This window comes from Paenalicyclobacillus ferrooxydans (assembly GCF_001399675.1).
GTDB lineage: Bacteria > Bacillota > Bacilli > Alicyclobacillales > Alicyclobacillaceae > Alicyclobacillus_B > Alicyclobacillus_B ferrooxydans.
Map to the genome: position 1 here is coordinate 173014 of NZ_LJCO01000011.1, position 57671 is coordinate 230684.

Consider the following 57671-nt stretch of genomic DNA (forward strand, 5'->3'; position numbering starts at 1 on the left):
GACAGACGCTGTCTATCAAACTCGGATACAGCGCGAGCGCTTGCAAGGGGAAGATGCCCTCAGTCTGGCCGGACTCACACATCTCGGTGTTGAGGAACTCCGGCGTTTACCGTCACATGCGAGGATCCTGCACCCGCTTCCGAGGCTCGATGAGCTAAACCCTGAACTCGACCATGACCCGCGCGCTGCATACTTCAGACAGGCCGAAAACGGACTTTTCATACGCATGGCTGTTTTGGATAGTCTGTTGAAAGAGGGGATCTCGTGAAACGGAAGATTACAGGCGGACGATTGCTTGATTTAACAGATGGCAGTCTTACCGAGACGGAGATTTTGGTTGACGAAGACTCTGGTCTCGTCGTTGCAATTGGCTTTGATTTGCCAGCGGCTGATGAAACGATAGAGCTTCACGGCGAAGTTCTGCTCCCTGGTTTTATCGACCTTCACGTGCACCTTCGTGAACCTGGTTTTGAACATAAAGAAACGATTCAGAGCGGTGCCCGTGCCGCTGCGGCAGGGGGATTCACGAAAATCGCTTGCATGCCGAACACCAACCCGCCGCTGGACAGCGCAGCCAAGGTTCAGGACGTCAGGGAAAGGGCGCAGGCGGCCGGAGCGGCTGGTGTGTTCCCTATCGCCTGTATCACGGAAGGCCAAGCTGGAAAGACACTCACCGATTACCAGGCACTAAAGGAAGCCGGTGCCATTGCACTGTCTGACGACGGCAAGGGAGTGCAGGATGGGGGCCTGATGCGGGAAGCCTTTATCCGTGCAGCTGAAGTTGGATTACCGATTGCCATCCACGCAGAGGATGAGTCGATTGCAAGAGACGGTGTGTTCAACCCTGGCGCTGCCGCAAAGTACGGCGTCAGTGTCCAACACGGCGAGTCTGAGTCAGCGATGATTGCACGAGATTTGCTTCTGGCCGAGCAGACAGGTGCGAAATTGCACATCTGTCACGTCAGTGTTGAACCTGCGGTCGCGCTTATCCGTTGGGCAAAACAACGGGGAGTCCGCGTCACAGCTGAGGTGACTCCGCATCACTTGCTGTTGTCTGAAGATGCAATTGAGCGTGCAGACCCTGTCTATAAAGTCAATCCGCCGCTGCGCAGCGAGGCTGACAGGCTGGCCTGCCTCGAAGGGTTTCTGGACGGAACACTCGACGTCATTGCGACAGACCATGCACCGCACAGTGCGGAGGAGAAGGCAAAGCCCCTCTCTGCAGCGCCGTTTGGCATCGTCGGTATTGAAACGGTGTTTCCACTGCTCTACACCTACCTGGTTGAGACGGGTCACATCAGTTTGCGGGATTTGGTTCTTCGTATGAGCACTCGCCCAGCCGAAGCCTTTGGCCTCACAGGAGGCTCCATTCGAGTGGGGGGACCTGCGGATATTACGGCCGTCGACTTAGACACAGAACGAACCATTGATCCAGAGAAGTTTTACTCGAAGGGCCGCAATACCCCGTTTGCCGGGTGGCAAGCGAAAGGTTTTTCACAGCTGACGCTGTTTGAAGGTAAGGTCATTTACAAGAATGAGGAGGTGCGGTAGCGATGGCATATGAACAAACGACTGCCCGTTTGGTTTTGGAAGACGGTCAAGTTTTTGAAGGACAGTCATTCGGTGCAAACGGCGAATCTTTTGGAGAGATTGTCTTTAACACTGGGATGACGGGATATCAGGAAGTGTTGACTGACCCGTCGTATTACGGCCAAATCGTGACCATGACCTATCCACTGATTGGGAATTACGGTGTCAACGTAGATGATGTTGAATCACGGGGACCCAACGTTCGGGGCTTCGTGGTCCGCGAGTTCAGCGAAATTCCAAGCCATTTCCGCAGTATGGACAGCATCTCTGGGTACCTGAAGAAAAACGGCATTCTCGGCATTGCGGGTGTAGACACTCGAATGATTACGAAGAGTATTCGCAGCGAAGGCACCATGAAGGCTGTGCTTACGACGGAAAATACCCCGGTCGAAGAACTTCTTGCGAGGCTCTCTGAACCGTTTGCAAGGGACCAGATTGACCACGTCACAACCCAGAGTACATATCGCTCCCCGGGCGGTGATCGCCGCATCGTGGCCATGGACTTCGGGATGAAATCAGGGGTTGTGCGCTCTCTGCTTGCCAGACACTGTGATGTGATTGTCGTCCCAGCAAGGACAACGGCCGAGGAAGTGCTGTCTTGGCAGCCTCATGGTGTGATGTTGAGCAACGGCCCTGGCGACCCGGAAGACGCGCCGTATGCGATTGAAACCGTCAAAAAGCTGATGGGCAAGGTACCGATTTTCGGGATCTGTCTTGGGCATCAACTGATTGCGCTCGCTTCAGGCGCGCGAACGGAGAAACTTCGGTTCGGCCACCGCGGTGTCAATCATCCGGTCAAGGACCTGAAGACCGGACGGATCGCCATCACCTCACAGAACCATGGTTACGTGGTTGCGCCGGAGTCTCTCGAGGGAACAGACCTCGTCCTCAGCCATGTCAACCAAAACGATGGTACCGTGGAAGGTCTCGTGCACAGGCACCTGCCTGTCTTCTGTGTTCAGTACCATCCGGAAGCCCGTCCAGGTCCGGATGACTCAGATTACCTGTTTGACGATTTTATGAAGATGGTGGATGACTACAGAGCCGGGAGGTGGGTTTCCTATGCCGAAGCGGAGTGATTTAAAAAAAGTGATGGTGATAGGCAGCGGCCCCATCGTGATTGGGCAGGCGGCAGAGTTCGACTACGCAGGTACTCAGGCCTGTCAGGCCCTTCGTGAAGAAGGTCTTGAGGTGGTGTTGGTGAACTCCAATCCAGCCACGATTATGACGGACCCGGATATCGCCGACAAGGTGTACATTGAACCGTTGACACCGGAATTCGTTGCCCAGATTTTGAGAAAGGAACGGCCCGACGGCCTGCTTCCGACACTTGGCGGCCAAACAGGACTGAACATGGCTGTACAGCTGGCAGAAATGGGTGTCCTCGATGAAGTCGGCGTTGAACTCCTTGGCACACAACTGCACAGTATTCGGGAAGCGGAAGACCGCGAACGCTTCCGGGCCTTGATGGCAGAGCTTGGACAGCCGGTGCCAAAGAGCGAGATCGTCACATCGCTGGAAGAAGCCAGAGAGTTCGCCCGCCAAATCGGGTTTCCAATTATTATCCGCCCGGCTTACACCCTCGGCGGTACAGGCGGCGGTATCGCGAGTGATTGGGAAGAGTACGAGGAAATCACGGAACTGGGCTTGCGTCTCTCGCCAATCCATCAGGTGCTTGTTGAACAAAGCATTGCAGGATACAAGGAGATTGAATACGAGGTCCTGCGCGATAGTGCGGATAACTGCATTGTGGTTTGTAACATGGAAAACATCGACCCGGTCGGTGTTCACACGGGCGACAGTATTGTTGTCGCACCGAGCCAGACCCTGTCTGATTCGGAATACCAGATGCTGCGTGCTGCAAGTCTCAAGATCATCCGGGCCCTGAAGATTGAAGGAGGCTGCAATGTTCAGTACGCGCTGGATCCACACAGTATGAACTACTACGTAATAGAGGTCAATCCTCGCGTCAGCCGGTCGAGTGCGCTCGCATCCAAAGCAACCGGATACCCGATTGCACGGGTCGCCACAAAGATTGCGGTTGGGTATCGCCTCGATGAAATCCAAAACCCGGTGACAAAGGAAACGTTTGCCGCCTTTGAGCCCGCACTCGACTACGTGGTTTCCAAAATCCCGCGTTGGCCTTTTGACAAGTTTAACAGCGCAAACCGTCGCCTTGGCACGCAGATGAAAGCCACCGGCGAGGTCATGGCGATTGGACGGACGTTTGAAGAATCAATGATGAAAGCCATTCGGTCGCTCGAACTTGGCGTTGATGCACTCTATATGGATGGTGCTTCAGAGTGGTCGGACAGTGACATCGAAAACCGGCTCCAACGCGCGGACGACGAACGGCTGTGGGTGATTGCTGAGGCATTCCGCCGCGGGTACACGATGGAGCAAGTCCACCAGTTGTCGAAGATTGACGTCTGGTTTCTCTACAAGTTCCGTCGACTCGTTTCCCTTGAACAGGAGCTCCTGGAAAGGGCGAAAACAGGGACACTGCAGGACTTCCTGATGAACGACAAGGACCTGTTCGCCGAAGTCAAACGCTCCGGTTTTCCGGACTCCGAAATCGCACGCATCTTCGATGTCGATGTGATGGCATTAACAGAAGCGCGCATGGACATGGGGATTGTTCCGGTGTACAAGATGGTCGACACCTGTGCCGGAGAATTCGCAGCTGCGACTCCCTATTACTACAGCAGCTATGAGCATCAAGATGAAGTGGAAGAGAGCTCTGGAAAGAAAATCGTGGTTCTCGGTTCGGGACCGATTCGAATCGGTCAGGGTATCGAGTTTGACTACTGTTCGGTCCATGCGGTGTGGGCCATTCGCAAAGCAGGGTATGAGGCCATCATCATTAACAACAATCCGGAGACGGTCTCCACAGACTTTAACACGTCCAATCGGTTGTACTTCGAACCCCTGCATCTCGAAGATGTTTTACATGTTATCTGGCGCGAAAAACCAGCAGGCGTGATTGTACAGTTTGGCGGACAGACGGCCATCAACCTGGCGGAACCGCTCGCCCGTGCAGGGATTCCGGTGATTGGAACGTCAATTGAAGACATCGATGCTGCGGAGGACAGAGAGAAGTTTGATGCACTTTTGAGTCGCCTCGACATTCCAAGGCCGCGCGGCTTCTCTGTGACCTCGCTGAACGAGGCATTGACCGCAGCAGGAGAACTCCACTATCCGGTACTTGTGCGGCCCTCCTACGTGCTTGGAGGACGGGCGATGCAGATTGTGGACTCGGATGATGAACTCCGTACCTACATGGCAGAAGCATCGCAGGTATCGAGGAAACACCCGGTCCTCGTCGACCGCTATTTGATGGGCGTTGAAGTCGAAGTCGACGCTATCAGCGACGGGGAGACAGTTATCATACCAGGCATTATGGAGCATATCGAACGGGCCGGGGTTCACTCCGGAGACTCCATTGCGGTGTATCCTTCACAGTCCCTGTCTGAAGATGTACGGCAGCAGTTGGTGAACTACACTATCAAAATCGCACGCGGACTAAACGTAAAAGGACTCGTGAACATCCAGTTTGTGGTTCAGGAGAATCAGGCGTACGTGCTTGAGGTCAATCCACGTTCGTCGCGAACGGTTCCATTTTTATCAAAAGTCACCGAGATTCCGATGGTCGACCTTGCGATGCATGCTGTCCTCGGAGGCTCCTTGCAACAGCTCGGTTACGAGAGCGGGTTGGTGCCTGAACCGAACTTCGTCTCCGTGAAGGTGCCTGTGTTCTCCTTCGCAAAACTGCGCCGTGTTGATATCACACTCGGTCCGGAGATGAAGTCAACAGGTGAGGTCATGGGTCGCGAGCGGACATATGCAAAAGCGCTCTATAAAGGACTGATTGCCTCAGGTATGGTAATCCCCATGCACGGGACACTTTTAGCCACCATCTCGGACAAGGACAAGGATGAGGCGTGGCCGATTTTGCGCGGATTTGCCGAACTGGGATTCCGCATCGCAGCAACTGAAGGAACCGCGAAATACCTGCGCAGCCGGGGACTAGAGGTTCGCGTTGTGAACAAACTTGCCCAGGGCACGCCGAACCTGGCTGATGACATCCGCGATGGCCGTATTCAACTGGTAATCAACACCCTGACCAAAGGGCGTAAGCCTGAGCGGGATGGTTTTCGAATTCGGCGGACCGCGGTGGAGAACGGCGTCCCTTGCCTGACGTCCCTGGATACGGCAGCATCACTGCTTGAAGTGCTGTCCACCATTCGGTTTGCTACGGTTCCCATCAGTGCAGGACAGGAGGCAGGCTTGCATGTCAGAAGTGCAAAATCCCGTGCATAAAACAGAGTTGCCAGACCTGAGTGAATCGGTCTACGACGACGTACGGGCACGTTCCTACGTGGCACTTGACGTGCCCTCGATGATGGATGCTCGTGCGATTGTCGATGAGCTGGGAGATGCGGTGGACGGTTACAAAGTAGGTCTAGAGCTGTTTTACGCAGATGGTCCTCGTGTCATCGACATGCTCGCCGTTCAGAAGAAACGGATCTTTCTTGACATCAAGTTGCACGACATCCCAACGACCGTTGCTCACGCTCTGCGTGTTGTCTGTGACTGGCCGATAGAAATGGTCAACGTTCACAGTGCTGGTGGACCAGCCATGCTGACAGCGGCCAGAGAAGCAGTGGACAAAAGTGCACACCGCCCGCTATTAATCGGGGTGACAGTACTGACAAGCTTATCGGAAAACGATTTGTCACTTTTGCAGCTGCCGGATGGAAAACAGCTGGTGGTTTCATGGGCTCAGCTGTGTAAAAAAATGGGCCTCGATGGGGTTGTGACGTCTGCGCTTGATGTGGAGGCAGTGAACGAGGCCTGTGGAGGGACATTCGTTACCGTCGTGCCGGGGACGCGTCCGTCTTTTGCCAAGCAGAACGACCAGAGCCGGGTTTTGTCACCTGGTGAAGCGCTCAGGAAGGGAGCAGGTCGTCTAGTCCTCGGGCGGGCTGTTACGACCGCAGATGATCGCAGAACTGCACTCCGTGCAATTTGGGACGAAATGAGAACTGCATTGACCTGAATTACTTGCGGTAACCGCAGCTTGACTTGAAAAACAAGCTCTATTCGCACCTTGCGGGCTGTTTGGCGCAGGTGCGAATAGGGACGGGAGGACATCAAATGGCCATTGAAATGCATTCACTCACAGCCCCCGAGTGGGCTGGAGCACAGGAACTCGCACGAGCACTGCTTCAGATCAAGGCCGTGGAGATTCGACCGAACGACCCGTTTACATGGTCATCCGGATGGAAGTCTCCGATTTACTGTGACAATCGTATGATTCTGGCCTATCCGCTGTGTTTTGAAATGGTGGAAACGGGCTTTGTGGAGACGATTCGTAAGCTCACGCCCGGTGTAGACGTTATCGCAGGGACAGCAACTGCCGGCATCCCTCATGCGGCAGCCATTGCGCGAAAACTAAACCTCTCGATGGCTTACGTGCGAAGCAGTGCTAAGGGCCACGGCAAACAAAAACAGGTCGAGGGACGAGTGTCTAAAGGGTTGTCCGCCGTCGTCATTGAGGATACCCTGTCCACTGGCAGATCAGCCTATGAAGCCGTCGAGGCGTTGAAATCAGAAGGCATGAATACCCTTGCCGTGTTGTCCATTTTCTCCTACGATTTCCCGGCGTCTCAAGAGAGAGCAGATGCCGCGCAGGTTACACCGTACCGTTTGTTGGGATACGATACCTTGATTGCAACAGCTGTCTCCGAAGGCTACGTGGACCCTGCATACGTAGAAGCCCTCACCAAGTGGCGACTTCACCCGGAACAATATGGTCAGTAACAACAAAAAAGACTGCACTGAAAAGAACCTGCCAAAAAAGAAGCGCCAAAAAGTGATTACGAACAAGGCATACCGAAAAGGCTGCCCGTGAGCTTTGCTCAAGGCAGCCTTTTTTCACGTTTGACTGTGTTATGGCGCCAAGATTGCGCCGTGTATGAATAGTTATGATACCGTTGGGTTGGGGTTGTAATCCCAAGTTGCGTCTGTCCGCTTAAATGTTGAGCCAACTAAAATGCTTCCATCACTGTTAATCTTGTAGGTGTACAAATCGAGCGGGCGAGGAGCCGGTGACGACGGGGTATTTACGCCGTACTTGTTATAGTGGCTCCCGTGGCACGGGCAGAAAAACCAGACGTCGTGACCCACGTCGGATGCCATGAACTTCGGCTGCGGCTGATCAGAGCCTTCAACGTGACAACCCAGGTGAGTGCACACGTGAGACATGATCATGAGCTTGTTTTGGTACTTAATGACGTAGACGTCATTGGCCTTGTCCTGGGAGTTCCACGCGTCATCAATATGTTCTTGAAAATTCACGTGAAGCGGGTATTGGTCATTGAAGTCCGATACCTTCCAGGTTGTCTTGGAGAACGACCCTGAAGCCGAACGGTGGATTGGGTCGAAAGCGCTGACGACCATTGGAGCCGCAATCAAGGTCCCCATGAACGCGCCCGTTCCCCCCAAGACATAGCTCAAAAACTGACGTCGCGTAAGCCCCGTAGACTGCTCATCAGGGGTTTGATTGGACGTCTCTTTGTCGGCCATTCCTGTTCCCTCCTTACTGGAGTATCTTACAGTAGGATTGCTGTGGTCCATGATGTTTCACGCATAAAATTAAAATAAGGGCATGGATCCCCTACAGTTTAACATAGTTCTCTGATGGGATTGTAGTAAGCGAATAAATTGAAACTCGCAAATGACGAAGATTTAGCAAATCGTTCATCATTAGTCCCAGAAAATGACGAGCGCTCATCCACACGGAGATATCCTACGTGGATGAGCGCTTGTGTTTTTACGCTGGATGTGATTTACGACGGTGTAATCCGAACTCTACTTTTATACCCAACCGCGCCACCGCATGGCTTCTGCGAATGGTTTCATACCAACCATGTACGCAGCCAGTCGGGTTGGCACTTGATATCGCCGTGCGGTTTTCAGGATGTTCTGTGTGGATGAAACCATCATGTCCGTCAATCGCTGGTTGACTTCTTCTTCCGTCCAGTAAAATCCCTGACTGTTTTGGACCCATTCGAAGTAGGAGACTGTGACACCGCCCGCGTTGGCCAGGACATCCGGGATAATCAGGACACCGCGTTCGTTCAAGATCTCATCTGCTGCGGGAGTTGTCGGTCCGTTGGCCGCTTCAACCACCATAGAAGCCTTGATCTCGTGCGCATTCGAAGCGGTAATCTGGTTCTCCAGCGCAGCGGGGACGAGCACGTCGCAGTCTTGGACGAGAAGTTCCTCGTTACTCATCACGTGGCTGTAGTTCGTTGTCACCATCCCGAACGAGTCTCGCTTGTCCACTAAAGACGGGATATCAAGGCCTTCGATGTCGTACAAACCACCGCCGGCATCGCTGATGCCAACCACCTTGACACCCATTTCGTGCAGAATGAGTGCCACATTGCTTCCGACATTACCGAATCCCTGCACAATCACCTTGAGCTCCGTCAATGTCTTGCCGAGTGCTGCCGCACCTTCCTGCATGGCAACAACGACGCCGTACGCCGTTGCCTTTTCACGCCCGCGTGAACCTCCGAGGACAAGTGGCTTACCGGTGATAAACCCTGGTGAATCGTATTCGCGGATTCGACTGTATTCGTCATACATCCAAGCCATAATCTGCGGGTTGGTGTACACGTCTGGTGCTGGTACGTCTTTGGTCGGTCCGACAATCTGGCTCACTGCTCGCACGTAACCTCTGGCTAGACGCTCCTGTTCACCGATGGACATGGTCCTCGGATCGCAAATAATCCCGCCTTTGGCACCGCCATAAGGGAGGTTGAAAATGCCGCACTTGATACTCATCCATATAGAGAGGGCCTTCACCTCACCGAGCGTGACATTGGGGTGGAACCGAATGCCGCCTTTGGTCGGGCCCACAGCATCGTTGTGTTGCGCCCGATAGCCTGTGAACACCTCGGTGTGTCCATCATCCATTCGGACAGGGATACGAACAGTCAAGACCCGAATCGGTTCTTTCAATAACTCGTACACCGTTTCCGAATAGCCAAGTCGTGTCAGAGCACTGTGCACAGCCTCTTGCGTGTTAATGAGCACATCTTCACCTGGTGCCGGCATATTTGCTCCGGCCGCCAATCGCTTTCCGACGTTCATAGCCATACTGGATGAACGCTCCTCTCCCGCGTTGCCGTGTTCAAAACTTCCCGTTTCATAATAGAACAGACGGGGCACGATGAAAAGTATACATTTCCGCTTGAGGTGGACCCGTGATACCGAGACATGCTTTTAAGGAAATACACCGTATTGTACGCGACGGAACCTCATCGTCTGTCTTTCATCTGTTTTTTGCAGCCTTGGTTACGGTGATTGTGTTTTTATACTCTCCATCTATCTTCTCTGGTGACACAGACACGGCACGCAACTATCTGAATACGATTGTCTCATCGCTGTCAACCATTCTGGCGCTGTGTATATCCATCATCCTGGTTGCCATCCAAATGACAGCGGGGAATTACACACACCGTGTGCTCGACTTTTACGTACGCTTGCCCTACAACGTGTCCCTATTCTTTTTTTATCTGGCTGCCATTATGCACAGCCTGTTTCTCATGGCAAGGATTCGGGACCCGCTGAACGATCCGCTGCCGACCAATCTGTCCCGGGAAATGAGCGCTGATTTGGTACTCGTGGTCATTTGCTTCTTCAGTTTGCTCCTCTACATGTACGCGGTGGTGCAGCTGCTGAAGCCGGACCGGATCATCGAGTTGATTGTGCGTGAGTACAACCGGGCTTTCCAACATGGACGTCTGCGAGCAGCCCTCGACAGCGTGGAACAGATCTGTGACATTGCCAAGCGTGCGTCGTCTTTCAGCGATTCTGTAACCGGAACGCACTGCCTCGACGTAATGAGCCAGATTGCTGCACGTCTCCCGTTGCCAAAGCGGGAGGACGATCCGTTGTCGATGATTCACGGGAACATGGTCGATCAGTGGGTGGAAATTGTCGGCGTCGCTGTTAAAGAACGCGACACAGCGGTTTTGACAGGCGTTCTCAACGCGCTTTCTCAGCAGGGGGTGGTCTACGTCGAAGCTGACTCCTGGCGTGGTGCCGAGCTTGTGATTCGCGCGTACCGGAAGTTGTTATCGACACACTTGCTGACAGACGGCCACGCAGCCTACATCGAAGCGGTCGTGAAACGTCTCTATCAGTTGTCAGCCTTGTCTGCGACAAAGGGGGCGCGCGGCCAGACTTTTGCACTTCGAACTTGGCATATCGCGCGGGCTATCGGGGAGGCATCGGTTGCGGCCAATCCGTCGGCGGTAGGCTCTTTGGCTCGCGTTTTTCTAATGACAGAAACCTTTCATCAGACGCTGAACAGCATGACAGATAGAGTGGAATGGATGGAGGCGTTGGTCTGCTATTTTCAGCTGTGGAAGGTGTTTGTGCCTCATGCATCGAGATCGGACGCGGCACAGTGGGGAGATTGGTGGATGAAAGGAGCAGAGGATGAGACACGCGAGTTTGGCATTCAATTGGCGTTTGCATTGACCTGCCATCTTCGCTTGCCTGAGGTGCGGGAGACACTGACCTATGTTTGGGCAGTGGTCCCGCATGACATCACCCGTCCGCTAAAAGACCGGCTGACACGGTATCGCTTAGCCTTGTTTGATGGCTGGCCGATTCCGAGCGTCCGCTCTGCGCTTCCAAAGCAGTAAGTGCAACTCCATCAGTAAGTGCAACCCCATCAGTTACGTGCCACCCAATCACGACGTGCCACTCACTCTAACGCTCTGGTGGGCAAAACGGGTCGCCGGTTCAGGGACGGGCAATCGCGTCGATGAGTGACTTATCAGGTGTCGCATAAAGGGTCTTTTGATGGTCGTAAAGCACGTGACCGGGCCGCGCGCCGTTTGGCTTCCAGACGTGGCGCGTCTCGGTGTAGTCGACGGGCACATTGACGGATGTCCGCAATTTACTGAAATACGCCGCCAACAGAGCAGCTTGATGTAACGTGGCTTCGGGTATTGTCCGACGTTCCGTCTGGATGACAACGTGGGATCCAGGGGCGTCTTTGACGTGAAGCCAGATGTCGTCCTGTTGACTCCACTTCAGGGTCAAACGGTCGTTTTGCAGGTTGTTGCGCCCAACGCGGATCCGAAATCCATCCACACTGAGGTACTCCTCAGGCTTGCCGATGTCGTCGTGGGCCTTCGCCTTTGCGCGACTTTGACGTCCCTGATTCCTTGCGTCGCGTTTCCTGTTGAGGAAGCCCTGACGTTCCAGTTCTGTTCGAATCGCCCCATATCCACTTGGTTCTGTCTGTTCAAGCAGCGCGAGCACACTTTCCAAGTAGTTGATATCCTCAGTCGTCTGTGCGATTTCTTCCGCAATCAAGGGAATCGCCCGCTTCTTTTTGCTGGCGGTTTTAAAGTAGTGTGTCGCGTTCTGCGTCGCCGATAAGGCTGGGTTCAGATGAATCTCCAGCGGGTTGTCGTCGTCGTAGAAGTTTGGCAGCGTCACAGACGAAGCACCCTTCTCCACTTGATATGCAAAAGCCATGAGCACTTCTCCGTAGATACGCGGCGTCTCGGAATCGAGACTTTCAAGGCGCTCGTTCTCCAGCTTGACCAGCTTGCCGCGAAGCTTGTCTAGACTTTCCGTCACAGAGCGTGTGATATTTCGCTGTTCGGCGGAGAACTGACTCATTGTGAGTGCTGACTGGTACAGTTTCTCAAGCGCTTCGTCATAGGAGTCCATGTTGACAACCCGTGTTTGGGACAACATTCGAAAAGGCGCAGCTGCGATGGTTTGCCCAAGTTGGTCCTCAGCAACGGTTGCGGGTTCTTTCCTATTGACAGCTTCGTCGTAAATCTGCCGAAGTGCGAGCAACAGTTGCTCTGCAAAACGCGGTGCTTCCTCGGCAGTGATTGTCCAAGCATCTGTCACTGCAGGGGCCTTGACACCTGTCTCTGCCACCTGACCATCGCGCGCTCGAAAGAGAGCTTCACGGACCGTCTCCGGACCTGAACCCTGAAGCTGAGACATCACGTTGCGCTCCACCTGCTTTCGTGTTTGCGCATTCGCCAGAGAATCGACGAGCATCTGAGATTTAAGGTCCTCAATGGACAGTTTGTCTTGCGGCGGCGGAGCCGTGTAGAGGTGTCCTGGCAAGACAGGGCGCACTCGGCTCATGTCAGGTGTGACATGGACAATCGAGTCGACGATTTTACTCGGGTTCCCAGCTTCATCAGCCTGACAGAAGACGAGGTTGCTGTGTTTACCCATCACTTCAAGTATCAAATGATACTTCACGAGATCGCCGAAGTCGTTCTGTGCCTCAATCTCAAGCCCCAAAATGCGCTCCCAACCCGGTTGCCAGACGCTGATAATGCGACCGCCTTCAATGCGTCTGCGCAGCAGCATACAGAACATCGGCGGATCTTGCGGATTGTTCGGGCGGATGTGGCGAAGCACGTGCGCACGCGCCATTTGACGATGCGCGCTGAGCAAAATCCGTTCGTTTTTGCCCCCGGTCCGAAGTGTCAATACCAGTTCTCGTGCAGAGGGCTGATGCACTTTATCAACTCGCGCTCCGGCAAACCATGACTGCCATTCATTTGCGAGCACGTGAATCCCTAAACCGTCCATTCCATTGCCTCCTCGTTTCCGAGTATAACGGCCCTGCTTCGGCCCCGCAATGAATGTGCTTTGAGGCGCTCGTGTCTTGTTGGACATGTTTTGCGGGAGACAAGCATAGAGATTACGAGACACCAATCGCAGAAGGGGTGGCTTCGGTGGAGAAGAGCTGGCATTCGTTACCCGCCTCCGACTGCCTGAACTTGTTGTCAACGTCTGAAGACGGGCTGACAATCGAGCAGGTGGAGGAGCGTCGTGAGAAAGTGGGCTTGAATCAGCTCGTTGAGGGCCAACAAGTCTCACTGCTCACTATCTTTTTGAACCAGTTTCGCGACTTTATGATCATTGTATTGTTGGCCGCCACCTTGATCTCAGGGTTGCTTGGGGAGTACATGGACGCGATTACAATTGTGGCCATCATTATCCTCAATGGCATTCTCGGCTTCATCCAAGAGGTCAAGGCAGAGCGGTCGCTCGCGGCGCTTAAGGAGCTGACGGCTCCGATGGCGCGCGTGAGAAGAGCTGGGAAGATCGAGACCATTCCCGCAAAAGATTTGGTCCCGGGTGACATCGTACTCCTTGAGGGAGGAGACAAGGTGCCTGCCGACGGACGAATCATCAAGTCTCCCGGGCTCGATGTCGAAGAATCATCGCTCACCGGTGAATCGGTGCCTGTCATGAAACACGCAAACAAACATGTCGACGAAGCATCGCCGATTGGCGATCGGATCAACATGGTCTACATGGGCACGCTGGTCACCCGCGGCAAGGCAGAGTTTGTCGTCACGGAGACCGGAATGAGCACAGAGATGGGCAAAATTGCGGGCCTGATGCAGGCGTCAGAGGAGAGCTTGACACCACTTCAGAGGCGGCTTGACCAACTCGGCAAACTCCTGGTTTGGGTGTCCCTTGCCATCACGGCATTGGTTGTCGTCACTGGTGTGCTGCACGGGAACGGCCTCTACAACATGTTCCTGGCCGGTGTGTCCTTGGCCGTTGCAGCGATTCCGGAGGGGCTCCCTGCGATTGTCACAATTGCACTCGCCCTTGGCGTGCAGCGGATGATCAAAAGAAACGCCATTGTCCGCAAACTGCCTTCCGTTGAGACACTTGGCTGCGCGACAGTTATCTGTTCTGACAAGACAGGAACGCTCACGCAAAACCGGATGACCGTTCAGCGCGTTTGGGTGGAGAACGAATGGTACAACGTAACCGGCACAGGTTACGATCCGACAGGTGAATTTATCTATGAGGAACGGGCAGTTCGAGCATTTCGACGAGAAGGTCTGAAGCGGCTGGTGGAAATCGGTGCCACATGCAACAACGCCATCATGAAATCGGTCCAGACCGAGCAAGGTGAAGAGTGGACATGCGATGGAGACCCAACGGAAGGCGCTCTTCTTGTTATGGCGAAGAAGGCCGGATTTGACGATCCGGAGAGCGTTTACCACAGAGTCGATGAGATTCCTTTTGATTCGGACAGGAAGTTGATGTCCGTTTTGGTGGAAGAGGGAGAAGACGTCTATCTGTTCGTGAAAGGCGCGCCTGATGTCTTGCTCGAACGTGCAACGAAACTTTACATCGGCGGCCGGGAAGAGGCACTTTCGAACACGACCAAGAAACAGATTGTTGCAGCCAATCAGCAGATGGCCGGTCAGGCTTTGCGCAACATTGCGTTCGGGTACCGGAAGTTCCGGAGCATCGAATCAGCGAAGGCAGAGCAAGACCCTGAGCAAAACGTTGTCTTCGTCGGACTGTGCGGTATGATTGACCCGCCCCGTCAAGAGGTATATGACGCGATTCAGAAGTGCCGGACGGCAGGCATCCGAACAGTGATGATTACCGGCGACCACCAGACTACGGCGACGGCAATCGCCAGGCAGCTAGAAATCATCCCCGAAGACGGCCTTGTTCTCACGGGGCGTCAACTGGACCAGATGTCGGATGAGGAACTCTCGGCCAACGTGGAAGATACTTACGTCTATGCCCGGGTATCTCCGGAACATAAGTTGCGCATCGTCAAGGCGCTTCAGGGACGCGGTGAAATCGTCGGCATGACGGGCGACGGAGTGAACGATGCACCAGCTATCAAACAGGCTGATATCGGCATTGCCATGGGTCAATCCGGTACAGACGTAGCGAAAGAAGCATCCGCCCTAGTGCTTGGCGACGACAACTTTGCAACGATTGTGGCTGCGGTCGAAGAGGGGCGCGGAATTTACGACAACATCAAAAAGTTTATCCGTTATCTCCTGTCTAGCAACGTGGGCGAGATTGTCACCATGTTCGTCGCGATGCTGGTGGGCTTGCCGTTGCCGCTGTTGCCAATTCAAATCCTGTGGGTCAACCTGGTCACGGATGGCCTTCCTGCGATTGCTCTCGGTGTTGATCCCGCTGAGAAGGACATCATGCAGCGCCCGCCGAGAGATGTGAACGAAGGCATCTTCGCCAAAGGATTCTCGGTCAAAATCCTCAGCCGTGGCATTTTGATTGGTGTAGTAACCCTGCTTGTGTTCCTGTGGGCTCTGCATACACAGCCGCAGAACCTGCCGCGCGCACATACCTTAGCGTACGCGACACTGACGATGGCCCAGTTCATCCTCGTCTTTGACTGCCGGAGTGTGGATGGCGGCATCTTGCGTCGTAATATTTTCGGAAACATGTGGTTGGTTTTGGCCGTGGCTGCATCACTTGGGTTATTCCTCCTCACCATTTACGTGCCGGGCATTGCAACTGTCTTTAAGACCGTGCCGCTGCATGGCATGGAGTGGGTGATTGTCCTGATCGCCGCTGCGATTCCGACGTTTGCGCTGTCGATTCGGCGCGTGGGACTCAGCGCCATGAAGACCAAAGTGGCGACACGCTGACAGCAAATGAGCTGATGTGCATCAGCACAGGACAGATGCTTACATCAAATTCATGATATTCATCAGGCAATCCCCTCTGAATCAGTCAGAGGGGATTCCTCGTGAAAACGGGAAGTACAGAGAGCATAGCAGAGCTAACTTGTACGAATCGTTTCTTATGAGGTAGAATAGTATCACGTTTGGGGGCAATCAAGATGCCGATTCACAGTATGACCGGTTACGGCCAAGCCGTGCTGGAACAAAGCGGATTTCGGGTCAGTGTGGAGTTAAAAACGGTGAACCATCGTTTTGCCGAGTTTCAAATTCGGTTGGCGAAGGAATACGCTGTGCTCGATGAAGCCATCCGGGATGTACTCAGTCATTTTGTTGCACGGGGCCGTTGTGATGGCTTTATTTCCATCGAATCTACCCGCGCGCGAGATAAACAGGTGACGGTGGACTGGGCCCTCTTGTCGGAGTTGGTCCGCGTTGAGCATGAGGCACATGCCCGCGGTTTCGAACTCGCACCGGTGAACTGGCTCACTGAAATGGACGTGCTGACGGTTGAGGCCGTGCAGGATGATGTGGACGAAGTGCGCGGCGTTACGCTGATGGCGGTCAGACAGGCGTGCGAAAACCTGGTTTTCATGCGGGCACGCGAAGGCGAAAGACTCGCTGCCGATCTGCACCAGAAGCTCGTGAACCTTGAGGAAACCATTCAAACACTGACGCAGTCTTCGCAAAGGACAGGCCAAAAAGTACGGGCGCGGCTGCTCGAACGAATGAAGGAGCTTCAGTTGAACGTTCCCGAGGATCGATTGCTTACGGAGGTTGCACTCCTTGCAGAACGATCCGCTGTGGACGAGGAGCTAGTCCGTTTGTCGAGTCACGTCAGAGAATTTTATCGCTCTTTGCAGGATGGAAGCCCTGTGGGTCGAAGACTAGATTTTGTGGTGCAAGAAATGCACCGCGAGGTCAATACGATTGCATCGAAAGCCTCTGACTTTGATATTTCGAAAGCTGTTGTTGATGCCAAAACAGTCATCGAACAGATGCGTGAGCAGGTTCAGAATATCGAGTGACCAGGGCCGCTACAGGAGGAATGGAGCGAGTGAGCATTAAACTAATCAATATTGGGTTTGGCAACATCGTTTCAGCCAACCGTATCATCTCGATTGTCAGTCCCGAGTCTGCGCCGATCAAGCGCATTATCCAAGAGGCCCGGGACCGCGGAATGCTCATCGATGCAACTTACGGTCGCCGTACGCGTGCAGTGATCATCGCTGACAGTGACCATGTGATTCTGTCGGCGGTTCAACCTGAGACGGTTGCTCATCGTCTGACGGCAAAAGACCAAATTGTAGAAGACGAGGAATGAGCACCACCGGGAATCAAGCCGAAAGGCCAGCAGTAACCCTGGAGACGGGCAATCACACTGAAGTCGAGGAATGATAGGATGTCAGATAAAGAGCAAGGGATATTGTTCGTTCTCAGCGGCCCTTCCGGGGCTGGGAAGGGTACGGTTTGCAAAGCGCTGATGCGCCGATTGCCGGAGATGTGTCTGTCCATTTCAGCCACAACGCGCCAACCGCGCGAAGGCGAGCAACACGGCGTCAATTATTTCTTTAAGACACGGCAACAGTTTGAATCGATGATGGCTTCCGATGATCTGCTCGAGTGGGCTGAGGTGTATGGAAACTATTATGGTACGCCGCGTGAATTTGTGGAGCAGAAACTTGCGGAAGGTCGCGACGTGTTGCTCGAAATCGACATTCAAGGTGCAATGCAGGTCAAAAAGAGTTACCCGAATGGCGTTTTTCTGTTCTTGATTCCTCCGTCCGCAATGGAGCTTGAAGCGCGTATCCTTGGCCGTGGGACTGAAACAGAGGACTCCTTTGCAACGCGTTTTGGCGCCGCTCGAAGTGAGCTGCAAATGATGAAGAAATACGATTACGTGGTCGTCAACGACGTCGTGGAAGCTGCATGTGAACGTATAGAGTCGATTATTACAGCCGAACACTGTAGTGTTGCGAGGAATCTTTTCCTCCTTCAGGAATGGTAAGTCACCAGGAATGGTAAGCCACGTGTCGTTTTTGATAGATAGCGAGGCATCACGAAGAAAACCAGCGCGGAGGGATCATTATGTTATACCCATCCATCGACAAGCTGATGGGGCTTGTTGACAGTAAGTACAGTTTGGTGGTAGCCACCTCAAAACGGGCGCGGAAGTTGCAAGACCGCGGATTGAATCAACCGGGCTCCTCGACAACGAAGAACGTCAGCCGGGCTTTGTGGGAGATATCTGACGGTCGGGTGCACTACTTTAAGACGAGAGAAGGAATTAAGTAGTCCGAGCGACATCTGCGCAGAACAACCGCTTTGGTTGTTCTGCTTTTCATGTTTTGAGTGGTTTCGCCTGTTGTCAGCATACGTGTAGGGGATGAGTCGGATGAATCAACGGATCTTACTTGCAGTTGGCGGAGGTATTGCGGCCTATAAAGCCGCTTCCTTGTGCAGCCTGCTGGTTAAACATGGGTACGATGTTCAGGTGCTGATGACACGAAATGCGACCGAATTTATTAAACCGCTCACGTTTCAGTCACTGTCCCGGAACCCGGTTGTTGTCTCGACGTTTGAAGAACCGAACCCGGCAGAAATCGCGCATGTTGCAATGGCGGACCGTGCAGATCTGTTTGTCGTCGCTCCGGCGACAGCAAACTTGATTGGCAAGTTGGCTCACGGCATCGCTGACGACATGGTCACAACGACTGCGCTCGTCTGTCAGGCGCCGCTGTTGATTGCACCGGCCATGAATGTGCACATGTATGACCATCCGGCTGTGCAAGAAAACCTGCGTATTCTCAGACAGCGCGGTGCCATCGTGGTTGACCCGGGAAGCGGTCCTCTTGCGTGCGGGTACACAGGAAAGGGACGGCTTGCCGAACCGGAAGAAATAAAGGACGTGGTGGATGCCGTTCTCACCCGGCAGTCGGATTTAAGCGATCTGCGTGTTTTGGTCACGGCAGGCCCTACTGTGGAAGATATCGATCCGGTGCGGTTTGTCAGCAACGGATCGTCCGGGAAAATGGGATATGCCATTGCAGAAGCAGCTGTGTCGCGGGGAGCCAAGGTCACCTTGGTGACGGGTCCTTCCCACCTGGAGCCCGTTGCAGGTGCCGAGATGGTCCGCGTCCGTTCCACTGAACAAATGAAAGACGCTGTGCTGAAGCGGCTGTCTACTGTGGATGCGGTGATTGGTGCTGCCGCGCCAGTCGACTTCCGTCCGGCAGAACGCTTTGACCAAAAATGGAAGAAGTCCGATGGGCTTCCGCAGATTGATTGGGTGCAGACCCCAGATATCCTGGCGTCAGTAGCGAAGGCAAAAGAGGCCCGTCACGTTGTAGTGGGCTTTGCGGCAGAGACGCGGGATGTGGTTTTGAACGCAGAGAAGAAGCTTGTCAGTAAAGACCTCGACTTTGTCGTCGGCAATCAGATCGGCGAGGAGGGTGTTGGATTCGGCACGGATACCAACCGTGTCATCATCGTCTCGAAAAACGGACCGGATCCTCTGCCGCTGATGTCCAAGCTGGATGTCGCCAACGAGATACTCAGCCGCGTGCGAATCGTTTTCGATGGTCGATTGGGTACGCGTGCAAGGAGGGAGACGGACCAGCTGTGACGGACCGCACCATCGCAAAAGTTGTTGTGGATGTTCGGACAAAGGCACTAAGCAGACCTTTTGACTACGTGGTGCCGGACGAGCTTCTGGCAGAGGCGAGGCGCGGACACAGGGTACTGGTGTCTTTTGGGCGCCAAGTCTGCCAAGGCTATGTTGTTGACATCATCAGAGAGACTGACGAGGCTGAGAGAAAGCTCAAACCCATCCTGACGCTGCTGGATGAAGAGCCCATCTTGTCGGACGAACTGCTGGCACTTTGTGAATGGATGACTGAACGATACATCTGTACGTTTCTGGAGGCCGTTCAAACTGTGCTGCCAGGTGCATTTCGGACCGTAACGAAACAGATGTACCGCCAGACGTCAGCAGCGACACGAGCCTTGGTGTCAGCGGGCGGGGGGATGGCCGTTCTGGATGCCAATACGGTGTCGCCAGAGCTTCACCGGTTGGTAGGGGCGCTTGACGGCAGAAGTCTGTCTGCTGAGCAGTTGGTGGCCCGTCTCGGCCAGAGTGCACTTCTCTATTTACCGCAGGCAAAAGCACTTGGACTGGTGGAAGACGTAGTTGTGGAGCGTGACAGGACCAGTGATAAGTTTGAAACCTTGGTGACAAGCTGTCTTTCCAAGGACGAGCTTCGAGCTGCCACTTCGGAACGGAGGAAGCGTGCACCAAAACAGGCCGAAATTCTCGAGCACCTACTAGGTCTCTCGGAAGAAAAGGATGCGGTTGCGCTCAGTGAGCTCGGACACCGTCCGTCGAGTCCGACTGTTGCTGCACTTGTCAGGGACAATCTGGTTCAACTAGTACAGCGTCAGGTGTTCCGGGATGAGCAGTGGTTAATGCAAGTGACGCAAATCGGGGAACGCGACACGTCACGGACGCTCACACAGTGGCAGCGGCAAGCGCTTCAGCTGATTGTGGCGAAGGTGCACCGTCGGAAGTTTGAAAAAGTGGTCGTGCACGGGGTTACGGGCAGCGGTAAAACCGAGGTTTACATGCAGGCTATCCACGCCTGTATCGATCTCGGTTTGGCGGCCATCGTGCTGGTCCCGGAGATCTCGCTGACGCCGCAAATGGTGCAACGGTTTACAATGCGCTTTGGCTTTACGGTGGCTGTGCTGCATTCCGGGTTGTCCATGGGGGAGCGCAAGGATGCATGGGCACGCATCCAGCAAGGGACCGCTAAAGTGGTCATTGGAGCCCGATCGGCAGTATTTGCACCCGTTCAAAACCTAGGTCTGATTGTAGTTGATGAAGAACACGAACCCTCCTATAAGCAAGATGAGACCCCGTTTTACGATGCGAGAGAAGTGGCTGAGCGCCGAAGCGCATTTTATGGAGCCACGGTAGTCTACGGTTCGGCGACTCCATCGCTTGCCGCCATGGCACAGGTTGAAGCCGGCGAGGCTGCGCTTGCGATGTTGCCATCACGCATCAACGGTGGGCCGATGCCTGTAGTAGAGGTTGTGGACATGCGCGAAGAGCTGAAGGCTGGAAACCGGTCTTTGTTCAGTGTCGCGATGACAGAGCGCCTTGAAGCCTGTGTGGAAAACGGCCACCAGGCCATCCTGTTTCTCAATCGCCGCGGGTATTCGGCATTCTTGCTGTGCCGAAACTGTGGAGAGCGGCTGTCGTGCCCGAACTGCGATATCTCTCTGACACTGCATCGCGGACGGAGCGGCGAGTGGCTAAAGTGTCACTATTGTGGATATACCGCTGAGGCGCCGAGTACCTGTCCAACCTGCAACGAGCCGGCGATGCGTCCGTTTGGGATTGGCACACAGCAAGTGGAAGAGCATCTACACCACCTCTGGCCAAGCTGGCGTGTTCTGCGGATGGACGTGGATACAACGAGACGCAAAGGCGCACATCATGAACTGATTACGCGGTTTGAACGAGGCGAAGCAGAGATTTTGCTTGGCACGCAAATGGTTGCCAAGGGGCTTGATTTTCCGAATGTGGCATTTGTCGGAGTCATCAGCGCGGATACAATGCTCGCGGTTCCTGACTACAGAGCCAACGAACGGACCTTTAATCTGCTCACGCAGGTCGCAGGTCGAGCAGGGCGTGCTGAGGTCTCTGGAACGACCGTGATTCAAACCTACCGCCCGGATCACTACGCCATTCTGGCCGCTGCACATCATGATTACGGGTCATTCTACCGGCGTGAGAAAGAGACGCGAGAGGCGTTCGCGTACCCTCCGTATCGAGAGTTGTCGTTGTTTTTGGCGACGCACCAGGAGGCGAAGCTGGCTGAAGGAGCCGCCAGGCGGTTTGAACGCGAGGTTCGCCGAAACCTTGGCTCTGACGATGCAGTCGTGTTGCCGGCTTCGCCGAGCGCGATTGGGAGGATTGAGAACCGATTTCGGTTTCAAGTTGTGGTAAAGTATTCACAGTGGAGCAGTGTCAAGTCTGCGCTCCATGCGGCATATACGTTGGTTGCCGATAAAATGCACGAGCTTGGCGGGACCTGTGTTCTCGATGTGAATGCAGGAAGAATGTAAATCTGCATTCGCTGCATGGTGCGGCGAGTGCGTTCGGATAGAGAGGAGTTTATCAAAGTGTCAATACGGATCATCCGTAAGGGGAAAGACCCGGTTCTCCGGCAAGTGGCAAAGCCGGTGCCAAAAGTGACGAAAGCGATTGAAAAGGTTCTTGATGACATGGCTGAGACAATGTATGAAGCAGAAGGTATTGGTCTCGCCGCAGTACAGGTTGGGATTCTGAAGCGTCTCGTCGTCGCTGATGTTGGTGACGGATTGGTTGAACTCATCAATCCGGAGATCATCGAGAGCAGCGGGTCACAACGGGCCTACGAGGGATGTCTATCACTGCCTGGCATTCGGGGTGAGGTAGACCGTGCGATGAACATCAAGGTGCGTGCTTGGAATCGACAGGAGGAGGAAATTGAGTTTGAAGCCACAGAGCTGTTTGCACGTTGCATTCAGCACGAGGTGGATCACCTGAACGGCATCCTGTTCACCGATTACCTGAAGCCTTCCGACATTGTTCAGGAAGACGAACTGGAGCGGGAATAAATGACAGACAAGATTCGCGTGGTCATGCTTGGTACGCCGGACTTCGCTGTACCTACCCTGAAGGCGTTGATGAACGCTCCGACCGTTGAAGTAGTCCTTGTGATCACGCAGCCGGACAGGCCGGTCGGACGCAAACGGCAGCTCACTCCATCACCCATCAAGCAGGCGGCAATCGAATACGGATTACCTCTTTTACAACCAGAGAAGGTGAGTGCAGCAGATTTTGTGGAACGACTCGAGACATACCGTCCGGATGTGATGGTAACGGCGGCATACGGACAGATTCTGTCCAATCGGTTGCTCGCTGTACCGCGGTACGGGTGTCTGAATGTCCACGCATCGTTGTTGCCTCGTTGGCGTGGAGCAGCGCCGATTCATCGTGCGATTTTGGCAGGAGACAGCGAGACAGGCGTGACCATCATGAAGACAGTCAAGGAGCTTGATGCAGGCCCGATCCTTGGGATGCAAGCTGTTGCAATCGAATCGTCCGATACGACTGGAGATCTGCACGACCGCTTGGCTGAGGTTGGTGCAGATTTGCTCGTCCGGTTATTGCCAGAATACACAGCGGGCAGACTGGTCCCAAGTGAGCAACCTGAGGCGGGCGTGACGTACGCACACCGGATCGTGCGCAAGGACGAGTGGATTGACCTTACGAATACAGTGGTGCAAGTACACAACCACGTTCGCGGCTTGTCTCCGTGGCCAGGGGCTGCCCTGCTGCATGGAGGACAACCCATAAAACTCTGGCGCACAGCGCTGCTGCCAGAAAACAGCGCAAACGATTCATTACCAGAGGGTTCCTCGGGTACAGTATGTATGACAAATGATGGTTCCGTCCGTTTGAAGTGCGAGGACGGATGGCTGGAGATCCTCGAAGTTCAACCGTCTGGCAAGCGCAAGATGTCAGCACGGGACTGGTTTCGAGGTCTGAGAATCGACAAGACTCAGTTTGAACCCGTGGAGGAAAACGGATGACCGCAGTGGCAAGGGCCAGCGCCTTCCGAATTTTGTGCGACATAACGGAGCACGGCAAGTACAGCAATGTTGCACTTTTGCAGCATTATCGAAAAACTGCACTCGATGAGCGGGACAAGGCTCTGTGTACAGAGATCGTGTACGGAACATTGCAGTATCAGAAGAGTATCGACGCACTCCTTGAGCCGCTGTGCAAGCGTGGGCTGGCTGGAATTGAGGAGCGCGTTCTTGTTATCTTGCGGATGTCCGTGTACCAACTTGGGTATCTAAGCCGGGTTCCACAGTATGCAGTTCTGAGTGATGCTGTTGACATCTGCAAAGGGGAAGTTCGCAAGGCTGCAGGCTTCGTCAATGGTGTGCTGCGGTCTTTTACGAGGGACAAGCGTTCGGTTGCTGACAAGCTGAAAGAGCGTGCTGGCCAGCAGTCCGACTTTGTCGGCCAAACGGCTATGGTATATTCCTACCCGGAATGGTTTGTCCGTGCTTTATTCGAACAGTTTGGCGAGGAACGGACGGTTGCCATTTTAGAGGCGGGCAATGAACGTTCACAGGTTGCCCTTCGGGTTAACGCAACCAAGTTAACACGAGACGCCTTCATTGAAAACTCTTCAAACGGCTCCGAGGACGCCCCCCGGGCTTCCGTGGTATCCCCTGTTGGGGTTCGCTTGTCGAAAGGGCTCGACGTCGAACGCTGGGATGCCTACCAAACCGGACTCGTCACCGTTCAAGATGAGGCCTCGATGCTGATAGCACCATTGCTTGGTCTCGAAGGCGATGAGAAAGTCCTCGACTTATGTGCCGGATTAGGGACGAAAACGACACAACTGCTTGAGCTGCAGGGCGGCACGGGACACGTAACGGCCGTTGACATTCACTTCCACAAGCTTGAGTTGTTGCGCCAGTCAGCACAGCGGCTCGGGCTCACGGGTGTCAAGACAGTTGTTGCGGATGCAAGGTCATTTCGAACCAATTCCCGCTACCGAAACGCTTTTGACGCGGTTTTGCTAGATGCGCCGTGCAGCGGGATGGGTGTACTGAGACGGCGGCCAGAGATTCGTTGGCGAAGGACGTTCGAGGAGAGTCGCAGCCTGTCGGCCTTGCAGGAAGAGTTGCTGGAAGCTGCGCTCGCTGCGGTACGTCCGGGTGGGGTCGTCGTCTATTCAACCTGCACACTGCTTAAGAATGAGAATGAAGATGTCGTCAGGGCTGTCGTTGCCAGACATGGTGACACTGTCATGTATGAGGATGTGACGGCCTGGCTTCCAGAAGGGGTCAGTACCAGGCTCAAGCTGGCGGATACTCAGGCAGCTACGGAGCAGGCTGCGCTTGAGAATGGTGCGGCTGAGAAGGCATCGACTGAGAAGGCTGCCGCGCCATTGCGGACTGATATTGGTGTGACCATTACGCCGGAATTGTTTGATACAGACGGATTTTACATGGCGAGGCTTCGAAAAAGAGACAGTTGAAGGGAGGCTGTGCAGTGATACATATTTACGATTTAACCCTGAGTGAGCTTGAAGCTTGGTTCGAAGCTGCAGGACAACCAGTTTACCGGGCGATCCAGGTCTATCAGTGGTTATATCAAAAGCGGGCAAAGTCGTTTCAAGTCATGAGTAACTTACCAAAGACACTGCGCGACCGATTGGCTGAGGAGATGGAAATCTCCCGTGCAAACGAGGTGACCAGGCAAACGTCCAAGGTCGACGGGACGGTGAAGTTTTTGCTTGAGTGGCCGGACCAAGTCACTGTCGAAACAGTTTTAATGCGGCATGACTACGGAAACAGCGTCTGTGTATCATCTCAGGTGGGATGTAAGATGGGGTGCACGTTCTGTGCGTCAACCCTTGGTGGAATGATTCGTCAGATGAAGGCGGGAGAAATGGTCGAACAACTGATGTACAGTCAGCACCTGCTTGATGAGCATGCGGGCCGTGTGTCGTCAATTGTGTTGATGGGGTCCGGAGAACCGATGGACAACTACGAGGAAGTCATGAAGTTCATCGACATTGTCAGTGATCCACATGGGCTTGGTATCGGGCAACGTCATATCACCATTTCGACGGTTGGCTTAGTGCCGGGCATTATGCGGTTGGCAGACGATGGCAGGCCGATCACGCTGGCTGTTTCACTGCACGCACCAAACGATGAACTCCGCGGAGCAATGATGCCGGTGAACAAGGCATACCCGATTGCCAAACTGATGGAGGCTTGTCATTATTATTACAATAAGACTGGAAAGCGGATTTCTTTCGAATACGCGTTAGTCGGAGGAAAAAACGACTCACTTGAGGAAGCAAGACAGTTAGCCGAGATTCTGAAAGGGCTGCCGAGTCACGTCAACCTCATTCCCGTGAACTATGTTCCGGAGCGGAATCTCGTCAGAACATCGAAGAATCAAATCTATGACTTTTGGAATGAACTGAAGCGCCTTGGCGTGAATGCCACGATTCGTCGTGAGATGGGCCACGATATATCTGCTGCGTGCGGACAACTGCGCGCTGAACACGCAGAACACGTGGAAAAGACATAACGCGGCGAGTCATTGTGTAAATGGTTTAGGCAGGGAGAGGTGACACAGGGATGCTGTATGCGGCAAAGACCCACATCGGTATGGTGCGCCAGATGAATCAAGACAGTTACAGAGTATTCAAGGTCGACAACAGAATGGTGGCCGTTGTCGCTGACGGGATGGGTGGAGCAGCTGCCGGGGAAATTGCGAGCCAGATGGCTGCAGACGTGGTTGTTCGAGATGTGGAAGCCCGACTGAAAGCCGGAACCGATCCGTCAACTGCGATGCGTGAAGCGATTCAGTTGGCGAACCGCGAGATCTGGAGCACATCGAGATCGAACGTGGACTATTTAGGTATGGGCACAACGCTGGTCGCTGCACTGTACGACCAAGAACAAGTCATTCTCGGGCATGTTGGGGACAGTCGAGCATACTTGTTTCATGAAGGTGTCCTGGCACAGGTCACGCGTGATCACTCTCTGGTTGCAGAACTGGTGCGCCGGGGGCATCTTACGGAAGATGAAGCCCTACATCATCCGCAACGCAATGTCGTAACGCGTTCGCTTGGAACAGCGGAGTGGAGCGATCCGGAGATTGACGTGCTTGCTTGGAACGACGGCGACATGTTGCTGTTGTGTACAGATGGTCTATCAAATTATGTCACGAGCGAGGAAATGACATCCTACCTTGCAATGCTCAACAACGGCGAACAGCCAGTAACGACAGAAAGAGCGGACACGGTGGTTGAAGGGCTCGTGAAACTGACCTTGGATAGAGGTGCGCCCGACAACATCACGCTCATACTCGCTGTGCATCGAAAGGAGATCGGTTCGAGGTGACAGAATTACTCGGGGGCCGCTATGATCTCCAGGAACAGATTGGCAGTGGCGGAATGGCTGTTGTGTACCGAGCGGTCGACACCCTCCTTGGACGACAGGTCGCTGTCAAAATGCTCAGGGCACAGTTCGCTGGGGACGATGAGTTTGTTTCTCGCTTTCGGAGAGAGGCGCAATCCGCCGCAAGTCTTTCCAACCCAAATATTGTAAACTTGTACGATGTCGGCGTGTCAGCTTCGAACGAACACTATATCGTCATGGAGTACGTAGATGGGCCGACCCTCAAGGACGTAATCCGCGAACGCGGCCCGCTGTCGGTAAACGAGTCTCTGGATATCACCATGCAGATTTGCGATGCACTTAAGCACGCGCATGCGCGTCAGATTGTCCACCAAGACATCAAACCGCACAACATCCTGTTGACCAAAACGGGACAGGTAAAGGTTACAGATTTCGGGATTGCTCGAGCCATTACGGGTAATACCATCACGTTGCATCATGACCACTCGGTACTAGGTTCTGTCCATTACTTTTCTCCGGAGCAGGCGCGGGGGGCACCGACAGACGAAAAGAGCGATATCTACTCCTTAGGCGTTGTGATGTACGAAATGCTCACGAAACGACTCCCGTTCTCCGGTGATTCTCCGGTGAGTATCGCGTTGAAACACCTGCGGGACGACTTTGTAGATCCACGTGAGTGGAATCCGGAGATACCACAGAGTGTTGAAAACATCATCCTGCGTTGTCTGACGAAGTCACCCGAAGACAGATACAGTGACATGGCAGCGCTTGAAGTCGATCTGCACGATGCGTTGATTCATCCGGATGTTCCGAAGTACGTTCGTCCGGTTCAAGAACTTGACGAAACGATCGCTGTCCCTGCAATCGGCAACCCGCGCTCATGGGAACCTGAGGAAAAAGGCGCGCCGGAAGTGGCGCCAAAAAAGAAGCGCCGCTGGTGGATGCCGCTCATCTGGACGTTCGTAACACTCATTGTGATTGGCGTTGGCGCGACGGCAGCCTATTATGTCGTCATGGACGCGATTCAGACACCGAATCAGATGTTGCCAAACGTGACTGGGAAGTCAGAAACGGCTGCGCTTCAGTTGCTGAAAACAGCTGGCTTCACCAACAATCAAATCATTGAAAAGAAGGCCACAAACCCTGCTGCGGCAGGAACTGTTTATGAGCAAAGTCCGACCGGTCCCACAGAAGTGAAGCAGGGCCGCACAGTCACGCTTTGGGTCAGCAACGGACCGGAGCAGGTGTTGATGCCGAACCTGGTTGGTGTTCCTTTGCAGGAAGCTGTTACAACGCTCACCAACAATGGCATTGACGTCGCTTCACAAGTGACAAAGCAAGCCACGACAAACAGCACAGCTCAAGCTGGGGTGGTTGTGAGCACCACACCGCAGGCGGGGACGCCAATCACACCAAATACACAAATTGTGCTCCAGTACAGCCAAGGGCAGATGACGACCGTGCCGACCCTTGTAGGATTGCCGCTCAATCAGGCTTTGGCTGCGCTGCAGGCAGCAAATCTGGCACAAGGTCAGATTACGTACTCGCAATATCCGATCCAGAACAACTACGTGTATTCCATCACACCGTATCACGAGGGAGCGCAGGTTCCGGTCGGGACGAAAATCGGCCTCTATGTGGCTCAAAACCCTGGTCAGTCCGGGGGGGGAGTTGGCAACAATACGGGAAACAGCGTCGGCGGCGGTACAGGTAACTCCATCCCGAATAACAACACTGCCGGAACAAACAGTACTACCGGAACAAACAGCACGGGTAATGGGACCGCTTCAATGATCCCGCCGAAACAAGAGACAGTTGAAGTGAAAGTGAGTGACAACAATAACCGGGTGATTCACGTTCAAGTCTATAAAACTGACGCCCGGGACAGTAATGCCTTGGTTGTCGACAAGGTGATTAAGGCAACCTCGAGTTGGATGTTCCGGGTGTACGTAACCCCTGACTATCCTGGGCAAATTATGGTCTATGAAAACGGCCGGCTGCAGCAAAACTATTCTGTCCCATATAACTGACCGAGTGGACGATAGACGGGCAAGGTGCGCGAACGGTTGGAACTGCGGGAGAACAAGGAGGGTTGACATTGGCAATTGGGGTCGTCACGCGAGTGTTGGCTGGTTTCTTTGACGTAACCGATGGCGGGCAGGTCACTCGATGCCGTGCAAGAGGCGTTTTTCGCAAGCGAAACATCACCGTTTTGGTTGGGGACCGCGTGCAGTATCAAGCAACAGGCTCGAACGAAGGATGGATTGAGGAGGTCTTGCCGAGGCAGTCCGAACTTGTGCGCCCGCCAGTTGCCAATGTTACCCAAGCCGTGCTGGTGTTCTCCGCGGGGAATCCAGAGTTTCAGCCCTATCTTTTGGATAAGTCACTGGTTGTTGTCTCTCAGGCTGGCCTTGAGGTGTTGATTGTGATCTCGAAGGTTGATTTGGTGCCTGCCGCTAGGGTGGAGGAAATTGTGACTCCATATCGAGTGGCGGGTTATCGAGTGTTGCTGATGTCCGTGAAGGAGCCAACCGCTGTTGATCTGCTGAAAGGCGAATTGAAGGGTCACACAAGTGTTTTTGTAGGCCCTTCTGGGGTTGGAAAGTCCTCACTCGGAAACGCCTTGTCACCCAGTTTGGGGCTGAAGATGGGGGAAATCAGCGAGAAAATGGGACGTGGGAAACACACCACACGACATACGGAACTGTTTTTTATCGAGGACGATACGTATGTCGCTGACGCTGCGGGGTTCAGTCAGCTTCAGGTGGAGATCCCTTCTCCTCAATTGCGGCTGTATTTTCCTGAGTTTGAGGCATTTTCGGGTGACTGCCCCTACCGTGGTTGTCTGCACATTGATGAGGGGGATTGTGCCGTGAAAGCGGCGGTTGAATCGGCACAGTTGTCCCCCTCTCGGTATCAGAGCTACCAGCAACTCTACGATGAGGTGCGGCACCGGGAGGAGACGAGGTATTGAGCATGTACATAGCACCGTCCATTCTTGCAGCCGATTTCGGCCAACTGGCAAACGAGGTTCATGCGGTTCTCGACGGTGGTGCGGACTGGATCCATATTGACGTCATGGATGGACACTTTGTCCCGAATCTTTCGATGGGAACTACTGTCGTTGATGCACTCAGAAAGCGGTTTGACTGTCATCTCGACGTACATCTGATGGTTGAGGCACCGGAACGATGGGTCGAGATGTTCCTGCACAGCGGGGCGGACAGTATATCTGTGCATGCGGAAGCTACGCCGCACATCCACAGAGTACTCTCCCAGATCCAAAAGGGTGGAGCGAAAGCAGGGTTGGCATTGAACCCTGGCACGCCGCTTACCGTGATTGAGCAGGTCTCTTCCGTGCTTGACATGTTGCTATTGATGTCCGTCAATCCAGGGTTTGGCGGACAGTCGTTTATTCCCGAAACCATCCAAAAGACATCCGCTGCGAGGCGTATCCTCGACGACCTGGGGCGCAGCGATGTTCTGATTGAAGTAGACGGCGGTGTTGATACTACGAATGCAGGTCAACTCGCTGCAGCGGGAGTAAATGTCTTTGTCGCCGGATCGTCGGTATTCTCTGCACCGGATCGCAAGGACGCTGTGGCGAAACTGCGGCTGTCTGCAGAGCAAGCATCCTTGTCGAAGTGACTCTAAGCCCTTGTCCTTTCGAAAGAATTCAGTTTCGGAGGAATGAAACACAGATTCTCACTGTAGGAATATATATAGATATTGATCAGGCGAATGCCCTGACACCTTACGGATCTGTGTTCACCTGACAAGGGAGGGGACCGCAATTGAAGTTCTACACGATTAAGTTGCCCAAATTCCTAGGCGGAATTGTGAAGGCATGTATTGGCGTGTTCTCGAAGGACTGACCCCAATCTAGCGTCAACGTAATGACAACTCCTGGCAGGAGAGCTGTGACCGTGCAAGGCTGCGTCATAGAGCCTCAGTTGCGTGATTCAGGCCGCAGCAAGGAGCCCGGCAGGGCCAGGGATGACAAGGCAGATCGCCCACGACGGGGTGTTCAAGTGATTCGTCCAGTTGCTATTATAGTTGTCAATAAGCTGCAGCTAGGAAGCGAAGCCTGAAAAGCAATGGGATCAGAAAAAAGCACCTGTCGGTGCTTTTTTCTCTATCGGCATATGCGTGCCCGCAGACACGATGCATTCCGAGTTGGCAAACCGTCTCTAGGTCAAACGGCTCGCTGTACTTTACCTGCTTTGAGACAGCGCGTGCACACCTTGATGCGCTTGACAGTTCCGTTCATGTTTACACGAACAGACTGGATGTTCGGAAGCCAACGGCGCCGAGTCTTGTTTTCCGCGTGGCTCACCAGGTTGCCGGTTTGCGGTTGTTTGCCGCACACATCGCAACGTCTTGCCATTCGCCGCACCCCCTTTGAGCCCATCGATTGCTAACCATGTTTATTAGCCTGACTGATGTATTCTAGCACAGTCCATAATTAGCGCGCAACCAGCTGTTTTTGGACGGGTTTTTCCGTTTTGGCTGATTTTGGGGCTCAGGCGTGGTATAGTACAATTGCACAAAGTAGCCAATACGGGGGGTGCCCTCATTGCCGAAAACGATGGACACACCGCTTGGAAACATCGTCATTGACGAGGACGTTATTGCTACAATCTGCGGCCTCGCTGCAATGGACTGTTACGGGTTGGTTGGAATGGCTTCGAGAAAACAAGTCAAGGACAGCCTGAGTGAGCTCCTGGGCAGGGAGAATCCAGGCCGTGGTGTAGAAGTGCGCATCAACGCTGAAGAAGTGTCTGCTGACTTGTATATCATCGTCAGTTACGGCACCAATATCTATGAAGTCGCACAGAATGTACGGGACAAGGTCAGGTATGTGCTCGGTGAAACAACGGGCATTGAAGTCAACCGAGTAAACATCTTCGTTCAGGGTGTGCGGATCTCGGGCCAGAAGTAAGGCGCGGCCTGATATAAGGAGGGCACCCATGTCAGTAGATGCTTCGCTGGATCAACAGCAGTTTTTGGATATGTTTCGGGCCGGGTATGCGAGCCTTGCCCGGCGGGTCTCAGTGGTTAATGGCCTGAACGTGTTCCCTGTGCCGGATGGAGATACCGGAACGAATATGGAACTCAGTTTGGCGGCTGGACTGAAGAGCATGGAAGGTGCTGCGGGGCGCGGTTTCAGAGCGGTACTCGATTCTCTGTCAACTGGACTTTTAATGGGAGCTCGCGGCAACTCCGGTGTCATTTTGTCACAACTGTTGCGCGGGTTCACCAAAGTGAACCTTGTTGCGGAGACCATGGATATAGGAATGTTTGCCCAAGCGCTCAGTGAAGGCGTCCAAATCGCATATCAGGCCGTGGCAAAGCCGGTGGAAGGAACCATCCTTACGGTTGCACGGGAGGCTGCAGCTGCGGGTAAAAAAGCAGCTCGTACAGAACGGAATTTCGCCAGTTGGTTGTCGGTTGTTGTCGACACCGCACAGATGACACTCGACAAGACGCCGACAATGCTTCCAGTCCTAAAGAACGCAGGCGTCGTTGACTCTGGTGGGCAAGGGCTGGTGTTTGTACTCGAAGGATTCTTGGATTTTGTTGTAGGCCGAGTGGTTGACTCAACATCTGCCGGTGAAACGGCCTCGGTGCCTGAACTCCACCTCGATGCAGAACACCATGACGGCGAATTCGGTTATTGTACAGAGGTCCTCATAAGGACAGAGGATCAACCTGTACGAGACGTAGAACAAGCCCTGAGACGACAGCTGGCCACATATGGTGATTCGCTGTTGGTTGTGAGTGCAGAGCCGCTTGTGAAGGTTCATGTGCACACGCTTCACCCAGGACGGGTGATGGAGGACGCACTCCAATTCGGGCCGCTGGTGAAAATTAAAGTCGACAACATGACGGAGCAGTTTGAAACGGTGCACAGACCAGGTGTGCCTGTGAATGACCGCGGACACGAGGATGAACAATACGGCGGAGGCAACGAGCAGGAACCTTCCACCGGAGCGGACGACGAGTTTGGAGGAGCGAAAGGTCCAGTTCTGGTTGCTGTGGCAGCGGGCGCGGGCATTGTAGAGACGTTCCAAAGTATCGGTGTCGATAAGGTCATCGAGGGTGGACAGACGATGAACCCGAGCACCGAGGAGATTGTTCAGGCGGTTCGCTCGGCGCTCGCAGATTCGCGCCAGGAGACGGCCATTATTCTGCCGAACAACAAGAACATTATTTTGGCCGCTGAACAAGCAAAACAAGTTCTTGGCGACAATGTATTCGTTGTCCCCACGGCAGACATTCCGCAGGGGATGGCCGCAGTGCTCGCTTATCTTCCCGGACGGGAGGTTAGCGACAATCTACGCCGCATGAAGTCTGCTGCGGACAAGGCGGTCTCAGGTCAAATCGTACGCGCAGTTCGGGACAGTTTTTATGAAGGGTTGCAGATTCACGAGGGGCAATATCTCGTGTTTGTTAAAGGTGCGCTGGCCGCTGCTTACTCGACAGCCGAGGAGGCGATGGAGGGTGCCATTGCTTCCATGTGGCATGAGGATGCGGAGTTGCTCACTGTTCTCTACGGGCGAGCGCTGAACGAAGAGGATGTGAACGTGGTCCTCTCCGTTACCGAAAAGTGGCCGGACTTAGCGGTCGAAGTTCAGTCGGGTGGTCAGCCGGTGTACGACTACATCCTTGCTTTGGAGTAACGAAATATGATGGACCATATACCAGTAAGCACAATACCGGGAATTGGACAGGCCAAGCAGCTATGCTTGGCCCAGCTTGGTTTAACGACTGTATGGGAACTGTTGCACCATTTTCCGATCCGCTATGAGGACCGGCGGATTCGGCCGATCGACGGGCTCACCGAGCCGACTCCCGTTACGGTTCGTGCTGTTGTGGAAGGAACGGCGGCGGTTCGTTGGCAAGGACGTCGGTCCGTACTCAGGGTGTCGGTTCGCGTGGATAACGGCCAACTGCTGACTGCCGTGTGGTTCAACCAACACTATCTGCGAGAAAAGTTGACCGACGGACGTATCTTGCTCATCAGCGGGAAACTGGACCCTGGCAAGCGAACCCTTGTGGCGTCACACACAGAGTTTCGCATCTCCCACGAACCATCGGCCGACTTCATTCCTGTCTACCGGGTCGTGAAGGGCATCCGTTCTGCTGAACTCAGCAGGCTAATTGTCAAAGCGCTGGATATGTATGGCGGTCAAATTGAAGAGGTCCTTCCGCGCGAACTGGTGTCAAAGTATCGGTTGTGCTCCCACGCCCATGCCCTCGATGCGATGCATCGTCCGGGAGACAGTGCATCGCGGCATCAGGCGCACCGCCGGTTGGCGTTCGAGGAGTTTTTCGTATTCCAGGTCCAATTGCAGGCCTTTCGTGCCTTACAGAAGCGAGCTGCAGAGCGCCCAGTGCTTCAGATTGAACAAGCAGCCTTGTCCACCTTTCGCAACTCGCTTCCGTACCCGTTGACTGGGGCACAGGAACGGGTCGCCAGAGAGATTTTAGCTGACCTGTTAACCTCACACCCGATGGTGCGCCTGCTTCAAGGTGACGTCGGGGCAGGAAAAACGTGGATGGCACTCTGGGCTGCTTTTGCGGTGAGCACAGCAGGGGAACAGATTGCGTTGATGGCTCCAACCGAGATCCTGGCAGAACAGCATTACGAAGAGGCCTGTCGGCGCCTTGAACCGCTCGGGCTCCAAGTTGAGTTTTTGACCGGCGGCACACCGGCAAAGGAACGGAGTCGAATCGTTACTGCGCTTGGGAACGGTGAGACGGACCTTGTAGTTGGGACCCACGCTTTACTGACTGAAGACGTACTGTTCGCCAATCTCGGGCTTGTTGTGGTAGACGAGCAACATCGCTTTGGCGTCACTCAGAGGGAACTTTTGCGTGACAAGGGTAACGGTGTTCACATGCTGATGATGTCCGCTACGCCGATTCCTCGGACGTTGGCGCTTGCGGTTTACGGCGATCTCGATGTATCCGTGCTGGACGAACTCCCTGCCGGACGAAAACCGATTCAAACGTATGTCGTGAAGTCGAAAGACGAAGGGAAGGTTGTTCGGCGGGTCAGGCAACAACTGGCTGTCGGGCAGCAGGCGTACGTGGTGGCTCCGTTGATTGAAGAGAGTGAGACCGGTCAAGACCTTTCATCGGCAACTGAGCTTCTGGCGCATTTGACGGAGGAGTTTGCCGGGTTTACGGTGGCACTTTTACACGGACGAATGGCAAATGCCGAGAAGGATCGCGTGATGCGCGAATTTGCGGTCGGCTCCATTCATGTGTTGGTGAGTACGACGGTGATTGAAGTCGGTATCAATGTCCCGAATGCAACAGTGATGATGGTATATAATGCGGAACGCTTTGGGCTTGCGCAGCTGCATCAGTTGCGTGGGCGCGTTGGCAGAGGAACACATGAAAGCAGCTGTTATTTGTTCTCGGATGCGGCGGGTTCTGGCATTGCCAGAGAGCGGCTGCAGACGTTGGCAGAATCCCAAGACGGCTTTTTAATCGCTGAACGAGACCTCGAACTGCGAGGTCCGGGAGAGTTTCTTGGTGTTCGTCAGAGCGGTTTGCCTGAGTTCTCCGTTGGCGATATCGTTCGTGATTTAAAGGTGATGGAAGTGGCGCGTGATGAGGCTGTTACACTGGTTTCGAACCCTGATTTCTGGCTCCTGCCAAAGTACGGACGCTTACGTGAGGTACTTAAGGCAGAGATGTCTGGACCGCGATCCTGAGGCCAGGGTGCAGACATGTAAGTATTCGACAGACGTTCAGACCCAGCGATTCATGATACAATGAGCGTGGATTTGGCTTGATTGAAATCAGGGAGTGTCGCTGTGGATAGAGGTTTTGCAAAAGGTCGTAACTTTGGTGCGTTATGGGTTTATCTCTTGCCGAAGAGGCTCGTAACCTCGTTTGTTGGGTGGTTTGCGAGGCGGCGTGTGAGTCGGTTCATGATACCGTGGTTTGCCAAGGCTTGTGAGATCGATATCACAGAAGCGGAACTTCCGATGGATGCATACAAGACGTGGGTGCAGTTTTTTTCGAGGGGACTGCGGCCAGGTGCGCGTACGGTTTCTGAAGCGGGAATCACGAGCCCTGTGGATGGAACAGCAAGCGCAAGTGGGAAAATAACTGAGGGAAAACTGATTCAAGCTAAGGGTCAGTTGTACTCCGTAGCGGCACTGATCGGTGAAGTCACCGACTCCAGACGGTTTTACGACGGACAATATATTACCTTGTACCTGAGCCCGCACGACTATCACCGTGTGCACATGCCTTTTGGGGGACGTATTGTCCGCTGGAGGCATATTCCAGGCACTCTGTATCCCGTCAACGCGTCTGGTGTTCGCGGTGTTCCCGGTCTGTTTACAAAGAATGAACGTCTGGTCATCGACGTGGCAACCCCGTCTGGTGAGTTTGCCATGGTATTGGTCGGTGCAACAATTGTTGGCAGTATTCGTACACCTTTTGGACCCGATTATGTGTCGCCCTTCCGACGTCGGAGAGCCGGGATTCGACAGGGAGAGACCTCTGTTGACTTAGCAAAAGGAGCCGAGGTCGGGATGTTTGAATTCGGTTCAACGGTCATTCTGCTCTTTCCGGCGACCTTTCCCATTGACCTTCAGATCACGGAAGGTGAAAAAATTAAAATGGGACAATTGATTGCACATCCGGTTCGACATAAATCGACCTCACGTGCATAGTCGGGTGACATTTCGGGCATGTTGATCCTGAGGTGATGGATCATGAAACCCATTCGTACCGTGGCACATTGGTGTGGGAAGGGTCTTAAGGTCTATTGGCACTGGATGGTGAAAACTGGCGAAGACATGGGTGATATGTACGGACCGTGGTAAATGAAAGTCGGGGAAACCGGTCTGCCCTAGGAAATAAACAGGCGCCATCAGTCAAAACGAGAACCACAGGGTTCTCGTTTTTTTTGTGTTTTTCTGATCATGAGAATAGAGATGCTTGCTCGATCTCTTCAAAACTTGTACAGTGTAGGAGTAATTGAACATGATATTGTGGAAAACTGTGATGGGGTGACAAGTGAATGAAGATTTTGATTGCTGGCGGCGACGGCTTTTGCGGGTGGCCCACGGCTCTTTATTTCTCCGAACGCGGGCACGAAGTAGCCATTGCGGACAGCATGATCCGACGCCAATGGGATGATGAACTTGGGAGTAACTCATTGACTCCGATTGCCACGTTAAAAGAGCGCGTTACGACATGGAAGAATGTATCCGGTAAGGACATCACGATTTTTGTTGGAGACCTGACCGATTATGATTTTGTCGAAAGTATGTTTCGTGCTTTTGAGCCGGATACAATCGTACATTACGCGGAGCAGCGTTCTGCCCCATATTCAATGATTGACCGAAAACATGCGGTGTTCACGCAGATGAACAACGTTGTGGGAACACTGAACGTTTTATATGCGATGAAAGAAGTGGTGCCTGATTGCCACCTGATTAAGTTGGGTACAATGGGTGAGTATGGGACACCAAACATTGACATCGAAGAAGGATACCTGACCGTCGAGCACAACGGGCGCGAGGACGTCTTGCCGTACCCAAAACAACCGTTTTCGTTCTACCATCTCTCAAAAGTACATGACAGCAACAACATCATGTTCACGTGTCGGTCATGGGGCATTCGTGCAACTGACTTGAACCAAGGTGTCGTGTATGGGCTGTGGACGGATGAGACAAAGCGTCACGAGAAGCTGTACAATCGCATCGATTATGATGGTGTCTTCGGTACAGCATTGAACCGGTTCTGTATTCAGGCTGCAGTCGGCCATCCGCTCACTGTTTACGGCAAGGGCGGTCAAACCAGAGCGTTCTTGGATATTCGCGACACCTTGCAATGTGTCGAATTGGCTGCGCTAAATCCGGCTGACAAAGGCGAGTTCCGAGTCTTTAACCAATTTACAGAGCAATTTTCCGTACTTGAACTTGCGGAGCGCGTCGCTGCGGTAGCCAAAGAGATGGGCCTCAACCCTGAAATTGCCCACCTTGAGAACCCGCGCGTCGAGAAGGAACAACACTACTACAACGCAAAACACACGAAGTTGATGGACCTCGGCTTGAAGCCGCATTTGTTGTCCGACGACTTGATTCGCGAACTGATTGAAACGGCAGACAGGTACAAGGATCGCGTTGACTTTGGTGTGATTGCGCCGAATGCGACTTGGAGGTAAGTCTCCGATATGCGGATTGCAATGTTTACGGAAACCTTTTTACCGGGAACTGATGGGGTAATCACCCGACTTTTGGCGACTCTGCGACACCTCGCAGAGGATGGTCACGAAGTCCTGCTCTTTGCTCCCGCCGGCGGCCCGGAAACATATGCGTCTGCGAAGGTGGTAGGTCTCCCGACATTTCGCTTTTTTCTCTACCCGGAAAAACCGTTTGCTTTTCCGAGACGGTTGGTTGGGAAGGCGATCAGAGAGTTTCAGCCTGATTTGATCCACGTTCTGAATCCTGCTTTTCTCGGGCTTGGCGGTATTTACTATGCCCGAAAATGGAACATCCCATTGGTAGCGTCTTTTCACACCAATGTTCCTGCTTACGCGCGCCACTACCATTTGGACTGGCTCGAGCCAGTCCTGTGGTGGTATTTTCGCAGCTTACACAACCGAGCGGAAATCAACCTCTGTACTTCAAGGGCCATGCAAACCGAACTTGAACGCCAGCGCTTTAAGGAAGTTGGTCTTTGGGAGCGTGGCGTTGACGTCGAACTGTATGGGTCTGCGAAGCGATCGGAGGAAATGCGCAAACGGCTGATGGGTGAGGAAGCGACGAATTCAGAGCATCGTCTACTGCTCTATGTGGGTCGATTGGCATCCGAGAAAGGGTTGGAACGACTCCGTGCGCTGTTGGATGCGAATCCAAATGTGCACTTGGCCATTGTTGGCGACGGACCACATCGCCGCCCACTGGAGCAAGTATTTGCAGGCAGTCAGGCGAATTTCGTTGGGTATCTTCATGGCCGTGAGTTGGCTGAAGCGTATGCTTCGGCTGACGGATTCGTATTTCCTTCGACGACGGAGACACTGGGCTTGGTGTTGTTTGAGGCAATGGCAGCAGGTCTGCCCATCATGGCAGCGCATAGTGAGCCAACACGGGAGGTACTTGAGAACGGAGCCGCAGGCGTCATTTTCGATTCTCTCGACCCAATCAGCATGCAAACAGCTGCTCACAGCATACTTTATGATGATGCGGTGAGAGATTCGGTCAGAAATCGAGGTTATGCGATTGCCGGGGACCTGGACTGGGAAGGACCAACCAGGCAACTTCTGAATCATTACCAACGAGTTTTGGCGAACGAAGTCAAAGTTGGCAGGGCTGTGCATGATGGAAGAAGCTAGGACTGTGTATGGTGGGAGAAACTGGGGCTGCGTATGATGAAAGAGCTAGGACTGTTATGAAGAAGTCCAGTCTGGCAGCCTGGGAAGATGTCAGCGTACATGAAGATGTCAGCGTACATGAAGAAGTCAGTGTACATGAAGAAGTCAGTGTACATGAAGAAGTCAGTGTACATGAAGATTCCCGGACTGGCCATATGATATAAGAAGTTGATGTTGGGGTGGGGAACTGTTTCAGGAGGAGGCTGTGATGTGCCATCAACATCCGTGGCACCAGTAAGCGTAAAACATTCCATTAAACGATATACCAAGTTCATACTTGTCGGGCTATCGAATGGACTGGTCGATCTCGCTGTGCTGAACCTCCTGATGGTTATGATACCGAATCATAGTGCGCGCGTTCTCGTCCTTGAAAACACGCTCGCTGTTGCCTGTGCGATAGCAAACAGTTACGTGCTGAATCGTCACTGGACCTTTGCTGACAAGTCTGACGGGAGTTCGCGGGAGACAGTCTTGTTCTTTGCTCAAGCTCTCCTAAATATCGTACTCAACGACGTGATACTTGGATGGTGTACAAACTATCTGGTATTTTCTCGAAATATACCGCTGTTCGTCAGCAGTAACACGTCAAAGGCGTTGGCCATGTTCTTGTCATCATCAGTCAGCTACCTGTTTATGCAATTTGTTGTCTTTCGCGGTGTCAGACGCCGCCGCGGTGTCCGGGATTAGGGTAAGATAGGATGTTAACGAGCCCCAGGGGGTAACCCACCTGGGGCTTTTCGTATACGGGCGCGCCCAGAGGCGCGCTCTACTGTGAGGGGTGGTCGCCACCTTGGGTGGCCTCCAGTCTCCGCCAGGCAGTAGCGGAACTGAGTTCCGCTGTTGGGGGTGGCCTTCCGCCTTCGCCAGGCAGTAGCGGAACTGAGTTCCGCTGTTGGGGGTGGCATCCGGTCTCCGCCGGGCAGTAGCGGAACTGAGTTCCGCTGTGAGGGGTGGCCTTCCGCCTTCGTGAGGCAGTAGCGGAACTGAGTTCCGCTGTTGGGGGTGGCCTTCCGCCTTCGCCAGGCAGTAGCGGAACTGAGTTCCGCTGTTGGGAGTGGCCTTCCGCCTTCGTGAGGCAGTAGCGGAACTGAGTTCCGCTGTTGGGAGTGGCCTCCGGTCTCCGCCAGGCAGTAGCGGAACTGAGTTCCGCTGTTGGGAGTGGCCTCCGGTCTTCGCCAGGCAGTAGCGGAACTGAGTTCCGCTGTGAGGGGTGGCCTTCCGCCTTCGTGAGGCAGTAGCGGAACTGAGTTCCGCTGTTGGGAGTGGCCTTCCGCCTTCGTGAGGCAGTAGCGGAACTGAGTTCCGCTGTTGGGGGTGGCCTTCCGCCTTCGTGAGGCAGTAGCGGAACTGAGTTCCGCTGTTGGGAGTGGCCTCCGGCCTCCGCCAGGCAGTAGCGGAACTGAGTTCCGCTGTTGGGGGTGGCCTTCCGCCTTCGCCAGGCAGTAGCGGAACTGAGTTCCGCTGTTGGGGGTGGCCTCCGGTCTCCGCTAGTCAGTAGCGGAACTGAGTTCCGCTGTTGGGGGGAGCCTTCCGCCTTCGTGAGGCAGTAGCGGAACTGAGTTCCGCTGTTGGGGGCAGTGGCAGTCGCAGTCGTAGTCGCAGTCGCCACCGATTGGAACCTGTGTGCCAGGGTGACTATGTTGCGTTCACCCTGTTCACCCTGTTCACCCTGTTCACCCTGTTTACGTTCTTCACCCCCTCCTTCATCCTCTTAAAGTTTTATCAGCGATAGTCGGGTGCGACGGCTGTCCAAGGGAGTACAGACTCCACCTTCGCTCCAAGGTTCAGCAGTTTTCGTTCCGCAAAAGCGGGGCCCACCAACTGCAACCCAACAGGGAGGCCGTCGGCTGCGGTTCCGCACGGTACGGTAAGGGCGGGCAGGCCGCTCAGATTCCACGGGTTGGTATAGCGCGTCAAATGTGCCCGCACATTGACTTCATGCGCCTTGATATGTGCCTTAAACTGTCCGATATCCGTCGCTGTAAGCGGCGTCGTCGGGGTGACAAGCAGATCGACAGGCTTGCTGAAGACCTCACGCAGCCCTGCTTTGAACTGCCTTCTAAAGCGGTAGGCGGATACCAGGTCGGCTCCAGAGACCTCTGCACCTGCTTCAAGGCGTCTGCGTACATCATCACCGTACAAGGTTGCCTCTTTGAGCAGGGATCTGTGAACGTCTAGTGCTTCCGAAGAAATGACGATGGTTTGATTTTGCGGTACATCGTGAATCAGTGGAATGTCGAGCTCAATGAGCGTTGCACCGGCACGTTCGAGCTGATGCAAAGCCTGTGAGATGACCTGAAGCACGTTGGAGTGACACCTGTCAAAGAAAAATTGGCGCGGTACGCCAAGTCGTACTCCAGCCAACGGTTTGTCATGGGAGACCGTCTGAGGTACATAGCTTTGGGACATTGTGCGAGCGGATGTTTCATCCAGCGGGTCAAAGCCTGCCATCGCATCGAGTAACAGCGCAAGATCCGTGACCGTTTTACCCATTGGCCCCACGTGATCGAGGGAGTTTGCGAGCGGGAAGACCCCAAACTTACTGACCAGCCCGTAAGTGGGCTTTAATCCGGCGTGCCCGGTGAGGGCTGCAGGGATACGCACGCTTCCACCTGTGTCCGTACCGAGTCCCGCGAAAGCAAGACCAGCCGTGATAGCTACTGACGTTCCACCGCTTGAGCCACCTGCAATTTTACCCCGGTTCCACGGGTTGCGTGCGTTTCCGTAGTGCGGGTTCTCAGTCGTCGTGCCGTATGCGTATTCGTGTAGATTTGTCTTTCCGATCACGATGACTCCTGCTTGCAACAGACGCTGGACTGCAGTGGCTGTGTCTTTGGCGATGTGTGATCGGTAATGACGTCCGCCGTAGGTGCTTGGCGTACCTTCTATATCAAAGAGGTCTTTTACGCAGATTGGAATACCGGCAAGTGGGGGTAAGACTTCACCGTTCGCACGCCGGTTATCAAACTGGTCTGCTCGAGCCATCGCTTCGTCTCGATTGACCCATATGTACGCGGACAACCCTGGATCGTACTTATCAATTCGTTCAAACAGATTTTGCACCAACTCTGCAGATGACAGTTGTTTGGTGTTCAGGGCATCGAGAGTAGTTGTAAGGTCCCACATCCAGGGCTTCAAGGTTGTCTCCTCCTTTAGAATCAAAGCTGACAAGTCAGAATCAAAGCTGACAGGTCAGAATCAAAGCTGACAAGTCAGAATCAAAGCTGACAAGTCAGAATCAAAGCTGACAAGTCAGAATCAAAGCCGAGGTTTCAATGGCGAGGCAATTGTCACGGACATGAAAAACAGTCGGCGGCCGCAGATGCTGCACCAACCGACTGGGGAGGTTACATTCGAGATGCAACAGACAGACCGTTCAACCTTTCACGTCAAGAAGCATGTACCCGGCCCGCTCGAGCTGTTCACAGAGCTCTTTAAACTTTGGAGTCGGGGAGACTTTCAAGATGAGTCGTCGGTTCAACGCATCGCGTCTTGCGTCGAAGGTAACGGCTGTCACCACGTTTACACCAAGACGGTGGGTGATGGTGAATAAGCGCTGCAGAGCCCCCTCGACGTCTGCCATTCCGAGTAAAATGCGTTGGGTTTCGACATTGGTTGCAAATGCGACCGACAAAGCGTGGTTCACGTCGCTGCGCTTGACGATCCCGATTAATCGCCCGTCTTCGACGATTGGCACGAACGGGTGTCTCGTGATAATTTCGAGCGTGTCTTCAAAAAAGCTTTCCCGGGTCAGTGTCGGAACTGAGGTGTCGACACACGTACGAATATCGTGTTGTACGAAGTCCGCATACGAGGTGCCTTCTGCAACAACTTGCTGGAATTGCTCAAAAATGGTGCGTTTACTTACCATACCGAGGAAAGCTCCGTCTTCTGTCAGACACGGGAGACTTAAGTGGCCTGCCATTTTAGTCAGGACAGCGTCAATCGTCTCGTTCTCCTGAACCATGGTAAGCTTACTGGATTCTGTAATTGCATTGCGGATGAACATGTTATCCACCTCCGTTGCCGATGGAGCAAGTATACTATGACAAACTGGAAAATGGATCGACTTTTGCGACATTTGAAAAATATTTTCCAGCTTATCAGAAACAGGGAACAATCTAGTAGAAACAAACCCCTGAACAGCAGAAAACCCACGCCCGGGTACGCGTGGGTTCTGCCGTTTGGTGAGTCGACGACTGTCAGCTCACCAAACGATTCTGGGAGAGGAGAAACCGGAGGAAGCGCTTATGGGGAACTAAGCCTTCACCCGCGGTTGCCTACAACAGCTGTTGCCGTTGTTAGTTCTAGCATAACCTGGATGAGCAGAGGATATACTTGCGGGGCAAGGAAGCTGAAAAGAATGATTGATGTGGTACAGTAGAGGTGACAGTGAGCGACGGACAAGGGGTGAAGATTTGCGCGTAATCAGCGGCATTTGGAAAGGCAGACCGCTCAGCGCACCGCCCGGTACGCTGGCACGTCCGACTACAGATAGAGTGAAAGAGTCGATGTTTAACTTGATGGGGCCGAACTGGGGCGGCGAGGTGGCTGTCGATATGTTTGCAGGATCCGGTGCCCTCGGCATCGAGGCTCTGAGCCGAGGGGCCAGCCATTCGGTGTTCATAGATAAAAGCTCAAAGAGCATAGATACCGTTAAAGCGAACCTAACGAATTTGGGTGCAATGACAGAGGCAACGCTTATCGTTGCTGACTGGGCAACCGGCTGGAAGCGTGCAACAGCGGAGCGAAGTCAGGTCGGCTGGGTATTTGTTGATCCGCCTTATGCGAAACAATTGTGGGAGCCTGTCTTGCACACTATCGCAGAGAGCGGGATAGTCGTCCAATTTGGTATCCTTTGTGAACATCCCAAAGCATTTTTACTGCCCGACGCGGTCGGGAGACTCGTCAGGGCCAAAGAGCGTACGTACGGTGATATATCCGTGACAATATATCGAGACGAACACGACGACTAGAGGTGGCAGACAATGCAACGTGCTATCTATCCCGGGTCATTCGATCCGATGACGAACGGTCACTTAGACATCATCAAGAACGCCAGCAGGTTATTTGAGACATGCATCGTTGCGGTGCTGCACAATCCAGACAAACGAGGTTTGTTTTCGGTGGATGAACGGATCGGCCTGATTCAGGAAGCGGTTCGTCCGTACAAGAATGTTCAGGTAGACTCGTTTTCCGGATTGCTCGCTGACTATGCACGAATTCAACATGCACACGTTGTCGTTCGCGGTTTACGATCCGTGCAGGATTTTGAAGCGGAAGTCCCAATGGCCCACATGAACCGTCGCTTGAATCATGACCTCGTGACTGTTTTCTTGGCGTCAAGTCTCGAAGTAGCGGATATCAGCTCGTCCTTGGTGAAGCAAATCGCGATGCATGGCGGAGACCTCAGTGCCACAGTCCCGCCCAATGTCGCCGTTGCACTGAAGGCGAAGTTCGCGCGGTAACTGTCGGCTTGTCATTCCGGTTTGCACGGAACCCGAGTTTCGAGGCAAAGAGGTGAAGCTGGGTGAACAGAAAGAAGATTGGTATCGCTCTCGGTTCGGGAGGTGCCAAAGGATTTGCACATGTCGGTGTGCTCAAAGCTCTGGAGGAACATCACATCCCAGTTGACCTTGTCAGTGGCTCGAGCATGGGAAGCCTGGTTGGAGCCTTTTATGCAACCGGTATGCGGCCAGATTTTATGGATAGATTGGCTCGATCGCTCACCTGGCGTCACTGGGTGGATGTCACGGTACCCAGAGTTGGCCTAGTTGCTGGGAAGAAAATCCACGATATGGTCACACTGTTGACTAGAGGTACAGAGTTCGCTCAGATTGATATGCCCCTAGCTATTGTGGCTACGGAGCTCCTGAGCAAGCGGCTAGTCACGTTTACAAGTGGCAGGATTTCGGACGCGGTGCGGGCAAGCATTTCGATTCCAGGCGTGTTTGTACCTTATGTACGAGAAGACGGTGTTTACGTCGATGGCGGTGTGATGGAACGTGTTCCGGTTGCTGCTGCACGCGATCTTGGGGCAGACGTTGTGATTGCAGTTGATGTGGCGGCCTTCATGAAACACGAGGTGCCAGGAACGATGATGGACGTCATTATGATGTCTCTCGATGCAATGACCGATCAACTCGTTCAACAGCGCTTACCAACCGCCGATTTGTGCATCACCCCTAATCTGTCGGACATTGGAACATCCCAGTTTTCGCGGGCAGCCGAGGCGATTGAGATCGGCTATCAAACCACATTGTCGTTGATGAGCAAGATTCGAGAACTTGTTGGTCTGCCTCAAACTGACAGTGTTGGCGAAGAACAGGTCGAGGATTCATAGAAACGGACCGTGGTTTCGGCGAGAATATGATAGAGCCTGTAAAGAGTTATAGAAACTGCAGTGTTAAGGAAAACTCATTGACACAGGAACGTGTCCTCGGTATACTCAAATCTGTTGTCTGTAAAGGTGGTACCCCGTGATAATCGACTTTCGAGATCTGCGTAAAAACGACGGATTGCTGGTGAAGCACGAAGAACTGCAGATACCTGAGATTGCCTCTGCGCACGTTCAGGTTGAAGAACTTTCACCCGCCGATGTTCAGGTAGAGGCACGGCTTGTCGATGACGTTTGTACCGTCAACGGTAACGTCAGGTACTCTGTCACGTATAACTGCACTCGCTGTCTCGAGCCGTTTGTGGCTAAACAAGAGACTGTGCTGTTTGAGGAGTTTACGGAGGACGCCAGGCGTGTCAACGACGACGTACATCTGGCGCCGCAGGGAATTGCAGAACTCGATCCTTGGGTTGAACAGGCCATCCACTTGGACATTGAGTTTTTCCCGGTTTGCAAATCTGACTGTCGTGGGCTGTGTCCGGTCTGCGGCGTCAACCGCAATCATCAGGATTGCAATTGTGACGTCACGACGATTGATCCGCGTTTGGCGGCACTTTCAGACTTGCTTTCTACCGATGAATCAGAGTAAGATTGTGAGCGGTAATCCGCGAAGGGGGTGTCACAATGGCAGTACCGCAACATAGAACGTCGAAAACCAGAAAACGTCTGCGTCGCACGCACTTTAAGCTTCAGTTGCCAGGGATGGTTGAATGCCCCCAATGCGGCGAGTACAAGTTGGCGCACCGCGTGTGCCCGAGCTGTGGTTCCTACAAAGGACGTACCGTCTTGAATGTAAAGTAACCAAGTGATGAAAAGGGTTGGTACTGTTTCAGTACCAACCCTTTCCTTATCTTACAGCCCACTCAAAGAAGGGCTTGAAAGCGCATTCTTGGCTGTTGTTTTCCATTGTTATTGTAGTAGTATTATCATGGTTGTCGGATAGTAAGTACGGATAGCGCAAGGGGGCAGGAGCATGTCTAGTCAAACGCTTGATAAGTTTCTCCATGAAGGCTTGGAAGACTTAAAGAGCCAGGGGTTATACAACGTCATCGATCCGCTCGAGAGTGCAAATGGGCCGACGATTCAGATTCAGGGTCGGCAACTGATCAATCTTTCTTCAAACAACTACCTTGGACTTGCAACCGATGAACGGCTGATTCACGCCTGTGTCGAAGCAACCAAGTTTGCGGGCGTTGGCGCTGGTGCCGTACGAACCATTAACGGCACACTCGCGGTGCATGTAGAATTGGAGAAAAAGCTCGCTGAATTTAAACACACAGAGGCAGCTATCGCGTTTCAATCCGGTTTCAACTGCAATATGGGTGCCATCTCAGCTGTTATGGATGCGAATGACGCCATTTTATCTGATGAATTGAACCACGCCTCGATTATCGACGGCTGTCGCCTATCACGGGCAAAAATCATCCGCTATAAACACTCTGATATGGATGACCTAAGAAAGCAGGCAAAGGAAGCCAGAGATTCTGGGAAGTACCAGAAGCTGATGGTGATTACCGATGGCGTGTTTTCGATGGACGGCGACGTCGCAAAACTTCCAGAGATCATCGCGATCGCGGATGAATATGATCTCATTACTTACGTGGATGATGCACACGGCTCTGGTGTGATGGGCGGCGGTGCAGGCACGGTGGCGCACTTTGGTCTGTCCGACAAGGTTGACTTCCAGATTGGAACGCTCTCTAAGGCTATTGGTGTCGTTGGGGGGTATGTCGCAGGTCGGCAGGAACTGATTGACTGGCTGAAGGTTCGCGCTCGGCCGTTCTTGTTCTCCACATCGCTCACACCGGGTTCGGCAGCAGCGTGTATCACAGCGCTCGATATCCTCATGAGCAGCACGGAGTTGCATGACAAACTGTGGGCGAACGCCAACTACTTCAAAAAGGGTCTCAAGGACCTCGGATTTGACATCGGCCACAGCGAGAGCCCTATCACCCCTTGCATCATCGGGGAAGAAGTACTGACGCAAGAGTTCAGCAAACGGCTCTATGATAACGGTGTTTATGCCAAGTCGATTGTATTTCCGACTGTTCCACGCGGAACCGGACGAGTTCGGAACATGCCGACGGCTGCGCATACCAAAGAGATGTTAGACAGCGCCTTATCCATCTACGAAAAGGTCGGGAAGGAACTCGCCATCCTCTAGTGCGAGTTCCCAAGACACAGGCAGCCAGACAAAGCGAGGTGTGAGTGATGAAATCAATTCTGGTGACTGGAGCGTCAGGCCAGATTGGTTCTGAACTCGTTGCGAAACTCCAAGATGTTTACGGCGAAGACAACGTCGTTGCGACAGATATTCGCAAGAGTCCAGATGCCGCACAACAGAGTGCGGGTCCGTTTGAAATCCTTGATGTCACAGATGGCAAACGGATGTTTGAGATTGCAAAGCAGTATGACGTAGACACAGTCATCCACTTGGCTGCCCTGTTGTCAGCTCGGGCGGAAGAGAACCCGCAACTTGCGTGGAATCTCAACATGACTGGTTTGGTGAACGGTCTTGAAGTAGCCAGACAACTAGATTGTCAGTTTTTCACACCTAGTTCGATTGCGGCGTTTGGACCATCGACGCCGAAGTCCGGCACACCCCAGGATACGCTGCAACGGCCAAACACCATTTATGGCGTAACAAAGGTGTCGGGTGAACTGTTGTGCGATTACTACCACTCCAAATTTGGCGTGGACACGAGAGGGGTCCGGTTTCCGGGTCTCATTTCCTACGTCACCCCGCCTGGCGGAGGTACGACGGATTATGCCGTAGAAATCTACTATCATGCTGTTCAGTACGGAAACTACACGTCCTTTATTGGGAAGGGCACATACATGGACATGATGTATATGCCGGATGCGCTTGACGCGATTGTGCAGCTAATGGAGGCGGACGGTGATAAATTGGTGCACCGTAACGCGTTCAACATTACTGCCATGAGTGTGGCTCCAGAGGACATTGAGTCCGCGATTCAGGAACTGATGCCTGGGTTTGCCGTCTCCTATGCGGTCGATCCGGTACGACAGGCGATCGCGGACAGCTGGCCAAGTTCCATCGATTCTTCTTGCGCAGAGATGGAGTGGGGATTCCGTCCGAGGTATGACCTTGGGGAAATGACGAAGGATATGCTTTTAAAACTCCATCGAAAACTTCAAGTGAAGACGTCCTAAAAGTGGTGCAGGCCATTTTGTCACCTGTGTCAATGCTGGAAACACTAAAACTTGAAACACTAAAACTTGAAACACTAAACCTTGAAACATTAAGCTCCCAACTTCTACGCTCCAATGCGAGACGTTGAGAGCTTCTTCTTGCTTGAAATTAATACTAGGTGATAATATGAGGTTGTAAAAGCTCATATGATTTAGAACAAAAACAGAAGAGCAGCCAAAGGCGCAAACAGGAGGGATGGCTTCTGAAGAAGTCAGACCGCAGGCTGGCACTGGTTCGGTATGTACAAGAAAACCCGTTTGCCACGGACGAGCAGTTGGCTGAACGATTCGGTGTTAGCATTCCAACCATCCGCCTTGACCGAGCGGTATTGCAGATTCCGGAAGCCAGAGAGCGAATTCGCAGGGTTGCGACAGGACAGCACGACAGCGTGCGAGCGATGGCTCAAGAAGAGGTCCTTGGTGAAATTTCCGAACTGCAGTTGAATCGCTATGCAGTATCCACACTCGCCATTCAACCGGCACACGTGTTTACGCGGACTCGCATTGTCAGGGGGCATATCCTATTCGGTCAGTTAAACTCCTTGGCTGTTGCCGTAACAGATGCGGATGTTGTTTTGACAGCAAAGACAGAGCTGCGTTTTCATCATTCCGTCGCACTTGGCGACACAGTACTGGGACGCGTGGATGTGGTAGCAAGACGATTCGGTGCCACAAAATGCAGAGCAGTGTCTATGTGCAACGGTGAAGTCGTTGTAGATGGGACAATCTGGGTTGTACAACCAAAAGAAATCAGTCCTCCAGGGGTGACATTATGAAGCTTGCGATTGATGCCATGGGCGGTGACTTGGCGCCTGTCGCACCCGTTCACGCTACAATCGAGTGTGCCGCAAAGTTTTCGGACACAGAGTTCATATTGATTGGACATGAGGCCAAAATTCGTGAGGCAGGCGGAACTTTTCCTGCTAATGTGCGTGTGGTTCATACGGACGTTACGATTGAAACCGGTGACGAACCGGTGAGGGCAGTGCGGCGTAAGCCAAATTCGTCCCTCGTCATGGCGGCAACGATGGTTAAAGAGTCAGCAGCAGACGTGATGCTTTCGGCTGGCAGTACGGGGGCACTCGTTGCTAGTGGACTGCTTGCGATTGGTAGGCTGCAGGGAATTGACAGGCCTGCTCTCGCGCCAGTTCTCCCGACATTCAACGGTAAGGGCGTCCTTTTGCTCGACGCAGGGGCTACCATGGATGCAAATGCACATAACCTGCTGCAATACGCGCAAATGGGTTGTGCATACTCGAGGCAGGTGCGCGATATACCGAACCCTCGTGTCGCCCTGCTCAACGTCGGCACAGAGCCTGGAAAGGGCAATGCACTCACTAAAGAAGCTTTTCAGTTGCTGGAATCATCGTCGCTGGACTTCGTTGGCAATATAGAGGCAAGGGAAGTCCTTGATGGCGACGCCGATGTTGTTGTCTGTGACGGGTTTGTCGGCAATGTTGTACTGAAGTTGATTGAAGGTGTGGGACTTGGTATTTTCGGTCTCTTAAAAGAACAATTAACGAGCAGTTTTACGAGCAAACTGGGAGCAGTGATGTTAAAGCCGTCATTGCGCGGAATCAGAGACAAGTTTGACTACGCCGAATACGGAGCCGCGCCATTTTTGGGTGTCAACGGAGGTTGCCTGAAGGCTCATGGCAGCAGTTCAAAGCGGGCTTGGGTAGTCGCGTTGGAGCAAGCGAGAAAGTTTGCTGCCCAGGACTTAATTGGTCAGTTCTCGCATGAACTGAAGGATTAATCCTTGACTAAAATCCATTGAATGCGAATACGGGAGGTACAAAAATACATGGATAAGATTAGAGCTGGCATTTTGGGAACAGGCTCTGCATTGCCGTCACGGGTCTTAACGAATGCGGACTTTGAGAAAATGGTGGAGACAAGCGATGAATGGATTGTGACCAGAACGGGGATTCGGGAACGGCGGATCGCTGAGGCTGGAGAAGCCACTTCGGATTACGCGACCGTTGCCTGTCAGCGTGCGATGGAAAGCGCAGGCATTACGGCTGATCAAGTGGATCACATCATCTGTGCTACAGTCACACCAGATACGATGTTCCCGTCCACGGCAAGTATCATTCAGGACAAACTTGGTGCCAAGAATGCGGGTGCATTCGACTTGTCCGCAGCCTGCTCAGGATTTTTGTACGGTGTCTCGGTAGCCTCTGCACTCGTCGAAGGTGGGCGGTGCAGGAACGTTCTTGTTGTTGCCGGTGACCTCTTGTCTCGTATTACAGACTACACAGACCGCAGCACCTGCGTTTTGTTCGGGGACGGAGCGGGTGCAGTCGTCGTAGGCTCTGTGCCCGAAGACCGCGGCTTTCTCGCCTTTGACCTTGGGTCTGATGGGAGCGGCGGCAGATTTTTGCACCAACCTGCAGGGGGGTCAAGGATTCCAGCATCTCATGAGTCCGTTGAGGCTCGACAACACTTCCTCAAGATGGAGGGGCAAGAGACCTTTAAGTTTGCTGTTCGCGCCATGGGTGCTTCGACTGAGAAGGTGCTCGATAAGGCAGGCTTGACACGTGAGGACATTGATGTGTTGGTCCCGCACCAGGCGAATATCCGTATTATTGATGCAGCGGCGAAACGCTTTGGCGTACCGGAGGATAAAGTTGTCGTCACCATTCACAAGTATGGCAACACCTCGGCGTCGTCGATTCCAATTGCGCTTGATGAAGCAGTTCGCGAAGGAAGAGCGAAAGAAGGCGACGTCGTCGTTATGGTCGGCTTTGGGGGCGGTTTGACGTGGGGAGCAACTGCAGTGCGGCTGTAAGAAGCCGCGGCAGGATTTCGTCAGGCCCTGTTGAAATGACTAAAGGATGCCCGATTTGGGTGATGTTGCGATGTGTAAGGAGGCTACAGGTTTGAATCTTGCGTTTGTCTTTCCTGGCCAAGGCGCCCAGTACGTGGGGATGGGCCGGGAACTGATTGAGCGGTATCCGATTGCGGCACAGACCTTTAAGGCTGCTGATGCGGCGCTAGGTTTTGCCTTGTCGGAGATCATTTTGAGTGGGCCGGAGGAGACGTTGAAACTGACCTATCACGCCCAGCCTGCATTGCTCACGGCGAGCATTGCTGCTTTTCGGGTGTTCCAGGAGCAGTCGCCGCGGTCCGCCATCGTGTCAGCAGGTCACAGCCTGGGCGAATACAGCGCGCTCGTTGCAGCCGGTGTACTGGAGTTTCAGGATGCAGTGAAACTCGTCTATCAGCGCGGACGGTTTATGGATGAGGCGGTGCCGGCTGGTGAAGGCGCGATGGCTGCCGTTCTTGGGCTTGATGAGGCGGCACTTGAGAAGGTTTGTGAAGAGGCAACTCACGGCGACGATCTCGTTGAAATGGCGAATATGAACTGCCCGGGTCAAATCGCCATTTCGGGCACTGCAGAGGCAGTATCCCGTGCATCTGTACTTGCAAAGGCGGCCGGGGCGAAACGTGTCATTCCCTTGGTTGTGAGTGGACCATTTCATTGTCAGTTAATGCGCCCGGCAGCAGGAAAGCTGAGCGAGGCCCTCGGTACAACACAATTCCAGACAGGCCGCTGGCCGGTAGTCGCAAATGTTGACGCTGTTGCCCGCACCGATGCAGAGGGGATCCGACTCGCCCTTGAACAACAGCTGTACAAGCCTGTTCGGTTCCAAGATGACGTCCTGACCATGCGTGACATGGGTGTTGACACCGTGATTGAATTTGGTCCTGGTACGGTCTTGTCCGGGCTCATCCGGAAGACGGAGCGGGGATTGAGGACGCTTCATGTAGAAGACATGGCGTCTCTTGAAGAAACACTCTCTGCACTTGCAGAGTAGGAAAGGGGGTCATTCGGTGACTGAACAGGTTTCCATTGTCACAGGAGCCTCGCGAGGGATTGGCCGCAGTATTGCACTTGAACTCGGACGAGATGGCAATTGTGTGGTTGTGAATTACGTCGGCCGGGAAGAGGAAGCAAGAGCCACGGCACGCCTGATTGAAGAGCAGGGCGGTCGAGCAATTGTCGAACAAGGCGATGTAAGCCTTGCATCAGATGCCGAGCGACTGGTAGAATCGGCCTTGGCAGCTTTCGGTCACTTAGACGTTGTGGTGAACAACGCAGGCATCACTCGTGACACCCTTGTGTTGCGGATGAAAGATGAAGACTGGGATGCTGTGATGAACACCAATCTGAAAGGCGCTTTTCATTTGATTCGTGCCGCTGCTCGCCCGATGATGAAGCAACGCTCCGGTAGAATCATCAATATCGCGTCCGTCGTCGCCATCATGGGGAATGCGGGCCAGGCCAATTATGTTTCCGCCAAAGCGGGACTGATTGGACTGACAAAGTCTGTGGCAAGAGAGTTTGCATCACGTAATATCACCGTCAATGCCATTGCCCCCGGTTTCATTGAAACCGACATGACTGCTGGACTCAATGCAGAGTGGACAGGCAAGATGGTGGAGCAGATTCCCCTTGGCAGACCGGGTTCGCCGGAAGATGTTGCCCATGCTGTCTCTTTTCTCGCATCACCGAAAGCGGCATATATAACTGGACAAGTACTCCATATCGACGGCGGCATGGTCATGTAGTATACTCTCTGAAGGAGGTGAAAGCATGTCCGATACACTATCACGTGTCAAGAGCATTATCGTGGATCGTCTGGGTGTCGACGAAGCGAAAGTTGTCCCAACAGCCACGTTCAAAGATGACCTTGGTGCTGACTCTCTGGATGTCGTGGAACTCATCATGGAACTGGAAGATGAGTTTGACATGGAAATCTCAGATGAGGATGCTGAGAGAATCAAGACTGTTGGTGATGTAGTTACATATATCGACGCGCACCAATAAGCGCAGCCAACAAGGTTACAAGCGGAGTCCCGTGCGGTTGCCGGGGCTTTCTGTTATATTGGGCTTCGCATGAGAGGTGACGATTGTGAGACGGCGAGTTGTGATAACAGGAATGGGGGTCGTCACACCGCTTGGCAGCGATGTGTCTACATTCTGGTCAAATCTGACGGCTGGAAAGTCTGGCATCTCCCAGATCGATGAGTTCGATACGTCAGATTATCCCGTTCACATCGGGGGCGTTGTTCGCGACTTTGATCCAGAAAAATACATTGATCGCAAAGAGGCACGCCGATTAGACCGCTTTACGCAGTTCGCCATCGGTGCCGCAACGCAAGCACTTGAGGATTCTGGACTCAAAATTACCCCGGACAATGCCCATCGGGTTGGGGTTTATATCGGATCGGGCATCGGTGGCATTCACACACTGCTCGAGAACTACCGCATTTTGATGGAACGCGGACCGAAGCGGGTAAGCCCGTTTGTCGTGCCGATGATGATTGCAAACATTGCTTCCGGGCAGATCTCGATTATGTTTGGCGCCAAAGGGCCGAACAGCACTGCTGTCACAGCTTGTGCCACGGGGTCTCATGCGATTGGCGATGCGGCGAAAATCATTGAACGCGGTGCGGCCGACTGCATGATTGCAGGCGGAGCAGAAGCTGCCATTGTGGATCTTGCTTTGGCGGGATTCAGTAATGCGAAAGCGCTGTCGCTTCGTAACGAGGAGCCGGAGTTGGCGAGTCGCCCGTTTGACCTAAACCGCGATGGATTTGTCATGGCGGAAGGAGCTGGCGTGCTGATCGTAGAAGCACTCGACCACGCATTGGCACGAGGAGCAAAAATTTACGCCGAGGTGATTGGTTACGGCATGTCAGGCGATGCATTTCACGTGACGGCGCCGGAACCAGAAGGTGCAGGTGCACGTCAAGCGATGACGGAAGCTTTACTTGATGCCGGACTGCAGCCAACTGACGTCGACTACATCAACGCGCACGGTACATCGACAGATATCGGTGACAAACTCGAGACACTTGCAATCAAGTCTGTCTTCGGAGAGCATGCGTATAAGCTCGCTGTCAGTTCGATTAAATCGATGACCGGTCATACACTTGGAGCGGCAGGCGGTGTTGAAGCCGTTGCCACCATTAAGACCATTCAAGACAGTTTAATTCCTCCGACCATCAATTACGAGACGCCGGATCCAGATTGCGATCTCGATTACGTACCGAATCAGGCACGTCGTGCAACTGTCAATGTAGCACTCTCGAACTCATTTGGTTTTGGTGGACACAACGCTGTCCTGGCGTTTCGCAAGTATGAGTAAATTTGTCTGAGCATGGGACAGGTTGGGTAATACCCCCCGGTCTAGTCCGGGGGATTTTTTCACTTTCTGCTTTTTTAAGAATCCGTGCAGCGAGGAGTGCCGAACGTGGTTACGTCAAAATGGGACGAACTGTGTGAGCGACTGGAGATTCGATTCACCTCACTTGCGTTACTGAGGCAAGCTTTCACACACGCTTCCTATCGGAATGAGCACAAGAGACCTTCGCTGGAGGACAATGAACGCTTGGAGTTTCTCGGGGATGCTGTGTTAGAACTCATCGTCAGTGAGTTTTTGTACAAAACAAAGCCGACGATGCCAGAAGGGGAACTGACACGGATGCGCGCCGCCATCGTCTGCGAACCCACGTTAGTACGGTTCGCACGCGATCTGCAGTTTGACCAATTCATTCGTCTTGGCAGAGGTGAAGAACGGTCTGGGGGGCGGAATCGGGCAGCGCTACTCGCCGATGTATTCGAAGCGTTCATTGGGGCATTGTACCTTGATCAGGGCCTTGAGCCGGTCCGTGTATTTCTGGACCGCTACGTGTTTCCGAAGGCTGAAGCATATGCCAACTTGAAGGACTACAAGACAACGCTCCAGGAGTGGGTTCAGCAGCATGACCCGCGTACTCTTCGCTACGTAATTGCCGAAGAGCGCGGACCGGCCCACGCCAAGGAGTTTGTCGTCCAGGTTCTGCTTGGCGACACAGTGATGGGCGAAGGAAGCGGACGTTCAAAGAAGGAAGCAGAGCAACAGGCAGCAAGCATGGCTCTCACGAAGCTCTCCGAGCATCATGAGAGCTGACGCAAGGAGGAAGAACCGGTGTTTCTAAAGCGGATCGACGTGACAGGGTTCAAGTCCTTTGCTGACCACACAGAAATTGCCTTTTCCCCCGGTATCACCGCCGTGGTTGGCCCGAATGGAAGCGGCAAAAGCAACATTGCCGACGCTATTCGCTGGGTGCTCGGTGAGCAGAGTGCGCGTACTCTGCGTGGAGCAAAAATGGAGGATGTCATTTTTGCCGGAACGGAGACACGCCGCGCGATTAACTTCTGTGAAGTTTCCCTCACCCTTGACAACTCCGATCAACACCTTGGCGTGGTTTTTGACGAAGTGACAGTGACCCGCAGGATGTACCGGTCTGGCGAGAGCGAATATATGATCAACAAGCAGGCCTGCAGGTTAAAGGATATTGCAGAACTTTTCATGGATTCGGGAATGGGGCGTGAATCCTACTCCATCATCGGACAGGGCAAGATTGATGAGATGTTGTCCACCCGCGCTGAGGACCGACGCGGAGCCTTTGAGGATGCGGCTGGGATTGTAAAGTTTAAATTTCGTAAAAAGGAAGCCGAACGCCGGCTCGCAGAAACAGACCAGAATATCACACGTGTGGACGATATCCTGGATGAACTTCACCGTCAGGCCGGTCCCCTTGAAGAGGAGGCTGTGCGAGCGAGAAAATATCAGATGTTGCAGGAAGAGCACCAGGCCCTCGATATCGGGCTCTTGGTCCATGACATCGAGGAGCAAACCGAACGCTGGCAAGACGCGCAATCAGCCAGCGTACAGGCAGTTGCACAGCGTGACACAGCGAAAATTCTGGTCACTGAAGTAGAGCAGACCTTGGCGGTACAGCGCAGTGCGCTTGACGACCGTCGCCGCAGTGCGGAAGTCTTGCAGCGACAACACGTCGATGTCATTGAGCAACGGCAACGGTTGCAAGGACAATTGGCGTTGCATCAAGAACGTGCAAGCAACGCTGAACGGTCAGCGGCCGATAAAGCGAAGCAAATCGAAGGCGTGATGGAGGAGCTCGGAGAACTCGAGCGCGATCTCACAGTTGCTGCAGAGCGGTTGGATGACGTTACGGCACAAATGGAAATCAAGTCATCGGAACTAGAGGCCGCTGCGAATGCTGTGGACCCCGGTGTCAAGGCTCGACTTGAAGCAGAAATTGCGCGCCTCAATGAGGAATATATTGAACTGCACCACCAGTCTGCAGGATTTCGAAATGAAATCAAGATGGCAGAAGAGTACCTCACTCAGGATGAGCAAAAGCGCGAGCGCCTAGGGGCGGAACAGGCGCGTCATCTGGCGGATGAACAGCAGCTTGAGGAAGAATTTCTTGAACAGCAGCAACGTGTTCGATCGTTTGAGGAGGACCTTGCACAACTTCAAAAACAACTTGGTGAGATTGCGACATTGCAGCGCGATCACGCTGCGGCCGAAGCAAACAGCGTGGCCGCCATTCATCGGGTGGAGTCAGAGACAGCTTCGCTCGTTTCCCGGCTTGAACTGTTAAGCGAGCTTGAATCTGGTTATGACGGGTACGCACTGGGCGCAAAGAC

At 53.5% G+C, this 57671-nt stretch carries 53 protein-coding genes (2 of these 53 only partly in view); 47 read left to right on the plus strand and 6 right to left on the minus strand.

Translation table 11 applies throughout. The features are described 5' to 3' along the window. The 6 genes from pyrB to pyrE form a co-directional block, all read left to right on the plus strand. Positions 1–268, plus strand: the final stretch of a protein-coding gene (pyrB, locus tag AN477_RS02980) for an aspartate carbamoyltransferase (RefSeq protein WP_245631693.1). It extends 743 nt beyond the left edge of the window; only the last 268 of its 1011 coding nucleotides appear in the window; the start codon falls outside the window, past its left edge; it ends in the stop codon at positions 266–268. Beyond that, a complete protein-coding gene (locus AN477_RS02985) occupies positions 265–1551 on the plus strand; it encodes a dihydroorotase (RefSeq protein ID WP_054967674.1) in 1287 nt (428 codons plus the stop codon). The genes pyrB and AN477_RS02985 overlap by 4 nt, the downstream gene beginning before the upstream one ends. Before the next feature lie 2 nt (positions 1552–1553). Further along, a complete protein-coding gene (gene carA / locus AN477_RS02990) occupies positions 1554–2669 on the plus strand; it encodes a glutamine-hydrolyzing carbamoyl-phosphate synthase small subunit (protein WP_054967675.1) in 1116 nt (371 codons plus the stop codon). Further along, positions 2653–5910: a carbamoyl-phosphate synthase large subunit gene (carB, locus tag AN477_RS02995; RefSeq protein ID WP_054967676.1), complete on the plus strand. Its 3258-nt coding sequence runs from the start codon at positions 2653–2655 to the stop codon at positions 5908–5910. The genes carA and carB overlap by 17 nt, the downstream gene beginning before the upstream one ends. Further along, complete coding sequence (pyrF, locus tag AN477_RS03000; protein WP_245631694.1) at positions 5882–6649, plus strand: orotidine-5'-phosphate decarboxylase; 768 nt, start codon at positions 5882–5884, stop codon at positions 6647–6649. The genes carB and pyrF overlap by 29 nt, the downstream gene beginning before the upstream one ends. 98 nt (positions 6650–6747) lie before the next feature. After that, positions 6748–7413: an orotate phosphoribosyltransferase gene (gene pyrE / locus AN477_RS03005; protein WP_245631695.1), complete on the plus strand. Its 666-nt coding sequence runs from the start codon at positions 6748–6750 to the stop codon at positions 7411–7413. Positions 7414–7575: 162 nt separating this feature from the next. Here the strand turns inward: pyrE and AN477_RS03010 are convergent, their stop codons facing one another. Then, positions 7576–8178: a Rieske 2Fe-2S domain-containing protein gene (locus AN477_RS03010; protein ID WP_054967677.1), complete on the minus strand. Its 603-nt coding sequence runs from the start codon at positions 8176–8178 to the stop codon at positions 7576–7578. 291 nt (positions 8179–8469) lie between these two features. Continuing rightward, complete coding sequence (locus AN477_RS03015) at positions 8470–9753, minus strand: Glu/Leu/Phe/Val family dehydrogenase (protein WP_425388116.1); 1284 nt, start codon at positions 9751–9753, stop codon at positions 8470–8472. A 113-nt stretch (positions 9754–9866) separates the two neighbouring features. Between AN477_RS03015 and AN477_RS03020 the strand changes: the two genes are divergently transcribed. Further along, positions 9867–11315 (plus strand): DUF2254 family protein, encoded by a 1449-nt coding sequence (locus tag AN477_RS03020; RefSeq protein WP_054967679.1) that lies wholly within the window; start codon positions 9867–9869, stop codon positions 11313–11315. A gap of 100 nt (positions 11316–11415) precedes the next feature. On the opposite strand, the gene AN477_RS03025 is transcribed toward AN477_RS03020, so the two are convergent. After that, the gene (locus tag AN477_RS03025) at positions 11416–13248 is read right to left on the minus strand and encodes an Rqc2 family fibronectin-binding protein (RefSeq protein ID WP_054967680.1); all 1833 of its coding nucleotides are present in this window, start codon (positions 13246–13248) and stop codon (positions 11416–11418) included. Positions 13249–13394: 146 nt separating this feature from the next. On the opposite strand from AN477_RS03025, the gene AN477_RS03030 reads away from it, so the two are divergent. From AN477_RS03030 to spoVM, 16 genes are all read left to right on the plus strand, one after another. Further along, a complete protein-coding gene (locus tag AN477_RS03030; protein ID WP_054967681.1) occupies positions 13395–16103 on the plus strand; it encodes a calcium-translocating P-type ATPase, SERCA-type in 2709 nt (902 codons plus the stop codon). 194 nt (positions 16104–16297) lie between these two features. Continuing rightward, entirely contained in the window at positions 16298–17164 is an 867-nt protein-coding gene (locus AN477_RS03035; RefSeq protein ID WP_054967682.1) for a YicC/YloC family endoribonuclease, read from the plus strand. Positions 17165–17193: 29 nt separating this feature from the next. Further along, positions 17194–17460, plus strand: coding sequence for an extracellular matrix/biofilm regulator RemA (remA, locus tag AN477_RS03040; RefSeq protein ID WP_054967683.1), 267 nt, complete (start codon positions 17194–17196; stop codon positions 17458–17460). A gap of 78 nt (positions 17461–17538) precedes the next feature. Beyond that, positions 17539–18144: a guanylate kinase gene (gene gmk / locus AN477_RS03045; protein WP_054967684.1), complete on the plus strand. Its 606-nt coding sequence runs from the start codon at positions 17539–17541 to the stop codon at positions 18142–18144. 80 nt (positions 18145–18224) lie between these two features. Next, positions 18225–18431, plus strand: coding sequence for a DNA-directed RNA polymerase subunit omega (gene rpoZ / locus AN477_RS03050; RefSeq protein WP_054967685.1), 207 nt, complete (start codon positions 18225–18227; stop codon positions 18429–18431). Between the two features lie 100 nt (positions 18432–18531). Beyond that, entirely contained in the window at positions 18532–19761 is a 1230-nt protein-coding gene (coaBC, locus tag AN477_RS03055; protein WP_054967686.1) for a bifunctional phosphopantothenoylcysteine decarboxylase/phosphopantothenate--cysteine ligase CoaBC, read from the plus strand. Continuing rightward, positions 19758–22265: a primosomal protein N' gene (priA, locus tag AN477_RS03060; RefSeq protein ID WP_054967687.1), complete on the plus strand. Its 2508-nt coding sequence runs from the start codon at positions 19758–19760 to the stop codon at positions 22263–22265. The genes coaBC and priA overlap by 4 nt, the downstream gene beginning before the upstream one ends. Positions 22266–22322: 57 nt before the next feature. Next, positions 22323–22799, plus strand: coding sequence for a peptide deformylase (def, locus tag AN477_RS03065; protein WP_054967688.1), 477 nt, complete (start codon positions 22323–22325; stop codon positions 22797–22799). Then, a complete protein-coding gene (fmt, locus tag AN477_RS03070) occupies positions 22800–23777 on the plus strand; it encodes a methionyl-tRNA formyltransferase (RefSeq protein ID WP_054967689.1) in 978 nt (325 codons plus the stop codon). Continuing rightward, complete coding sequence (rsmB, locus tag AN477_RS03075; RefSeq protein WP_054967690.1) at positions 23774–25243, plus strand: 16S rRNA (cytosine(967)-C(5))-methyltransferase RsmB; 1470 nt, start codon at positions 23774–23776, stop codon at positions 25241–25243. The genes fmt and rsmB overlap by 4 nt, the downstream gene beginning before the upstream one ends. A 14-nt stretch (positions 25244–25257) precedes the next feature. Then, entirely contained in the window at positions 25258–26307 is a 1050-nt protein-coding gene (gene rlmN, locus AN477_RS03080) for a dual-specificity RNA methyltransferase RlmN (RefSeq protein WP_054967691.1), read from the plus strand. A 50-nt stretch (positions 26308–26357) separates the two neighbouring features. Beyond that, entirely contained in the window at positions 26358–27125 is a 768-nt protein-coding gene (locus AN477_RS03085) for a Stp1/IreP family PP2C-type Ser/Thr phosphatase (RefSeq protein ID WP_054967692.1), read from the plus strand. Then, positions 27122–29173, plus strand: coding sequence for a Stk1 family PASTA domain-containing Ser/Thr kinase (gene pknB / locus AN477_RS03090; protein ID WP_157061783.1), 2052 nt, complete (start codon positions 27122–27124; stop codon positions 29171–29173). The genes AN477_RS03085 and pknB overlap by 4 nt, the downstream gene beginning before the upstream one ends. Positions 29174–29241: 68 nt before the next feature. Beyond that, positions 29242–30117 carry a ribosome small subunit-dependent GTPase A gene (gene rsgA / locus AN477_RS03095; RefSeq protein WP_054967693.1) on the plus strand — a complete coding sequence of 292 codons (876 nt, stop codon included), beginning with the start codon at positions 29242–29244 and terminating at the stop codon, positions 30115–30117. A 2-nt stretch (positions 30118–30119) separates the two neighbouring features. Further along, positions 30120–30791 carry a ribulose-phosphate 3-epimerase gene (gene rpe, locus AN477_RS03100; RefSeq protein WP_054967751.1) on the plus strand — a complete coding sequence of 224 codons (672 nt, stop codon included), beginning with the start codon at positions 30120–30122 and terminating at the stop codon, positions 30789–30791. Between the two features lie 146 nt (positions 30792–30937). Beyond that, a complete protein-coding gene (spoVM, locus tag AN477_RS03105; protein WP_054967694.1) occupies positions 30938–31018 on the plus strand; it encodes a stage V sporulation protein SpoVM in 81 nt (26 codons plus the stop codon). A gap of 320 nt (positions 31019–31338) precedes the next feature. On the opposite strand, the gene rpmB is transcribed toward spoVM, so the two are convergent. After that, positions 31339–31530 (minus strand): 50S ribosomal protein L28, encoded by a 192-nt coding sequence (rpmB, locus tag AN477_RS03110; protein ID WP_054967695.1) that lies wholly within the window; start codon positions 31528–31530, stop codon positions 31339–31341. Between the two features lie 189 nt (positions 31531–31719). Here rpmB and AN477_RS03115 point away from each other — a divergent pair, with 189 nt between their 5' ends. The 8 genes from AN477_RS03115 (at position 31720) to AN477_RS03145 (ending at position 40239) form a co-directional block, all read left to right on the plus strand. Beyond that, complete coding sequence (locus tag AN477_RS03115; protein ID WP_211265941.1) at positions 31720–32085, plus strand: Asp23/Gls24 family envelope stress response protein; 366 nt, start codon at positions 31720–31722, stop codon at positions 32083–32085. Between the two features lie 28 nt (positions 32086–32113). Then, positions 32114–33826, plus strand: coding sequence for a DAK2 domain-containing protein (locus AN477_RS03120; protein WP_054967696.1), 1713 nt, complete (start codon positions 32114–32116; stop codon positions 33824–33826). Between the two features lie 6 nt (positions 33827–33832). Continuing rightward, the gene (recG, locus tag AN477_RS03125) at positions 33833–35872 is read left to right on the plus strand and encodes an ATP-dependent DNA helicase RecG (protein WP_054967697.1); all 2040 of its coding nucleotides are present in this window, start codon (positions 33833–33835) and stop codon (positions 35870–35872) included. Positions 35873–35974: 102 nt separating this feature from the next. After that, positions 35975–36844: an archaetidylserine decarboxylase gene (gene asd / locus AN477_RS03130; RefSeq protein WP_054967698.1), complete on the plus strand. Its 870-nt coding sequence runs from the start codon at positions 35975–35977 to the stop codon at positions 36842–36844. Positions 36845–37194: 350 nt separating this feature from the next. Beyond that, positions 37195–38343, plus strand: a complete 1149-nt coding sequence (locus AN477_RS03135) for an NAD-dependent epimerase/dehydratase family protein (RefSeq protein ID WP_054967699.1) — start codon at positions 37195–37197, stop codon at positions 38341–38343. A gap of 9 nt (positions 38344–38352) precedes the next feature. Beyond that, positions 38353–39513 carry a glycosyltransferase family 4 protein gene (locus AN477_RS03140; protein WP_054967700.1) on the plus strand — a complete coding sequence of 387 codons (1161 nt, stop codon included), beginning with the start codon at positions 38353–38355 and terminating at the stop codon, positions 39511–39513. A gap of 56 nt (positions 39514–39569) precedes the next feature. Further along, positions 39570–39716 carry a hypothetical protein gene (locus tag AN477_RS24210; RefSeq protein WP_157061784.1) on the plus strand — a complete coding sequence of 49 codons (147 nt, stop codon included), beginning with the start codon at positions 39570–39572 and terminating at the stop codon, positions 39714–39716. Positions 39717–39762: 46 nt separating this feature from the next. After that, on the plus strand, positions 39763–40239 hold the full coding sequence (locus AN477_RS03145) for a GtrA family protein (protein ID WP_054967701.1): 477 nt from the start codon (positions 39763–39765) through the stop codon (positions 40237–40239). A 1035-nt stretch (positions 40240–41274) separates the two neighbouring features. Here AN477_RS03145 and AN477_RS03150 read toward each other — a convergent pair. Together AN477_RS03150 and AN477_RS03155 are read right to left on the minus strand one after the other, a co-directional pair. Beyond that, positions 41275–42690: an Asp-tRNA(Asn)/Glu-tRNA(Gln) amidotransferase GatCAB subunit A gene (locus tag AN477_RS03150; RefSeq protein WP_054967702.1), complete on the minus strand. Its 1416-nt coding sequence runs from the start codon at positions 42688–42690 to the stop codon at positions 41275–41277. A 238-nt stretch (positions 42691–42928) separates the two neighbouring features. After that, the gene (locus tag AN477_RS03155; RefSeq protein WP_054967703.1) at positions 42929–43561 is read right to left on the minus strand and encodes a CBS domain-containing protein; all 633 of its coding nucleotides are present in this window, start codon (positions 43559–43561) and stop codon (positions 42929–42931) included. Between the two features lie 409 nt (positions 43562–43970). Between AN477_RS03155 and rsmD the strand changes: the two genes are divergently transcribed. The 16 genes from rsmD to smc form a co-directional block, all read left to right on the plus strand. Beyond that, on the plus strand, positions 43971–44528 hold the full coding sequence (rsmD, locus tag AN477_RS03160; RefSeq protein ID WP_054967704.1) for a 16S rRNA (guanine(966)-N(2))-methyltransferase RsmD: 558 nt from the start codon (positions 43971–43973) through the stop codon (positions 44526–44528). Between the two features lie 12 nt (positions 44529–44540). Then, a complete protein-coding gene (coaD, locus tag AN477_RS03165; RefSeq protein WP_054967705.1) occupies positions 44541–45020 on the plus strand; it encodes a pantetheine-phosphate adenylyltransferase in 480 nt (159 codons plus the stop codon). Between the two features lie 62 nt (positions 45021–45082). Continuing rightward, positions 45083–45895 carry a patatin-like phospholipase family protein gene (locus AN477_RS03170; protein WP_054967706.1) on the plus strand — a complete coding sequence of 271 codons (813 nt, stop codon included), beginning with the start codon at positions 45083–45085 and terminating at the stop codon, positions 45893–45895. A gap of 136 nt (positions 45896–46031) precedes the next feature. Continuing rightward, the gene (locus AN477_RS03175) at positions 46032–46538 is read left to right on the plus strand and encodes a YceD family protein (protein WP_054967707.1); all 507 of its coding nucleotides are present in this window, start codon (positions 46032–46034) and stop codon (positions 46536–46538) included. Positions 46539–46573: 35 nt separating this feature from the next. Further along, entirely contained in the window at positions 46574–46750 is a 177-nt protein-coding gene (rpmF, locus tag AN477_RS23620) for a 50S ribosomal protein L32 (protein ID WP_083485901.1), read from the plus strand. A 172-nt stretch (positions 46751–46922) separates the two neighbouring features. Continuing rightward, entirely contained in the window at positions 46923–48113 is a 1191-nt protein-coding gene (locus AN477_RS03180) for a glycine C-acetyltransferase (protein WP_054967708.1), read from the plus strand. A 47-nt stretch (positions 48114–48160) separates the two neighbouring features. Beyond that, positions 48161–49123: an L-threonine 3-dehydrogenase gene (locus tag AN477_RS03185; protein WP_054967709.1), complete on the plus strand. Its 963-nt coding sequence runs from the start codon at positions 48161–48163 to the stop codon at positions 49121–49123. Between the two features lie 242 nt (positions 49124–49365). Continuing rightward, a complete protein-coding gene (fapR, locus tag AN477_RS03190; RefSeq protein WP_054967710.1) occupies positions 49366–49938 on the plus strand; it encodes a transcription factor FapR in 573 nt (190 codons plus the stop codon). After that, positions 49935–50918: a phosphate acyltransferase PlsX gene (gene plsX, locus AN477_RS03195; protein ID WP_054967711.1), complete on the plus strand. Its 984-nt coding sequence runs from the start codon at positions 49935–49937 to the stop codon at positions 50916–50918. The genes fapR and plsX overlap by 4 nt, the downstream gene beginning before the upstream one ends. A 48-nt stretch (positions 50919–50966) precedes the next feature. Further along, positions 50967–51953: a beta-ketoacyl-ACP synthase III gene (locus AN477_RS03200; RefSeq protein WP_054967712.1), complete on the plus strand. Its 987-nt coding sequence runs from the start codon at positions 50967–50969 to the stop codon at positions 51951–51953. Positions 51954–52044: 91 nt separating this feature from the next. Further along, the gene (gene fabD, locus AN477_RS03205) at positions 52045–52983 is read left to right on the plus strand and encodes an ACP S-malonyltransferase (RefSeq protein ID WP_245631696.1); all 939 of its coding nucleotides are present in this window, start codon (positions 52045–52047) and stop codon (positions 52981–52983) included. A 16-nt stretch (positions 52984–52999) separates the two neighbouring features. Further along, positions 53000–53737 carry a 3-oxoacyl-[acyl-carrier-protein] reductase gene (gene fabG, locus AN477_RS03210; RefSeq protein ID WP_054967713.1) on the plus strand — a complete coding sequence of 246 codons (738 nt, stop codon included), beginning with the start codon at positions 53000–53002 and terminating at the stop codon, positions 53735–53737. Positions 53738–53762: 25 nt separating this feature from the next. Continuing rightward, positions 53763–53996 (plus strand): acyl carrier protein, encoded by a 234-nt coding sequence (locus tag AN477_RS03215; RefSeq protein WP_054967714.1) that lies wholly within the window; start codon positions 53763–53765, stop codon positions 53994–53996. Positions 53997–54081: 85 nt separating this feature from the next. Continuing rightward, positions 54082–55320 carry a beta-ketoacyl-ACP synthase II gene (gene fabF / locus AN477_RS03220; protein WP_054967715.1) on the plus strand — a complete coding sequence of 413 codons (1239 nt, stop codon included), beginning with the start codon at positions 54082–54084 and terminating at the stop codon, positions 55318–55320. 105 nt (positions 55321–55425) lie between these two features. Continuing rightward, positions 55426–56124, plus strand: a complete 699-nt coding sequence (rnc, locus tag AN477_RS03225) for a ribonuclease III (RefSeq protein WP_054967716.1) — start codon at positions 55426–55428, stop codon at positions 56122–56124. A gap of 18 nt (positions 56125–56142) precedes the next feature. Next, positions 56143–57671 carry the beginning of a chromosome segregation protein SMC gene (smc, locus tag AN477_RS03230; RefSeq protein WP_083485902.1) on the plus strand. The gene runs 2053 nt beyond the window's last position, so 1529 of the gene's 3582 nt are visible here — the first part of the coding sequence; the start codon lies at positions 56143–56145; the stop codon falls past the right edge of the window.

What these genes read in the sequence shown, in the direction of transcription:
- rpoZ (WP_054967685.1), top strand. Translation starts at nt 18,225, where the DNA reads ATGTTATACCCATCCATCGACAAGCTGATGGGGCTTGTTGACAGTAAG.
- rpmB (WP_054967695.1), bottom strand. Translation starts at nt 31,530, where the DNA reads ATGGCAAGACGTTGCGATGTGTGCGGCAAACAACCGCAAACCGGCAAC.
- AN477_RS03135 (WP_054967699.1), top strand. Translation starts at nt 37,195, where the DNA reads ATGAAGATTTTGATTGCTGGCGGCGACGGCTTTTGCGGGTGGCCCACG.
- carA (WP_054967675.1), top strand. Translation starts at nt 1,554, where the DNA reads ATGGCATATGAACAAACGACTGCCCGTTTGGTTTTGGAAGACGGTCAA.
- AN477_RS24210 (WP_157061784.1), top strand. Translation starts at nt 39,570, where the DNA reads ATGAAGAAGTCCAGTCTGGCAGCCTGGGAAGATGTCAGCGTACATGAA.
- AN477_RS03025 (WP_054967680.1), bottom strand. Translation starts at nt 13,248, where the DNA reads ATGGACGGTTTAGGGATTCACGTGCTCGCAAATGAATGGCAGTCATGG.
- AN477_RS03215 (WP_054967714.1), top strand. Translation starts at nt 53,763, where the DNA reads ATGTCCGATACACTATCACGTGTCAAGAGCATTATCGTGGATCGTCTG.
- rpe (WP_054967751.1), top strand. Translation starts at nt 30,120, where the DNA reads ATGTACATAGCACCGTCCATTCTTGCAGCCGATTTCGGCCAACTGGCA.
- pyrF (WP_245631694.1), top strand. Translation starts at nt 5,882, where the DNA reads ATGTCAGAAGTGCAAAATCCCGTGCATAAAACAGAGTTGCCAGACCTG.
- coaBC (WP_054967686.1), top strand. Translation starts at nt 18,532, where the DNA reads ATGAATCAACGGATCTTACTTGCAGTTGGCGGAGGTATTGCGGCCTAT.
- recG (WP_054967697.1), top strand. Translation starts at nt 33,833, where the DNA reads ATGATGGACCATATACCAGTAAGCACAATACCGGGAATTGGACAGGCC.
- AN477_RS03010 (WP_054967677.1), bottom strand. Translation starts at nt 8,178, where the DNA reads ATGGCCGACAAAGAGACGTCCAATCAAACCCCTGATGAGCAGTCTACG.
- gmk (WP_054967684.1), top strand. Translation starts at nt 17,539, where the DNA reads ATGTCAGATAAAGAGCAAGGGATATTGTTCGTTCTCAGCGGCCCTTCC.
- carB (WP_054967676.1), top strand. Translation starts at nt 2,653, where the DNA reads ATGCCGAAGCGGAGTGATTTAAAAAAAGTGATGGTGATAGGCAGCGGC.
- AN477_RS03035 (WP_054967682.1), top strand. Translation starts at nt 16,298, where the DNA reads ATGCCGATTCACAGTATGACCGGTTACGGCCAAGCCGTGCTGGAACAA.
- AN477_RS03120 (WP_054967696.1), top strand. Translation starts at nt 32,114, where the DNA reads ATGTCAGTAGATGCTTCGCTGGATCAACAGCAGTTTTTGGATATGTTT.
- AN477_RS03085 (WP_054967692.1), top strand. Translation starts at nt 26,358, where the DNA reads ATGCTGTATGCGGCAAAGACCCACATCGGTATGGTGCGCCAGATGAAT.
- pyrE (WP_245631695.1), top strand. Translation starts at nt 6,748, where the DNA reads ATGGCCATTGAAATGCATTCACTCACAGCCCCCGAGTGGGCTGGAGCA.
- coaD (WP_054967705.1), top strand. Translation starts at nt 44,541, where the DNA reads ATGCAACGTGCTATCTATCCCGGGTCATTCGATCCGATGACGAACGGT.
- AN477_RS03180 (WP_054967708.1), top strand. Translation starts at nt 46,923, where the DNA reads ATGTCTAGTCAAACGCTTGATAAGTTTCTCCATGAAGGCTTGGAAGAC.
- AN477_RS03185 (WP_054967709.1), top strand. Translation starts at nt 48,161, where the DNA reads ATGAAATCAATTCTGGTGACTGGAGCGTCAGGCCAGATTGGTTCTGAA.
- AN477_RS03015 (WP_425388116.1), bottom strand. Translation starts at nt 9,753, where the DNA reads ATGAACGTCGGAAAGCGATTGGCGGCCGGAGCAAATATGCCGGCACCA.
- rsmB (WP_054967690.1), top strand. Translation starts at nt 23,774, where the DNA reads ATGACCGCAGTGGCAAGGGCCAGCGCCTTCCGAATTTTGTGCGACATA.
- AN477_RS03140 (WP_054967700.1), top strand. Translation starts at nt 38,353, where the DNA reads ATGCGGATTGCAATGTTTACGGAAACCTTTTTACCGGGAACTGATGGG.
- rpmF (WP_083485901.1), top strand. Translation starts at nt 46,574, where the DNA reads ATGGCAGTACCGCAACATAGAACGTCGAAAACCAGAAAACGTCTGCGT.
- AN477_RS03155 (WP_054967703.1), bottom strand. Translation starts at nt 43,561, where the DNA reads ATGTTCATCCGCAATGCAATTACAGAATCCAGTAAGCTTACCATGGTT.
- fmt (WP_054967689.1), top strand. Translation starts at nt 22,800, where the DNA reads ATGACAGACAAGATTCGCGTGGTCATGCTTGGTACGCCGGACTTCGCT.
- plsX (WP_054967711.1), top strand. Translation starts at nt 49,935, where the DNA reads ATGAAGCTTGCGATTGATGCCATGGGCGGTGACTTGGCGCCTGTCGCA.
- AN477_RS03200 (WP_054967712.1), top strand. Translation starts at nt 50,967, where the DNA reads ATGGATAAGATTAGAGCTGGCATTTTGGGAACAGGCTCTGCATTGCCG.